Origin of the sequence: Romboutsia hominis (assembly GCF_900002575.1) — a bacterium.
GTDB lineage: Bacteria > Bacillota > Clostridia > Peptostreptococcales > Peptostreptococcaceae > Romboutsia_C > Romboutsia_C hominis.
Map to the genome: position 1 here is coordinate 1,845,487 of NZ_LN650648.1, position 57,671 is coordinate 1,903,157.

Here is a 57,671-nt window from a genome sequence, read left to right on the forward strand (position 1 = left end):
ACTCTAAGATTATAAAATAAAATTTTACCATAATTATTGATTATTGACAAAAATAAAATAATTCCTCACTTTTATTGTAACAACTATGTGGTGATAATACTATATAATTCTTTATAAATTATAAATAAATTTTACTTTCGTAGAATTTTAGCTAAAAATTCTACGAAAATAAAATTAATATATTATATATAATTAATACTTAGTTAATTTTTTAATTATATATAATAAAATTTTAATATATGTCTATCTTACAGAAGTATATATATCAGAAAACTCTATATCTATATTCTCTACATATTTATTATATTTAAATGCATTCTGGCTTACATAGTTTTCTTCACATAACCTTATTGGTATAACTATCTTAAACTCACTTCCTACCTTTTCTTCACTATCTACTTTTATAGTACCTCCATGTAAATCCACTAAAGATTTAACTATTGATAAACCTATTCCACTTCCTTCGCTAGGTTTTGTTATTCTATTATTTACTTGCTTAAATAGAGTAAATACCTCTTCTAATTTATCTTTTGGTATACCTATTCCACTATCTTTAATACTCATATTTAAATTTTTATCATCTATATCTAATTTTACGTATATAATTCCATTTTCTGTATTATATTTTATTGCATTAGATAGTAAGTTTAATATAATCCTATCCATTTTTTCTAAGTCAAACGCCATTATTTTTTCTTCTACATTTGTATCAAAGATTAATTTTATCCCCTCTTCTTTTGCATAGCTTTGTACAGAGTCACATATATTTTCTATAAACTCTACTATATTATAATTTTGCGGATTATATTCTAAGCAGCCTGCATTTAGCCTTGTACTGTCAATTAAATTATTTACCATTTTTAATAACCTATAGCTATTTTGTCTTATTATATTTGTATATTTTTTATATTCTTCATCATGGTTATTTCGTTTTGTAATAGCTTCCATTAACTGTATAGAACTAAATATAAGATTTAATGGTGTCTTAAATTCATGAGATAAATTAGCAAAAAATTCCATTCTAAGGCTTTCAAATTCAAGCTCTGCCTCTTTTCTATGAGATATATCTCGAGATATTCCAAGCACCCCAGATACAACTTTATTGCTATCTAACATTGGTACCTTTACTGTTTCAAAATATCTAACTCTTCCATCATCTGATATAGATGAATTATTAGATATAAGCTTACTTTTAGTTTTCATTATATTTTTTTCTTCTATCTCATATTTCTTTATTTTATCATGAGGTGTATTTATATCTTTTTCAGTTTTTCCTATGATATCTTCTTTAGTCATATTTCTATTTTCTGCAAATACTTTATTACAATGTCTAAATACTCCATGTTTGTCTTTTAAAAATATACTATCTGGAATATTATCACTAATTAAATTTAACATTTTAATAGCTGACAATTGATTATTATATTCAATATTTTCTATAACCTCTAAGCATATTCCTATGGTTCCTAATATTTCTTTATTTTCATTTTTTATAAGTTTTATAAATCCATTATAAAATTTTCCATCATAAGAAAATAGCCCATATTTAGATTCTTTACTTTGTTTAATAATATATTCTTCTCCTTTTGAGAATAATTTTGCTACCTCCTCTGGATATATCTCTTCATCTGTTTTTCCTATCATATTTTCAGTTGTTGTATATTTACCTTCTGTTATTTCTTTATTTGTATATACATACCTGCCATCTCTGTCTTTTAGCCATATAACTCCACCTAATGCATTCATAAGTTCTTTTATATTTTTATCTATATCAATTTTTCTTTTAAACCATATTAAATATCTATTTTCTGATATTTTTATTATCTCTATTTCATAAAATGACTTTATATCTTTTATATATATTTTTTTAATTTTGTCTTCTATATGCCTATCTATTTCTAGAAAAGCTTCTTTGTATCCTATATTGTCAATACTATAAATATTTCCTTTAATTATCTTATCCCCTATTAATTCATTAAATCTTTTATTTATATCTACTACTTTAATTTTGTTTATTTCATCCATCTCTATATATACATATGGTATAGGGATGTAAGAAATCATTTTCAAGTATTCTTCTTTATTTAACATAATTTCCTCCCCCGTTAGACATTATCCTATGATAGATTATAGTATATTTTAAATTAAAATGGTATTTTTTAATTTTTTTTGTTTAAAATTTCTAAATAGTGTGTATATATAAAATATAATAATTTCAAATTATTTTAATATAAATTAGGAGGATATAATTATGATAAGAGTTTGTTCAGCATGTTCTGGAATGAGTATAGATGATTTAAGAGAGGCTTTACTAGGTAGAGAAATAGAAAATGAATGTATAGGTGAATGTGGTGCTGAGTTTACAGCATACGTAGGAGATGAACTAATAACAGCATCTTCATTTGACGATTTTGTTAATCAAGCTAAAGAAGTAAAATAGTTTACAAAACCTCTAAAAAATAAAATTATCTTTAATAACAAAAAGCTATCTTGTTTATAGATAGCTTTTTTGTAATTTAAAATAAATTTCTAAATAACTTTTATTATTTGAAGTAGCTTTCAAATACATCTTCTTTTTCTTTATCTTCTACATTTAAATTTATATATTTTATATTTTTCATTCCGCAAACTTCTAATGTTCCTTTTATTATTACTGTTTCTATTGGGTTATTTAATTTATCTTTTAAATAGCTTGTGTTTGATTCTGATGTAGTTATAACCATACCTGATTTTATATTGCTTAAAAGTCCCTTTGTTTTATTATCTTCTTCACTAAATGCAAAGTTTTTTATAAATACCTTATCAAAAAAACCTTTTAGTATTGCAGGTACATTGTTAAACCAAACTGGAAAAACTAGAATTATCTCATCACTATTTCTTATACTTTGTTGATATTTTTTAACTAATTCATCATCAGCCTTACCTTCATTATATAACTGTTCTTCTTTTTCAGTCATTACAGGATTGAAGTTATCTTTGTACAAATCTATTATTTCATATTCTGCTCTATTTTCAATCAGCTTTTTTGATAATTTTTCTACGATTTTTTTACTAAAAGATTTTTCACTTGGACTTGCTACTATTATTGTAGTTTTCATAAAATACATCCTTTCTTTCTTTATATGTACTTAGTATAAATAATATATTAATTTTATATTCATACAATATAGATATGTATATACTAAATACATAAAAAAATAGAGTGTAAGATATTTTACACTCTATTTTTTTATAATTTATTTTATTACATTTATACATTCATTAACTATAGACTTGTCTATACCGCCTACTTGTATAAGTTTTGTAGCATTTTTTATTACTGACTTATCACTATTGTTATGAACTAGTACAACAGGATAATTTTTAGCAAGTGGAGATACTGTTAAGGCATCTACTAATGTATATCCTTTTGATATATAAAACTCATTAGTATTAGGATAGAACTTTTCTATAACTAGCTTATTAGTAGCAAATCTATCACTTCCTCCAAGTCTAGTTGCATTTGTTTTATTTACTATATTATCACTCATTGATATACTAGATCCTATAACATAAGTACTTTTGTTATTAGTGTTAAATGGTATGTCTTTTCCATTTGTTAATATTATTGGTACTCCATCACGACTTGCAATTGGAGATACACTCATAGCATCTGGTTCTCCTTTATATCCATTTACTAAAAATACTTTATCTATATTTGGATTTATTTTTTTTATTTCATCTGCAACTTTATAACTTGTTTCTTCTCTGCTATTTCCAGAAAGTCTTATAACTTCTTTTCCTTGTGATTTTAAATCACTTTCTATTTTTGGTGATATAACACTTTTTCCACCTATTAAATATACTTTATTAACTCCATTTAATCTTTCTTTTGTTTCATTTGGTATAGAATCTACTTTTGTTAAAAGTATTGGTGATTTAGTTATTCCTGATAATCCACTTGCACTAAGTCCATCTGCTAATGTTTTATCTCCATTAACAAGTATTGCACTAGTATAGTTTTGGTTATCAGATATCATAGCTGCTGTCTCATATCTATCATTACCTATTATAGTATCTAATATTACCTTATCTTTTTGATTATTTATAATATTTACATCATTTTTATTTACATATCCTTTAAATGTATAGTCATAACTTCCTGGTATAGGATTAGCTACATTAGATGGAGTTATTCTATCAGGATTTATCTCAATATTTGAGTTTCTATCATCAGATATTAAAACTACTTCACCTTTATCTGATGTATATAATCTATTTCCACTTTTATCATTTATATTTGATGACTTATTAAGCATTCCTATTTTATATCTATTATAGTCATCTCCTAAACCTCTAGATGATAATTCTACATCCATTTCATTCATATAACTTGATGCTTTTTCTGACCAATATGGATCTGATGCATATCTAACATTACATCCAATTTCTTTATTTCCAAGATTATTACCATTATATTTCCAACTATTTGGATTTAAATATTCATTTGACATCCATTCTTTTGCAAACTCATTTATACAATTTTCTATGCTTTTAAAGTAATTTGCATTATTTGGATTGCTATCCTTTGCATTTATTCCAAATATATTATTTTTTTGTTTAGCTAAAGTAGACGTTCCCTTAGCTGATTCATTCATAGCTATTCCAACCATAACTGATGCATTTACTCCATATTTATTTTGAGCTTTTATAAAATATTTTCCTGTATTTCTAAGAACACTGTCACTTGGTGTTTTAGCTTTAAAATACTCATTTATATCATTAGCATCATATGAACTTTTACTTCTACCTGGTAAATATTGATAGTAGTTATAGTATGGTTCATTAGTATTTACTGCATTGTTATGATTATTTTCTTTTGCATCGCTTATAAGTTTGTTTATATCATCATAAAAATAATTTCCATCATAGCTATAATACTTTACTTCATTTTTCATAAATGAAGGTGCTTGTCCTATTGTTCTATAAGTTCCTGTATTTCCTTGTACATTCGAACTTATATAATGGCTTAATCTTCCATTTACATTTTTATAGTAGCTTAAATTTTTAGCTTGATTTATAGGAAGTACTACTATATTTGTACCTTTATCATCTTGCTTTTTAATCCATCCGCTAAATCCAGCAACTTCTATCTTTGCCATAGTTTCAGTTTCTTCTATAACTGGAACATCCTCTATATATCCATGATTTATATATGTATATTCATTAGTGTCGTTTGCATTTTTATATAACTTTGCAGTATAGTTTATAGAACTTTCAGATATTCCATCTCCTAATTTTACAATACGACCTATAGAGTTTGTACTATATACTATTAAACCTTCTTTATTTATAACTGATGGTACTATATTTTCATAACTATACTCATTTTGTATATTTTTTGCTATATTTACAGCTTCATCGTAAGTATTAGCTTCTTTATAAAATATATATTTTCCATCTTGGCTAGCTAGTGCTACCTCATAGTTTGAATTTGTTTTGGTTTTTAGATATTTGAAATTATTAAGTTCCTCTATATCTTGTTTGACTTCTGTAGGCATCTCTGACATGTAATTAGATATGCTATGTGATTTAGGCATTGGTTTTGTATATGTTTCATATTCATTAGAATTAGCATAAGAAACATTTCCCAACATTAAGCCACTTATAGCTAATGATAAGTATACACTTTTCTTTAATTTCATATATTTTCCCCCTATTTTTGTATATATATACTAAATTATAACATATATGTTTTATATTCTCAAAGTAAGTTCATAATATTATAAAATAAAACACTTAGCATAATATTATGCTAAGTGTTTTTTCTATTTACCCTTATGATTTATTTCTTTTACTTGAATTAATTCAAATTCTTTATTTTTTATATTTATATCAAAAGCTTGCCCAAATCCTTTTACTAATCTTCCACTTTTTATATTTAACTTAAATATATCAAAGTCTAAAGTTTTTAATACCATCATCATAGATGGGTCATGTACTTCATCAAACTTATTGTATATAGCCTCATCTGCATTTTCTAATTTAGTAGCTTCACATTCAAATGACACTCTTTTTCTTGCAAATATAGTTTTTGAATCTTTTTCATCTTCTATTATCATAACTGAACAATTTTTATCATTTGTTAAATTATAGTAATGACTTGCTGCTTTACTTAAATATAAATATATATCTTTATCTATCATAACAAATGGTGCATAACTTATTTCTGGTAATTTATTTTCATTTAATGAACTTATCATTAAGCTTTTTTGATTGTTTATTATATTTTCCATATTAATTGTCTCCTGTCTATAACTTTACGTTAAGTATTCTTTCTATTATATATACACACCCTCTAAAACCTATATATGGAGTGTATGGATATATATTTACTTTATTTAAGTTTGGATTACTTACTTGTAACTTCATCTTAGCGTTACTTTTCATGTCTAAACTTGGTCCATCACCAAATAATCCTAGAAGTTGTGTATTTTTTAGATATTTCATTCTATCCAATTCACTTCCTGTAGAAACTAAATCTTCTTCACTGTCTATTTTATGTAGCACTTCTTTTCTATCTACACATAAATTTAATTCACTAAGCATATCACTTATTCCTAGTACAGTATCATAATCTCCAAATAGTGCACATTTTTTACTTTCTTTGTAGAAGAAGAACTTACGCTTTACACTAAACATGTTATTTTTAACAAAGCTTATTTCTTTATTGTATAATTCTTTGTTTAGCTCATACCCTTCTATTTCATTTACTGCTTCTATAAATTCCATAGTATTTTTAAGACCATATAAACTTTTATATACATATGGTATATTGTACTTTTCTTTCATATATTTAGCAGCTTTTAATCCTTCTTTTCTAACTACTACATTAAGAGATGCTTTCGCTGCGTTTTCTATGTCTTCTATAGAAGTATCACAAGTAAACATTGTGTTTAAGTCTTTATTAAATAGCTCTTTCATAATTCTTTTTAATTCATAGCTATCACTTAAGAAGTTGTATTTATCTATGTTATATCCTATAATGTTGTACTTATTTATATCTTTAGTGTTGTCTTTAGTTATTTCTTTTACTAATAATTCTAATATATTTTCAACACCTATGTTGTAGTCGTCCTTAAGCCCACCTGTAGTTATAGGTATTAATTTTGCTTTTACTTTATCTTTAAGTACTCTACATACACTTTTAATATCTGCACCTATTATAGATGATATAGATGATGCCATTACAAATATGTATTTAGGCTTTATATTTTCATCTAATTCTATTATTGCATTTTCAATTCTATCGTACTTTCCAAATGTAACATCACTTTGATCCATATGAGTTGAATATATTTTTGCTCTTTCTTCTCCATTTAAGCTTCCTATTGCCTCTATTGAATAGTGTGTTGTTCCTGCTGGTCCAAATTCTATAATAAATGCATTATTTATTGATGACAGTGTCCATATTGTTCCCATTCTATCATTTGCTACGGGGAAATATTTACATACCTGCATACATCATTCCTCCCATTTTGCTAGTTTCTAATTCATATAGCTTTATTAAGTCTTTCATCATATCTATAGGTAGTTCATATCCTATTTTTTGTGCATGAGAGTCTAGTGTTATTTGCATTAACCCTTTTTCTCTAAGTATTATAGGGCTTTCGTGACCTATATATACATCTGCTCCTATTGTTTCATATAAATGTCTAAGTGGTGCTATATTTGCTATTCTACTTATGTATGGGTTATATCCTTTTTTAGATATATTTTCCTTGTACTTTATATCTTGTTCATATAACTCTCTAATTTGTACAAACACTGGTATCATACCTAAATCACTTAAAAAGTCTACAGTTTCAAAAGCCATCATAGGTGTATTTCCATATATAAGTTTTTTTCCTTTTAAAATATCACTACACTTTCTAAAAAGCTCATCATATTCATTTATCTTATCTTCTAATTTATTTAATAAATCTACATTTAATAATTCTTCTAATCTCTTGTAGTTTTTATATATTGTACTTTTATCCATATGCTTATCAAAGTATATATAGTCTATATCAAACTTTTTCTTCATAGCTTTAGCCAAATCTAGTGCTATCATATCTGTTACTATATTTACTTTTGATTTTGATGCATTTTTTATAGCATCTATATCGCACTTTGATGGTATCACAGTATTAATGCTAACTCCTTCGCTTTTAAGAAGTTTCACAAGTTCTGTAGATTCAACATTTTCTTGCCTATGCCCTAGTATGTTAATTCCTTCTTTTTCTTTTGATTTTTTCATACAAGTAATTAGTGCTTTTAAGCTTCTAGACATTCCTGGTATATGAGAGTTGCACTTAAAATGTTCTGTGTTTACTACAAATATAGGTACATCAACTTCACCATCTAAGCTATACTCTATTGAAGAATAATCTTCTCCTATAAGCTCTGGTACACAAGTTGTTACTATCATTATGGCATCGCATTCTTCTATTTCTATTATTTGTTTTATAGCTTCTTCTACCTTTTTTTGCCCACCAAATACTATATCTTTGTCTTTTAAAACTACTGAATAAACACTATCATTTCCTTTTTGTCTATGATATGCAAAGTTTTTAGTGTAGTAAGTACATTCACTAGTTCCTACTACAACTAGTGGCATATTTTTTATATAACTTGCAGTAAGGGCTACCCCAAATAATGGACAATGTGTCCCTGGAAATATTGCATGAGATAAACTTTTTATATCTTTATCTTCATTTATTTCATCTAATCTATTTAAAATATCTAAAGTATACATACTTCTCCTCTTATTATGTAAATTTTGATTTTGACTCTTTCTTATATTTATTGACTTATTTAATCATTAGCTTTAAGACACTAGTCTTTGTGCCTTTATAGTTTTTATAGGGTGTATTCTAGGTTTATTACTTTGTGGATCATTATCTATATCACACTCTATTTTATAAACTTTTTTTATAACATCCTTATTTACAACATCATTTGGTCTACCATCACTTATAATTTGACCATCTTTCATAATTATAAGCCTATCGCTATACTTACTAGCTTGATTTAACTCATGTAGTACCATTACTATTGTTATTTTAAACTTTTCATTTATTTCTCTAACTAACTCCATAAGCTCTAGTTGATATGATATATCTAAATATGTAGTAGGCTCATCAAGAAGTAATATGTCTGGCTTTTGACATAGCGCTTGTGCAATATACGCCCTTTGTCTTTCTCCTCCTGATAATGCCCCTATTGGTGTATTTTTATATTTACTAAGCCCTGTATTTTCTATTGCCCAATCTACTATTTCTTTGTCATTATTTGTCTTAGTTTCAAACCATTTTTTGTGAGGGATTCTTCCAAAGTAAACAAGTTCTTCAACTGTTAAATCCATAGGTGCATTGTTGTGTTGAGATAATAAGCACACCTTTTGAGCTATTAATTTTCCCTTTAAGTCTTTTATTCTTTTTCCTTCTAAAAAAACTTCTCCACTTAAAGGTTTTATCATCCTAGATAAACTCTTTAATAAAGTTGATTTTCCACATCCATTTGGACCTATTATGGATACAACTTCTCCTTTATTTATTTCTAAGTTTAAATTCTCTATTATAACTTTATCTTCATATCCAACTTTTAAATTACTAGCACTTATCATTAATAATCTCCTCTCTTTCTTAGTAAGTATAAGAAAAACGGACCTCCAACTATAGACATAATAACTCCAACTGGTATTTCTATAGCTCCACCTATGGTTCTTCCTAAAGTATCTGCAACTAATAATACTATACTCCCTAGTACCATACTAAAAGGTATAGTGTATTTATGATCACTTCCCATAATCATTCTAGATATATGAGGAACAATAAGTCCAACAAAGCTTATAACTCCTACAACTGATGTTGATATAGCAGCTAAAAATACTGCTACACCTGAAATTAATAGTCTAGTTAAGTTAACATTAAATCCAAGATTTGTTGCTGCTTCATCTCCAAGTTGTAAAACATTTGCACTTCTTATAAGAAGTAGTGATACTATAAGTGCTATTATAGAATATCCAAATAACATATTAACATCTACCCAAGTTTTAGTAGCTAAGCTTCCATTTAACCAAAGCATAGCACTTTGTATCCTATCACTATACATTGTTGATAAAAATGATATAACTCCTCCTAATATAGTATTTACAGCAACCCCTGCTAATACTATTCTTCCTGGCTTTATTCCATTTTTATAAGCCATTAAAAATACTAATATACATGCTATAGCCCCACCTACAAATGCAACTATAGGTAGTATATTCGTATACTTTGGAGCTAATAAAAGTATTATAATAGCAGCTACACTAGCACCTGTTGATACTCCTGTTATACCAGGGTCTGCTAGTGGATTTTTCATAACTGATTGAAGTAATATTCCTGCTACTGCTAAGTTTGCTCCAACTAATGCTGCTAGTATATTTCTTGGTAGCCTCATCTTATAGACAATAGTAGTTACTACTTTATTATCATCATTTATAAGAGCTTTAATTATTTCATTAAAACTTAAATCTACACTACCTATAGTAGAAAGCAGTACTAAAAGTACTGCTAACATTATAAAACTTATACCTATAGTTAAATATTTTTTATTTAGCTTCATACCTAGTTACCGTAAAGTACATTCCCTAAAGTTTTTATAGCTTCTTTTACTTGTAGGTTTGCAGATACGTTAAATATAGCAGGGTCTAAATCTATCACTTTTCCATTTTTATATGCATCTAACTCTTTGTATGCTGGATTTTTATCAAAAGCATCATCAAAAGCTTTTTTAGTTTCTTCTATATTTCCATGTGCAAATCTAAGTATATAATCAGGATTTTCTTTTATTATTTGCTCTAAACTAAATTGAACATAAGGTGAACTCATATCTCCCTCTAATTTATTAGTTATATTTTCTGCTCCCACAGTTTTTGCTAAATCCCCTAAATAAGAAGTTTCTGTAGCTAACATGAAGTTTTCTCCTCCACCAAATATTATTGCTACTGTCGGTGCTTTTTCACTTTTATTAGCTGTAGCTTCTTTTTCAACTTCTTTTAATTCGTTTATTACTTTAGTCGCTTCTTCTTCTTTATTTATTTCTTTTCCTAGCTCTTCAATACTTTTTACAAATTCTGTATATGTTCCTGTATTAAAGTAGAAAGTATTTAAATCATACTCTTTCATACTATCTTTTACATTTTCTTTAAACATACTATCCATTATAAATACATCAGGCTCTAGAGATGCTACTATTTCTAAATCAGGATTCATTGCTTGACCTACTTCTGGTAATCCTTTAAACTTTTCTGGTATTTCCATTTTAGTTGTAGGTATTCCTATAACATTTGCATCTAATTTATCTAATACTTGTGTAGCTGAAACTGTCGCAGCTACTACGTCTAATTCCTCAACTTGAGCACCTTTAACGGCTGTATCACTTTCTTTTTCACTTTGACTACTATTATTAGTACACCCTGTTATAAATAATGCTGATACTAAAAATACTGATGCTAATTTTCTAAATTTCATAATATTTCCTCCATTTTGTTTTAATTTTATATTTAATGTGTTTATTTTTATATAATTTTTATAAGCTAAATTGCTGTTTTACAGGCTAGTTATTCACTAACTATTTTTCTAGCCAAATTCATATATATACTTGCCATCTCGCTCTCTTTATCTTTTTCTATAACTGTTTTCCCATCATTTTCAGATATTTGAACTATTTGATTTCTAGGTATATAGTGAAAAACATTACTATTTATTTCATTACATAAGTTTTCTACTAATTCAACTTCACCATCTACATTTTTGGCATTTAATATAATACCTTTTAATGATGCATATCCTCTACTTTTAAATTGATTAACTGCTGTAGATATATTACTCGCTGCATACATAGACATCATCTCACCAGATGTTACTATATAAACATCCTTAGCGTATCCATTTCTTATTGGCATTGAAAATCCTCCACATACAACATCTCCAAGTACGTCGTATATGACTATATCTGGCTTATAAACTTCAAAAGCCTCTAATTCTTCTAACTTTTCAAAAGCTGCTATTATACCTCTACCAGCACATCCAACACCAGGAGTTGGTCCTCCAGCTTCAACACAAAGCACTCCATTATATCCTTCAAATACAATATCTTTAAGGTCTATATCGTCACCTTTTTCATTCATTACATCTAATACTGTAGGTATAAACTTTCCTTTCATTAGATTTTTAGTTGAATCTGCTTTTGGGTCACACCCTATTTGCATTACCTTATATCCTAATTGTGAAAGAGCCGCTGATAAATTCGACGTTGTCGTAGATTTACCTATGCCTCCTTTACCATATATCGCTATTTTTCTCATTGACTTTCTCCTCGTTTTAATAGATAATATTGATGATATTGATTATCATTTACTCTTTAAGTATATTATAAAAATTTTTATAGTTCTTTAATTATATTTGCTATTTTTATAAATATTTTTAGTTTAAAATATTTCAATTCTAAATTTTAAAGTTAAAATAATTTGATTATATTAACTAGTTTTAATCAAGTTTTGGAGGAGATCATGAGTAATTTGGAAAGTATATTGAAAGATTTTTATGACTGTCTAGATATTCCTATACAGTTTGTCAATGAAAAGTTTATCCCTATTTATAAAATGGGATTTTCAAAGGATATTGATTTGGTATTAGAAAAAACAAACATATATAATAATTTAAAAGAAAGTACTATTTCAAGTATAAACCTTACATATTTTGAAAATATACACTTTATAGTAACACCTTTAACGGATACTAGATTTGATGGATACTTTATAGTTGGACCATTTAAATCAAAATATATATGTAGTGAGTTAAATATTCCATTTAAACCTTATTCTTGCATTAACTACATATTAACTATGCTAAAAAGCATTATAAAAGGTCAAATTAATAAAGATAATAAATTTAATCCATACATTAAAGATAGTATTGATTACATACATAAAAATTACGCTTCTACTAATATGGATGATATTTGCAATTATCTAAGCATAAATAAAAGCTATTTTTGTTCTATATTTAAAAAAGAAACTGGATATACTTTTACTAATTTTTTAAATAAATTTAGAATAGAAAAAAGCAAAGAGTTTTTGAAAAATAAAAATTTTACAATATTAGATGTTGCTTTATTGGTTGGATATAATAACCATAACTACTATACAACACTTTTTAAAAAACTAAATGGTATAACACCTATTGAATATAGAAATAATCTTAAAGCTAGTTAATTAATTTTATTATCTAGCTTTTTATATTATTTAAATAATCAATATTTGTATTTAAAAATAAAAAATGAGTAGCTTGAGTGCTACTCATTTAATTTAATAAAAATTTTTCTAATTCATCATATAATTCTATATCTTCCTTAACTATAGCTATAACTTCTTCATTAGCTTTTAAGAAATAAACTCCTATTACTTCTTTATCTTCTTCTAGCTGAAATTCTATGTCATCTTTATATAAGCCTTCTTTTTCTTCTTTTAATTTTTCAGATAAGCAAAGTATATTTTGGTCATATACTACCTTTTCTATAATACTAGCACTAGATACTTTTGTAGATGTTATCATATATATTGCTAATTCCGTTATGTAAAGTATTAACAATTCTTTTGTAAAATTTTCTTTTATAAATTTTCTTATCTTATTATTCTTGTCATTTATTGGATAAAGCTCAGTGAGTAATTCTTCAAACTTCATAGATAATTCTCCTTATTAAGATATTAAAGTCTTAATAATATGTATGAATATTTAAAGAATAATATACTCTTAAGTATTATTTCATTTAATACATAATTATAGATGTAATATAATTATATTATTTATTTTCTATTAAATATTTTTTTTATAAATCCTACTTTTTTTCTATTTTTTAGCTCTATTTCTTTAAATGAAATATCTTCATCATTTATTATTTTTAATGGATTTTCTATTAGTAATGTTTTAGCTCTATCTTCACCATAGTATTTACTTATATATGTGAAAACTTCTTTGATATATGGTTTTCTTCTTTCTTTATCATGTGCATCACTAGCTATAAACTGTACTAAATTGCGATCTAATAAATATTTACAAACTTCAAATGACTTAGAACCTTTTTTTAATACACTTGAACTATTGATTTGAATAAGTGCCCCTTCATTTATAGCATCTTTTAAAATACTATAATTTTTTTGTATTTCCATATATCTTTCTACATGTGCAAGTATAGGTATATATCCCCTTATTTTAAACTCAAATATAACATCACTTAGATTTTTAGGAAAATTGCTAGGAGAAAATTCAACTAATACATATTTACTATTGTTTATACTTTTAAATTCTTTTTTATCTATATATTCTAATATATTTTCATTGTAATATATTTCATTTCCAACTAGCACATTTACATCTATATTATTTTTTATTAATTCATTATTAAAACTTGTGGCTATATCTAAAAGTTTATCTCCCATTATATAATCTTCAAATGCTGGATGATAATGTGATGTGTTTATTATAGTTTTTATACCTTCAGCTTGAGCTATTTTTGCCATTTCTAAAGCTTCTTCAAGGCTCTTAGCTCCATCATCCACTCCAGGTAATATGTGACAATGTATATCTATCATTTTTTATTCCCCCAATATTTACTTATATATTTTAATATATATCAAAATATTTATATAATCTACATGTTTGTATCAATATTTTAAATTGTTTTTTACATTCATTTGCAAAAAAAAAAGAATTTGCAAAATAAATTGCAAATCCTTACTCTTTTGATGTTTCTTTTTCATATTTAATTCTATTTTGCTTAATCCTAGTTATTTTGTTCCATTTATTTTTATATTTTTTATATCCTATAAATCCAGTTAACCTATAAAAAGAACATAATTGCCTATACCCAAAGCTCTCAACTATTGAAAATAGTATTAATTTTAATAGTGTAGTTATACTTGGTATATGTCTAAATACATAATTTTCAAGCATTACAGATGTTACAGATATTATAACACTATATAATATATATACTAGTAAAAATGTTGCTAAAAACTTTATATTTAAATATCCTGCAAAATATGAAACTATTATTATTAATAATCCAAATATATCTATTACACAAGAAAATAGCTCATATACTACAAAGTACATAAAAGAAAATATACCTACAAACCCATATTTTGGATTTAGAAATATATACTTATGGTTAAATAAACTTGTCATAAGCCCTATGTGCCATCTTCTTCTTTGTCCTTTCAGGTCTTTAAATGTTTCTGGTACTTGTGACCAGCAAATAGCATCATAAGCATATTTTATGTTATATTTTATCTTATTTTTTCTATAAAAAGAATGAAGTTTAACAACAAGGTCCATATCTTCACCAATTGTATTAGTGTCATATCCTCCAACATTTATAGCACAACTTTTCTTAAAAAGCCCAAACGCACCAGATATTATAAGATTGCCATTAAAACTATTAAACCAAACTCTAGTTGTCAAAAATACACGATAATATTCTATAGTCTGAAATATTACTAGTAACTTTTTTGGTGGCAATATTTTTTTTACTCTACCATTTTCTAAAACAACTTGATTTGCAACCTTTATATTTCCGCCTACTGCTATAGTAGTATCATCTTCCATAAATGGTGCTACTATATTAGTTAATGAATCATATTGAAGTATAGAGTCTGCATCTAATGATACAAATAGTGGATATCTAGATACATTAATTCCCATATTGAGAGCATCTGCCTTCCCACCATTTTCTTTTCTAACTAACGTTAATTTTATATTGTTTATAAATCTTTCATATACAAACTCTTCTTTTTTACATTTTACTAATCTTCTTATTGGCCTTGCTACTCTTTTTAGTTTAAATTTGTCTATAATTACCTTAGAAGTATCATCATTTGAACCATCATCTATTACTATTATTTCAAATTCTTTGTAGTCCAAACTAAGTAGAGATTCTATACAATCATTGACTGTTTTCTCTTCATTGTATGCTGGTACTAATATAGATATAGGAATATAATTTTCCTTATTATCTATTGCTAAAGCTTCTGAAAATCCTCTTTTTCTTTTACTCTCATTAAGCTGTAATACAGAGTATACTGTGGATATAAAAAATACAACAGCATATATAAATATATAATACATAAAGAAAATGTTAATATATCCAATAATTATCTCTAACATGAGTACACAACATCTCCTATCTCTTCTAAATATTTTTCATAAGATATTTTATCTTTTACAAACATAGCATAAAAAAGTATATCTCTTGAATATTTGTCTTCTTGTTTTATTATTCTTTCTTCTATATAGTCTTTGTCAAATCCAAGAAGAGACATGGCTGAGTTGTACCTTACATACCAATTTTTATCGGTTATTGTTTTAAGTAGTATCTCTATACTTTCTTCGCTATTATAATTTCCAAGAGTGCTTGCACACACAGTTCTATACTCCCAATCTTTACTATTTATTATATCTATTATAATTTGCTTCGCTTCTTTGTATTTAACTACTGCAAAATATTTTATTATACTTATCTTAACTTCTTTATGAGTATTTTCGCTTTTTAGCATGTTAAGTAAATCTAATTTTACATAATCTATCTTATTGTTTTTAAAGTGCTCTATTATAACCTTTTGAACTTCATAGTTAAGCTCATTAAACATTTTAATTAAATTTTTATTTAGTAGATTTTTGTTTCCACAAAACATATTAATTATATCTATAAACATTTTATTATTTACATATTTTCCATTATCTGATATATACCTTATAAAATTTATTAAATAATCTAAGTTTCCTATTTTAGATACACTCTTTAGAGCTAATGTTCTTAATTGAGTTGAATTTGTATTTAGACAATTATATAAAAAGTCTTTTATCTCTATATTAGATAATTTATATTCACCAAGCAACATAACATAATAAGATTTTATAATATCATCCTTTCTCTTACATGCCTTTATTTCATTTATTATAATATCCTCAAAGTTTTTTGTGTAAATCTTTGTGTATTTATGATTATTGTAGTCTTTATTAAATTCAAATAAGGCATTATGAAAGGAGTCTTTGTATCTTCTCTTTTTAATTTTATTTCTTACATACTCAATATTTATTTTGTTATATTTTTTTATTTTTTATATCTTCAAGCTGTTTTAATATTTCTTTTTTAAAAGTGTTATCTAAGTCTTGAACTTTCCTTTTGTGCCTTTTGTTATACATATCATTTACTATCATATAAATAACTGAACAAGAAATTATATATGTAAAAAAGGCTAACACTATATATATTATTGTTATATTTTTCATATCTCCCCCATTTAATTAGAGATTTTTGTTAATTCTTTTTGCAATATATAATAAGATTCTTTTAATCTTTCATGATAATTTGGCATTAACCAAGTATCTAGTTTAAAGCTTTCACTTTTTAGTCTAACTTTTTTATATTCACTATTTAAAGTCATACCTATTTTAATGTCTTTTATTTTTATTGGTTTAATCTTGTATACCTCATAAAAATCATCTTGTATTTGTCTAGTTGATGGATCCATAAAATTAATAATCCCCCAAGGTATTCTTATTTCTACATAATCCTTGCCAACATAAAAGTCAGAAGCTGAGTTATAATCTAAGCTATTTGGATTACTATTTCCATAAACTAATTTACCTGTTTCATGTATTATAGCTTCTTCTTCACCATTTGATGTGTTATACATTTTAGGCCTTACCTCTATATAGATTGGTGAAAAGACATCCATATCTTTTTTGTGATTTATAAGATCTGGTCTTTTTTGATTATCTTTTTTATTAAGATAAAAATTAAATCTATTATAATATTCATGTACATAAATAGCACTATTATCTATATCATTTATATGTATTATAAAATCAACATTATCTTCAAAATTCAGCATAAACTGTGAGCTTTTTTTAACACCTGATTTAGGAGTTGTATCTAAGTCTATATAAATATCATCTTTTGATAAGTCTATATCTTTTGATAATTTTGCCATAAGATATAAATACTTTTCATCACTTTTAGCATATAAACTCATATCTTTATTTTTGCTTACAATGTCTTTTTCACTCCACTCATCTATACTATCATCTACATAACTTACACTTTTACCACTTCCTGGGTCAAATGCCATAAGACCAAAACTTTGGCTATAAGTTTGTGCATCACTCCAATAAGCTGATCGGTCTAATATTTTACTATCTGCTGTATTTGCTGAAGACCTACTCCAACTATCTTGAAATTCAAATAAAAAGCTTCCTGCACATCCTGAACTTTTTATAGCCCTATATAAGGATACTAAAGCATTTCCTTGTTCTTTTTCATCTATATATTTAATTTTATCAGAGTTCATATTAAAATCTCCACCAGTTCTAGATGATGGTATCCCATATTCCCCTATAACAACTGGTATTTTATGATTATTATTTAACTTTTTAAAATAATAATCCATCTTATCTACATATTCTTTTACTTCGTTGTAAGACGGATATATATTATAAGTTGCAAATAATCCTGTTTTTAATTTGCTTTTAGATTTTATATTTTCAGGGTTAAAATAATAATTTTGATTTTTTATTCTATCATCTTTTTCTATAAAAGTATTTTTTACAGGATTTTTTTGACCGCTGACTATATTATATGAAGATGAACCTATATAACTTATAAGACTTTGCTTTTTATAACTTTCTAGTTCATAGTCTAATAAATAATCTCCCATACTAGCCATATAAGATTCAAAAGATGATGCTTTATCATTTGTATATAAATATTTGCCATTATACTTTTCTTTCTCATTCATAATTTCATTATATATTATGTCATGCTTTGCAAACTCTATGCCTAGCGTATATCCTATAACATAATCTGAAACATCAGTATTGTAAAACTGTACTATATCTGGCTTATTATAGTTGTATGGATTACCATGTACTGAATCTACTATAAGCTTTATATTTGTTATAAATCCATCGTTTAAGTTACTACTTTGTGGATTTTCTCCATCCTTTAAATATTTTTCATCAAAGTATATTCCTTGCATTAAATATATTGGACTTTCTCTATTTTTATTGAATTTATCAAGTGCATTATAAAAATTATGACTCATAAGATTAGATACTTTTATGCAATTTGCTCCCATATTGTAGATATTACTTATCCATCTTAAATAATCATCTTCTGATACTAAATTATCACTTGGAAATGTTCCTGGTTTAGCTGAGTTTAAATTAACTCCTACTATATCTAGTTTTTCCCATTTTCCATTCTTTGCTATATATATTTCCTTTTCTTTAACTTTAGTGAAATATGTATCATTTTGTCCTACTAATTGATTAGTAGCTATTGAACTTATAAGATTATATATAAGTACAAATGCTATTATACAAATAAGTAAAAATTTCTTCATATCAATCTCCTACTAACTCGCCCATTTAGATAAGCTATCTATGTTTTCATCCATCCACTTGCCTCTATTTTTTATAAAATTTTTCATTAAATTTATTTCTTCTTCATAAGAATTTGCTTTTCCTGTAGTGTCTTCTAACAAATCTTTATTATTACCTAAGAATTTATTAAATGCATCTTCTCCATTACCATATTTTTGTATTATATTCCAATACATTCCAAAAACATCAGATTGATTACTTAGTTCAAATGACCATTTATCAAAGTTCCGTTTTACTGAAGTACCTAGGTAATTCTTAGTTTTATCTATAAGATTTATAAGATATTCATCACTAAGATAGTTTTTTCTTAATTCTTTATATCTACTTACAACTTTATTAGCAAATGCTCTATCCTCCATAAGTCTATCAAACCAATACCTTTGCAACATAAAAAATCCTTCATACTCAAAAGCTCTACTATCTTTATTTACTTCGTTATTTCCAAGTGATCTATTAAAATCCCATATAGGACCTGCTTTCATTTTTTCATTATAATCCTTATACATATATGTACTAAATATACCTGCATCAGTATTTAAGAAGAACTCATTAATAATATAAAAGTCTACAAAAGAATCTACATCTATATACTTTCTATATCCATTTTTAGGGTCATTAAATTTATCTGAATATAGTATTCTTTCAAACTCACTAATATATTTGTTGATATAATTATATTTGCCTGGTGTTAAATCTTTTTTAGGATATTCAATATTTAACGCATAGTCATATAAATGAGTTTCATATCCATAATTTCCAATTACAATATTATCTTCTTTATTTCTGTCCCTACTTATTATAAAACTAGTTTCATCGGTATTATCATGAGTTTTAACTATATCAACCCTGTCTTCTCCTCGTTTTATCTTTTCTATTAATAAATACACTCCCTTGTAGTGCTTTTTTTGTATAGTACTACTTCCATCATCTATAACAAAAACTTCACAAAACCTCACATCAGGTGCATACTCCATAATATTACTACCTACAGTATATGCTATATAATTTCTCATAAGAGACTTATCAGCAAAAGGACCATTTAATACCCAATCTGAATCCTTATCCATACCTAGCATTTTTTTATCTTTTTCATTTCCTTTTTTGTTTACAAGCTTTAGACTATACTGCTTTTTAGGAAAATATTTTGTTGTATTTCCTCTTATATTAATCATTGCACTACTTTCTAAACTTGGATTATCATTTAAATAATTATTTTCTTTATCTGAATTGTAAACTTGAATATTTGAAACTGTCTTTTCTTTATTAGATATGGATTTTCCATTAGTATCTATTACTATTAAAGGAAGGTTAAAACCATAATCCCCATAAGTATTTTGATATATTTTTTCATATTCTTTTGATCTATTCTCTTTGTATTTATAACTTGCTACTTCTTTAGCTTCTTTTAAATATGATGCTCCAATTAGTGATATAAAAATAAAACTAAGTGCCATAAATGCTTTAAATATATCTTTTTTCATTCATATCACCTATCCTATTGTTTCTCCATTTTGAGCAACTAAATTAACTGCACTAACACCTTCTATCTTGTATAAATTGTCTAATATATTTTTGTCATTACTATTTTTAAACTTTATTTGATAAATTATCTCTATATTATTTCCTACAGAGTTTTTAGCCCTTAACTGACTTCCTTTAAATGAGTCAAATACACATCTCATTATTTCTTCTTCTCTTTCTCTTTCACCTCTTATAATAAGAATGTATCTTTCTTCTTTGCCAATTCCACTAAAGCTAAACATAGAAAGTACTATAAATAAAAATAACGACCCAACTATAGCTATCATATAGTTTTGACTTCCTACACTAAGGCCTATAGCTATACACCAAAATATATATCCTGTATCTCTTGGATCTTTTATAGCTGTTCTAAAACGAACTATAGATAATGCCCCAACCATACCAAGTGATAATGCTATATCACTACCAATTACTATCATTACCATAGTAGTAACTAGTGTCAGCATTACAAGTGATACATTAAACTTTCTATTATACATTACTCCACTAAATGTTATTTTATATGTCCAAAATATAACCATTGAAAGTATAAATGCCATACTCATCATTTCAATAGCACTGAATAGATTTATATTTCCGCTAGGTGCTGTTAAGTATTTATATAATGTTTCTTTCATATTTCTCTCCCTTATTACTTAAAATATATAATTTTCATAAAACTTTCTAGAACTACAATACTTACTTAAAGACTGATTTGTAGTATATAAATTAGATAAAGCCTGTGATATCCAACAAAATAATTCTCCATCAAATTTAACTTCAAGTAGTGCATTATAATAGTTGACTATAGGATTCATAATAATATCATCATTAAACATATCAAAATCAAATTCATTACTTCTTATATCACTATCTAATGTAACTCTTATATTATTTTCTTCATGTATATATGCTTTTCTATTATAATCAACTAAAACTACTGGTCTATATTGCCCTATTGTCATAATGTTGTATGCTGATTTTGCAGTTTCATTATTATATTTTAATAAAACACTATAATCTTTATTAATAAGTCTAATGGCATCCTCTCTACTTATTGTAACAGTCTCTTTTCTTTGGTTTATATTCATTTTTCTTTTTATTTCAAGCTTGACTTTCTCTGTTTTAGTGTCATATATTCTAAGTCTAATCTTTTTTCTAACTTCTTCTCCATTAATCTTAGAATAATAATCACAATTGTCTATGCTATCAAAATAAAGACTTCTTATTTTATATCCAAAACAATTATTATTTTTATCTTCTTTAAGGACATCTTTAAACAAATTGTCTACCTTATAATAATCCACTTCACTAATTGGATATTTTAGCTCTCTTCTATTTACTATCAAATTTTCACCTCCCGATTTTTATTTTATATATAAATGATTTTAGATTAAATTTTTTATCCAATTAATTTTATACCTTAATTATAATATTGTAAACTAATAAAAAAAGGATATATAAAAATATATCCTTAAAAACATATATATTAAACTAATTTTTCTAAAACAATATCTACAAATGCTCTTATACCGTCGACATTTTTAATAGCATCACTTTCAGTATTACCCTTAGTAGCTATATAAAACTTTAACTTAGGCTCAGTACCAGATGGTCTAATAGCAAGCCAAGATCCATCTTCTAAGAAGTACTTAACTACATTAGCACTTGGAAGATTATCTATTCCTTTTAAATAATCTTTAAAATCAATAACTTTAGAGTTGTTTATTTCATTTATATCATTTTCTCTAAAGTATGTCATTATATCCTTAATTTTTGCTATACCTTCTATACCTTTTAAAGTTAAAGATTTAGTTTCTTCTTTAAAGTATCCATACTTTTCATAAAGCTTAATTAATCCTTCGTATAAACTCATATTTTTAGAAGCATAATAAACTGCCATCTCTGCTATTAAAAGTGATGTAACAACAGCATCCTTGTCTCTAGCATGAGTCCCTACTAAATATCCATAGCTTTCTTCATATCCAAATAAGTATGAATTAGACTTAGTCTCTTCAAATGACTTTATCTTCTCTCCTATAAACTTAAATCCTGTAAGTACATTTAAAACATCTATATTGTTATCTTTAGCAATATCTGCACCAAATTCAGATGTAACTATAGTCTTTATAAGTACTGGATTTTCTTCTAGTCTATTAGCTTCCTTTCTTCCTTCTATTATGTAGTTTGTAAGCATTCCACCAATTTGGTTTCCTGTAAGCATTTGATAATCACCGCTTACAGTCTTAACAGCAACACCAACTCTATCACAATCAGGATCAGTAGCTATTACTAAATCAGCTCCTACTTCTTTAGCTAAGTTAATTCCTCTAACTAATGCTTTTTTATCTTCTGGATTAGGATACTCTATACCAGAAAAATTAGGGTCTGGATTTTCTTCTTCACTAACTACTATTACATTTTCAAATCCAATTTCTTTTAAAGCTCTTCTTATAGGAACATTTCCTGTTCCACAAAGTGGAGTGTATACTATTTTAAAGTCTTTTCCAAACTTATCTATTAAATCTTTTCTTATAACTTGAGTTTTTACAGCTTCTATAAAATCAGTATCTTCTTTTTCATCAAGCTTAATAACTAAATCTTTATTTTCATCAGTAAGTGTTGGTATAGTACTATAATCTACTATAGAGTTTATTTCATCAGTTATAGCACTTGCAATATGGGGCATAACTTGTGCTCCATCTTCCCAGTATACTTTGTATCCATTATATTCTGGTGGATTGTGACTAGCAGTTATAACAACACCTGCTATAGCATTTAAATTTCTAACTGCAAAAGATAATTCTGGTGTAGTTCTTAAAGAATCAAATATATAAGCTTTTATACCACAAGCTGCTAGAGTATTTGCTGTTTCTATACAAAATTCTCTAGACATATGTCTATTATCATGTGCTATAACAACACCTCTGTCTTTTTCACTGTTTGCATTTTTTAATATGTAATTAGCAAGTCCAAAAGTAGCTCTTCTTACTGTATATATATTAATTCTGTTACTACCAGCAGCTATAACTCCTCTAAGCCCAGCAGTACCAAACTCTAAATCCGTATAAAATCTATCTTCTATTTCTTTTTCATCATTTATGCTTAGTAATTCTTGTCTAGTTTTTTCATCAAAATATGGATTGTTTATCCACTCATTGTATTTTTCCTTGTAACTCATAAATACTCCTCCATGTGTTTGTATTTTTTGTATATAATTTAGTAATATGTTACATAATCGCTGAAATAATTTTATCATAAATTTATCACAAAATTTGTAAATATATATATTTTTTATAAAAAATATTATAAAAATAAAAAAAGAGAGCTTATGCTCTCTTTTTATTTAATGTATTTTATGCTCTATTTAATTTCTTCATAACCATCTTTTTAAGCATCTTAACTTCTCTAACTCTAAATTTACTAACAAGTACACCATAAACAATAGCACCTACTAATACAGATATACCTGTAGCTATAACCTCTTGTATAAATCCACTACCTAATATACCATTAGCGAATTTGTAGACAAAGTATGTTGCAACACCCATTACAACAGAAGCTATTAAAGATTTTACAAAAGTTCTTAATATTCTATCTTGTCCATAGTAGCTTATCTTTTTCTTTAATCCTCTAAATAATAATAATATACATATTATAGAAGAGAAACTAGTAGCAAGTGCTAGTCCACCAAGTCCAAATACTTGCATTAAAGTAACATCAAAGAATATATTAGCAATAACTGCTATTATACCATTTATCATAGGAGTTTTAGTGTCCTTTAATGAATAGTATACCTTACTTAATATATCTCTAAGTCCGTAAGCAATCATACCAACAGAATAACACATAAGAGCAATAGCTGTCATTTGAGTTGATTTTTCGTCAAAAGCTCCTCTTTCAAATAATATTCTAACTATAGGAGTAGCAAGTACTATTGCTCCAACAGTTATAGGTAATATTATTAAACTTACACAGTTTACACTCGTTGATACTGCTTCTGCAAATTTTCTCTGGTCATTAGTAGTAGATAGCTTTGCTAGTGTAGGATATATAACAGAACCTATAGTAGTTATAAATAATCCTAAAACAAAGAAATTAAGCTTATTAGCACTATTTAAAGCTGCTATAACCCCATCACCTAAGCTTGAAGCCAAACTTCTATCTGCCATAGCATTTACTTGGTTAACTGCAACCCCTATTAAAACAGGAAGTATTAGCCATATCATCTTTTTAAGATATCTATCTTTAAAATTGACAATAGGCTTAAATTTATACCCATGCTTTATAGCAAAAGGTACTTGGAATAAAAACTGTGAAGCCATACCAATAAGTGCCCCTATTGCTAATATATCAAAGTTTTCAGTAACTGCACCTATTATCATAGATATAATTATTATAATATTATTTGGAAGCTGTACCATACCTGGTATAGTGAAGTTTCCTTGTATTTGTAAGTAAGCTGTCATTATATTACTAAGACCTATAAATAAAACACCTACTATTATTATTCTTACAAATTCAACAGTTAGTGCTAATTTTTCACCATTAAAACTAATAGCAAATAATTTTACTATAGGCTCGGCAAATATATAACCAAATATACTTAAAATTATACTTATTATACTAACTATACATAATATATTGTTTGCAAAATTTTGCGCTCTTTTTTCTCCGCCATTTTCAAGTGCTTCTTGATATAGTGGTATAAATGTAGTAGAAAGTGCTACCCCAACAGCAGCAAACACCACAACAGGTATATTCATAGCTGTTATATATACATCACTATAAGCACTAGTTCCATAAAAATACATTAGGACTATATCTCTTGTAAATCCTAGTATCTTTGATAGCATAGTAACTACCATAAGCCAAAATGCCGATTTTGCTAAATTATTACTCATAAAATCCTCCATGAAGCTTATAATTATAAATTTTTTTCTGCCAATATTCCTAGTATACCATTAGATTAAATTTTTGAGAATAATTTTATTATATTTATATAAATATTACTATTTAAACATAATTTTTACACTTATGTGTTCCCTACATGTTAAAAATCTTAACTAATATATAAGTATAAGCAAAAGAAATTGCTTAAAAAATAAACAAGGAGGAAACAAAAATGGCAGTAACAGTAACTAAAAATCCATCAACATTAAGACTAAGATTTGACCTAGGGAGAGATGATGTAACAGGCAAAACAAAAATAAAAAGTAAATCATACTCAAATGTAGACCCAGATGCATTAGATGATGATGTATATGCTGTTGGTTCAGTAATATCATCACTTCAAAGTCACACATTATTAGAAGTAGCAAAAATTGATAATAATACATTATCAGAATAAAATTTGCTTTGCTTAAAATAAAATTATGGGGGGATAACTATGGAAATAACTAAAAAATTACTTATGTCTTTTAAGACAGTATCAGGAAAAAAAGTATCTATATCAGTAGATGAGCCAAGAGAAAACTTAACAGAACAAGAAATAAAAACTGCAATGACAACTATACTATCTAAAAACATATTTAAACCAGGCGGAGAAGATTTAGCATCTTTAGTTGAAGCAAAAGTCGTAGAAACTGGAACTACAGAATACGACTTAGTATTATAATAATTATTTATTATGGACTTTGATATACAAACACTAATATCTAATATTGGATTTCCTATCACTTTGTCAATGTATCTACTAATACGAATTGAAGGAAAACTACTAGGTCTTACTGATAGTATAAATGAATTGTCTAAAAATATAATAAATATGAAGTAATTCGCCAACCACCTTATCCGTTACTAAAAAGACCATACTAGCGTATGGTCTTTTTCTTATTTATAAACTTTGTAATTAATATAATTATCAATAAAAATATAATGGCTCCTGTAGAATCTACCAAAACATCTCTAAACTCACCACTTCTACCTGTAATAAAAGTTTGATGAAATTCATCACTACAGGCATATAAAAAAGTTATTATTAAAGATATAATACTAGTCTTATTAATAGATTTATAATTATCATATATACTCATAAATAAAAGAACTGAAAGTAATCCATATGAAAGCATATGAGCACTTTTTCTTACAACAAAAGAAGCCGTACCATTTGATATTAATACATCCATAACATCACCTAATACTGGTACTCCACTAAGTATATTTATAACACCATCTGATTGTACTGTTGATATATTAGCTGGTTGATTAGACATATAAAAAATTGTCCCCATCCATAATATAGCTAAAGCTAAAAATATCTTTTTTCTCATAATATTCACCTACAATTAAATAATAATTATAGGATATCATATATAAATAAAAAAAGGTACTTAAAATATAATATTAGAAAACTTATAAATTATTTTAAATACTCTACATTGGCTAACCTTCTAATATCCTCTTAATATGAGTAATGCTAAGACCATACTCATTAGCCAAATTTAAAATATTAACCCCATTATACTTTCTTAAAATCTCTCTATTTCTAATAAGCCTTAGATAACTAGAATACTTAGGAATATAAATATTAGTGCCACCATACATTCTAGAAATCTCTAAAAACTTATCCTCACCAACAATTCCAAGTAAAATCTCTAATCTCTCACAAACATCTTCATCTCTTAGCTTCATACACTACCTCCAAATTAAATTAACAGTATATAAAAGCGTCATCAAATCCCTTGTCCTTAGCCTCATTCAAACAATTAATAGCATTATCTTTTACCCTAAAACTACCAACACATACCCTATAAATCTCACTATCTTTTTTAATAATACCATCACAAATAGCTCTAGCCATCTTCTTATAATCATATTTTTTCATATCATCGTCATTATCTATAAAACAACACTCAATTAACACTGCATCACAAAGAGTGTTTCTAATAACATATAAATTGCTACCATCCTTAGCGCCCCTATTTTTAAAACCAATACTAGAAATACTTTCACAAATACTATTAGCCAATTTCTTTCCATTTTCATTGTTCTTATAATAAAAACATTCAACACCATAAGCTTTTTTATTAAAAGAATTAAAATGAATACTAATAAACAAATCACATTTGTTATTATTGCTAATGTCAACACACTCTTTTAAATAAGCTACATTAGAAGATGCATTATCAACTTTAGATAAAACCACTTCATAACCTCTATCCTTAAGTAAACTTATAAGCTCATTAGCAACATTTCTATTTTCAATACTTTCATTTTTAATCCCAATAGCACCACTACCAGCTCCCTTTAAGGTATGACCAACATTAACACATATTTTCATATACATCCCCCATTTATGTATTATAAATACCTATCCATTAATTCTATAATTTAACTCTCTTCTACAAAGCTCAACACTATAATCCCTACACATCTCTAGTATTCTACTTCCAATAGCCTCATCAATACCAATTAACTTTTCCTTGCTAAGTTCCGTACTAATAATCATAGGCTTATTATTAAAGTATCTATAATTTATAATCTCAAACATAATATTTACATCACTATCAGTAATACGCCCCTTAAACAAATCATCAATAAGTAGAACCTTAGCATTTTTGTATCTATTCATTACCCTATTATAATTTTCACTATCCATAATACTTTGCTTTATATTAACAATACTATCTCTGTAACTCATATACAAAACACCAACACCACTATTCATTAAGTAATTACTAATAGCCAAAGATAAATGAGTTTTTCCACTACCACTATTTCCCATAAACACTATAGAATTATGCCTACTATCACTAATATAATCAAAATCCTTAGCATAAGTCTTGGCTTTAACATAAGCATTTAAAACATCCCTACTTACACTATAATCAAAATTATCAAATATTTTTTTCCTAAACTCATCACTAATACCACTAATCTCAAGTATTCTCTCAGCTTCTCTTAACTTTCTACACTCACAAGCAGTAGCAGTATTCCCATCTAATATAAAAGTCATATCTCTGCATTTAATACACTTATAATCTTCTTGCAAATTCAAGTTCTTCTTCACTTGGCTTTTTAAAACTCTTTCCATTCTTATCTTTATACTCTCTGGAATATTTGCCATTTTTAATTGATTTATCACCATATCCATAAATACTTCCCCCAGCTAAATCATTTTCTATATTATTATTTTCTTTTTCTTTTTGTTTTTGTTTTTCTTTTTGTCCACGTATGGTGGTACGTGACGTTGACGTATCGTCAAAACATATATTTTCACTAGTGTTTAAATATTTTTCATAAAGACTTCTAACAGTTAAACTATTTATTTTTTGAAGAACAAACTCAATCATACTCTTATCTTCAACTTCTAATAGCTCCTTTTTAATACAATCAATCATAGGTTTCCCAAGCCTAGAAAAATTGTACTTTCCCCAATTTTTAATGCCAATCTCACGAGTATCTTCATTATACTTAATAGCACCATAAACATTAACAAACCTATCAATCATACAACTAATACTCTCAACAGAATACCCAAGCTCAAAAGCCATTTGCTTTTTACTAAGCCTATAAATCCCAATCTGAGTAGTGCTAGGATTAGTAAGTAAATACAACATAAATAATTTATCCTCAGGTGTCATTTCCTCCAACACCTTAGGATTTTTCCAAAATTCTACCCTAACATATCTATACAAAGCCATATATATACCTCTTTAATTCCATTTTTGCAATTTCTATTTTGCAATTATTTCAGCAAAAAAAATCTTATTAACATCATCTAAACTAAGTTCTAGATGATTTTTTATCTTTACAACATCACTAACAGTAAAATCTTTTTTTCCACCTTCCTTAAGTCCATACATCTTACGACTAATACCTAATACAGCCGCCATCTCATTTTGACTATACTCCTTATATAACCTAATAGCCTTAAGTAATTTTCTATCCATATAAATCCCCCTATTATCTATTTAATTCCCATTTTGTAATTAAATAATAGTTTATAGAACATATATAAGTCAACATAAAGAATAAAATTTATATATTTATGTAACAAAGTGTTCCCAAATAGGAACTTTTTGTTACTTTTTTATAAACAATATAATATAATTAACTCAAAGGGAGTGATAAAATTGGAATCAATCGGACAAAGAATAACAAAAGCAAGAGAAAGATTAGATATGAATCAAAAAGAATTATGTCAAAAAACAGGAATAAAAGAAAGCACACTATCAAGATATGAAAACGACATAAGAGAGCCAAAAGCATCAACTCTACTAACAATAGCAGAAACACTAAATGTATCATTTGACTATCTAATGGGCGTATCTGATGATTTTGAAAGCTTTCATCATGAAGATGATACAGATGAAGAATTAGAACTAGAAAAAATATTAGAAAATACAGAGAAGAAATTGTCAAGAGAAGGACTTTCATTTTATGGAAAGCCAGTAACAAAAGAAGACATAGACAAGCTACTAACAGCAATAAAAGTGGGAATATCAGTAATGGACTCAAATAAAAAATAATCATCTAAATCAGGGGGATAAAATGAATATAGACAAGGTAAATAAAATAAAAGAAATAGTAAGAAGGTACAAATCAGTAACAGAAACAAATGATATAAGAGAAGTTATATCTATATGTAATATAAAAATACAAGAAGTACATAACCTAGAAGAAATGAACTATTTTAAAGGAATGTATTATAAAAATAAATCTAAACAAACAATAGTACTAAACAAAGCACTACCAGAAAAAGAACAAGAAATAGTACTAGCACATGAATTTGCTCACTCAAAACTACATAGGAATATAGACATATCATATTTATTAACTGATACATTCTTTATATGTGATCCCTTTGAACTAGAGGCAAACACACTAGCAGCAGAATTTTTAATAGAAGACGATACAATTATAAATCTTTTAGTAGAAGACCCTACATCAACATATAAAAGTATGTCTCAGACTCTAGGGCTTCCAGAAGAATTAATAAAACTAAAATATGAATATTTAGATAAAGGTAAACTTAAAAATATACATGACTTTTAGGAGTATAAAAATACTCCTAATTATAATATATAAATCTATTTTACTTAAGCCTAAATACCCTACTGCAACTAGATTTTAAATAATCATTATAAATATCAGGCTTATCTAATTTTAACCTTTTACTATCAAAACTAGACTTAACAACCTTTTTCCAAGTAATTTTCCTATCCCTACAAAAACCTGTCTCAAACTCTCTCATCTCACTTTGAATCCTATGTTCAATAGACTTTTTCATAGATTCAAGGCTCTTAATCTCATCAACAATAATATCATACTCTAAAATACACTCATATAAACTATCATCAAGCTTTATAACATCGTCCACACTATCCTTGTAAGTATTTCTTAAAAAATCACCATATTCCTTACTCCCAAAAGGAAAGTCACACTTAACTTCTTTCTTAAACATTTTTGTAAAACCTACCATAACAAAATTCCTCCCTAATTTTATCTATAAAATATACCTGCCCCTTACCAGTAATATAAGGAGTAACACTAATCCTTATACCATCACTAGTATTTATGCTATACTGACGAGTAACAAAAAGCCCTCTATCAATATACACCTGCTTAGGTTGATTTTCCATTCCTTGCTTCATAATATATCCATTAGCTCTAAACCAAGCAAACAACCTATTTCTCCCAATATCAACACCAATATTTTTAAGTACCTTAGCAAATCCACCAATACTTATAGCATTATCACTACTTGATACAGTCTTACCTATATTTATATAAGGCTCATTAGCCTTTCTATCACAAATCAACCTTTCAATATCTCTGTGCTGAGAGTTGCATATACGTATAAGCTTTTCTACAAACCTATGGTCATGATAATACCCGCCTTCTTTTCTAATAGTTGGCAATACCTCATCCATAACCCACTTTTCAAACTTTTCAGCTTCTTTATTTTTAGATTTAATAATAAGCCTGTATAAGTTTCCTTCACTGATAAAAGCCCTCTTTATAGTCTTTTTTATATTATCCCCATTAACCTTCTTCCCTGTTACCAAGACACTATCGTGAAACACGATAGTGTCTTTTTTACAATGTCTATTAATAGCATCGTTCTTATTTTTGTAGCCAAGTATCTTACAAACATCAATACCATCAAAATATGGCTTACCATCAACACTAATAACAGAAACATCACCAAATTCTTTATTAGTAAAAACACTCACACCATTCATAGTATCCCCCATTAATTCTTATTTTGGAATTTATTCTCTTTGTATTTCATTATTGTAATTTAATGGTAGTATATAGCTACATTAAGTGTCAATTTACTTTTAAATAACTATTCCCATGTTGGGAATATATAAGCATATAGGATATTAATATTTTTACATATTTATTTAGTATACATAAAAAATCCCCATAAAATAGACTTTTTTATCGTCTACTCTATGGGGTATATTTAAACCATAGTCATATAAGTATACTTATATATGCGAAAAGCAAGACAATACTCCCTTAGCTATCGCATCTGTAATTTTTTCATGATTTTTTACATCACTCAAAAATATATCTTCTTCTTTATTAGATAAAAATCCCATTTCTAATATTACTACCGGTACTTCAGACCAATTAAACCCAGTCATATCATCTCTATATATTATACCTCTATTTTTGATTCCTAGCTCTGATGTATATACATCAATTATCTGCTGACCATATTCTTTACTTATATCTGAAATATCACTAGTATACTCATTTTTAGGAGGTACTAAAACAGAAGCACCTTTTGCAGATTGATTTTCCGCACCATCTGCATGTATCCTAACTACTAAGTCAGCATTATTTTCATTTCCTATTTTTGCTCTATCTATATTACTGAGAGATTCTTCAACTTTATTTTTTGTTAATATTACATTAAATCCCATATCTGTTAGCTTTTTCTCTAATAATTTTGCTATAGACACTGTCGTAATATATTCTGGTACCTTTGTAACTACTCCAGTAGCTCCTAAAACATCCTTTGCTTTTGTTTTGCTTGAATTTGGCGCAATAGGCTCTTTTTCTTTATTTCCCTCAGATGAATGACCTGGGTCTATAACTATAGTCTTAATTTCTTTTTTAACTTCTAGTTCTTCTTTTTTTAGTTCATCCTCATCCTTATTTTCCACACTATTTTCCTCATGAGAAATTTTCTTAGATACCTCTATATCATCTATTTTAACTTCCTTATTACCTTTATTACATCCATATAAAGTTAGTGTGGATAACATTATGAAAAATATTATTATTACTTTTTTCATACTTTATTTTTTCCCTTCTAACTCTTTTATAAGGTTAACATTATTTTTTTCAATAGGATTTAATTGTTCTATATCTCCAGAAAAATTAGGATTTGGAATGTACCAATCTTTTTGGCTAAAATATTCTTTATACTCTTCTGTATTAAATACATATCCATTTCTAGCAAATATCTCATTTCTTATATATGAAAGTTCTTTTACAGTATAACTGCTTAACTCTTCTCTACTAAGCTCTCTTGTACTACTATCAGGTATTATAAAATCTTTCTTTTTATCTTCTATAGTAAATTCTTTTGCTATTTTTTCTTCATATTCTTTAATTTTCACAGCAGCTTCTGTTTTGCTTATTAAAGTATGATTTGTCGATTCTTTGCCATTAAAAGTATATTTTATAGTATCTTCATCTACAACTTCTACAACTATATCAATATATTCTACAGAATCATAATAAGTAGACTCTAACTTATAAATTACCTTTTTATCATCAGACTTAACATCTAACACTTTATATGATGATCCTTCAGAATCTTTTATATATTCTACATATTGATTTTCATCAAAATACACAACTATAGGATACAAAGTACTTTCATCATCAATTAGTATGCATTTTTCTTTTATTACATCTAATGCATCACCACTATCATTTTTTTTAGTTTGTTGTGAAGTTTTATTATTATTTATAACAGCTTTACCTTCTTGTTTCTTTGAACATCCACTTATAGATAAAACTATTACTGTTAATATTACTATTATTTTATAATTTCTCATGACTCTCTCCTATAAAATTTAATCCTATACTTATATTTCAAAAGTACTAAAGTCAAATTCTATTTTATATCCACAACATGGACAGAAATTAGAATTCTCAGGTACAATCGTTTCACAACTTGAACACTCTATATACTCTGTATTATCATCTGGTATCTCTACTTTAGTACCACATCCTCCACAAAATTTATCCTCTAATGATATTCTCGCTCCACAATCACATGTAAGTCCATTCTTTTTATTATTTATTTCTTGTATTTTCTTCTTGTTATCATATATAGTGTAATCAAATCCTATTAAAGGTTTACACGCCTCTCTTATTTCTAAATTGGTTATTTCCCCCTGTCTTATTTTCTCATATACTAATATTCCTATTTCTTCTAAAAGAATCCTTCTTTTATTTTCAACTTCATCTATTATCTTGTTATACTTAGATATAGTCATTTTTTCATCAATCTTATTTTTATTTTGATCTATACTATCTTGTATTCTTGACATACCTGAGTCAATTTTATCTTGAACATTATTCATACTAAACTTCTCCCCTAATAATTAATTTTTATAGTGCTGCACTAAACCCATCACCCGCTGGGGCTATATAATATACTTCCATTTTTTCTGGGTTTACGTAAAAAGACTCTCCACATTCATAAATTATATAGTAGTACCCCCTAGAACCTTCTTCTTCTGATGTTCCATAATATTCACCTTGCCCATATGTATCATTATACCAATCTATTTCTTTTAATCTATTTGTACAAAATTCTATTGCTTCTTCTACTGATAACTTTTTATCTATTTCTTCATTAATTTCATTTATTTGCATTTCATATATTAAATATTCTCCATTATCTTGTAATTTTACATTATAAAAAGAATCAAATTGCTTTACTTTTTTTTCTCCATTTTTAGTTATAGCTATCGTTTCATTTACATTTACTATATATTCCCCATTTGATATTTCATCTATTGATATAAACTCAAATGATTTAAGTTCTTCTCTTATTCCATCATCATAGAATTTTTTAATATTAGTCTTGTGTTCCTTATCTAAAGGACCACCTTTTACTAAGTACTTTTCTACTAAACTATAGTTTCCTTCATTTACTGCTTGTATATAATCTTTCTCATAATTCTTTAAAACTTCTCTTATTTCATCAGTTGGTAAAACATCATATGTTGTTTCATCCTCTAAGATTACTTGTGCTTTTACAACTTTTACTTTTATCGTATTTACAACTTTATTTTTGTTTAAAGTTAATACATCTACAGTTCCAGCTTTTTTCCCTTTAAAGAATCCATCTTCTGTTATTGTAGCTATATTTTCATCACTAACATTATAAGTAACATATAACTCTTTATCTGTGCTCGAATTTGCTGATGATATAAATTCAAACTCCTTACCTATTGGTAATTCATATGATATGCTTTCTTGTCCTGACTGATATTGTTTTATTTCTTCTTGATTACTTAAATTTAGCACTGTATTTATAACTACATCACTATCTTTTTTATTTAAAATAAAAATACTGCCTCCAACTACAAGTAATACTATTACAAGAGTTGGTAATATTATTTTAAACTTATTTTTTGTTTTGTTATTATCTTTAACTTCTTTGCTATCTACTTTTGGTGTTTCATTAGCTATTTTATATTCACTTATTATATTTGATTCTTTAACCGTTGGTTGTTCTCTTTCTATCTTAACCTCATTTGTTACCTTTACCTCTTTAAATCTTGGTTGTTCCTTAACTAACTTAGATTTCTCTATTACTTTATCTTTTTTATCTACTGTATTTTCATTTACTACACTTTTATCTTTTATTTCTTGTGGTTTATTAGTTTTTTGTTTTGGTTTTATCTGTGATAATATCTTTTGAGCTAATTTTTCATTATCCTCATCTAACTCTACATTACTTATATACTTTTCAAGTTCTTCATATCTATTTAAAAAGAATAATAATTTCATCTTAAAAGAAATAATTTCATTCATTTTTCCTAGTTGTTTATTGTTATCGATTACTTCAAATGCTTTACTATATTTTTTTAAGTTCACTAGTGTATTTAAATATATTATATATATATCAATATTTATATCATTAGTTTGATTAAAAAGTGTCTCACAACAGTTAATAACATCTTCAGACTTCTTGTTTTTTATCCAGATTGAATTAATTTTTTCAATCAGTTCTTTTTCCGTTAGATTATTACCCATATATACTCCCTCAATTTTAAATTTAATTAAATAAAAATTTGTAACTACTACGCTAATTAGTAGTAAAATATTCTAATAGAACATACTTTTAAAAGCAATTCCAAATAACATTATTATTATAAATGCTATTACTATACATATACCTACTGCTATTAATGGTATAACTATATTCGTTCCACCCTTTTTTATTATCATACTTTCCTTCATTTCATAATCTAAATGCTGTACTTCTGTAAGCTTTCTTTGTATATGATTTAGATATAATGCATTTGAATACATTCCTATAGCTATACTTAATCCAAAAGATAATATAGCTCCCAGGTATGGTATTTGTGCTATTAATATACTTCCTAAAAAAATAGCGCCTGCTTGAAGGTACATCTTTCTATATAACATCCAATATATATTTAGGAAAAATGCTGCCCAGTTCCAAGTTATCTTACTACCTGTTGTTTTTATTTTATTAAATTTCTCATTGTAGTAATGTGTATTTTTAAACACAAACTTCTCTATATCATCTATATCAATATCTGATATATCGCTATATTTAGCTATATTATTTATACTTACACTTTTACCACGTGTATATTCTGCTTTTGTTCTAATAAACTCACTCCCACAATTAGAACAATATAAACTAATACTATTATTTTTATCACCACATTTAGTACAAAATATTGTGTTTTGATTTGTTAATTTCATAAAATTCCCCCTATTTTATTATATATTGTGTGTATTATCTACACTTACATATACTATTGCTGAAGTTAACCCCATACATAAAATTATTATTATAATTCCAACTATATCATGTAAGGTTTCTATCCTTCCAAGTATAAACCCGTTACAAAATGATACCACTTCAAATAATATTACATCCTCCTTCCTCCAAAAAAAATCCAAAAAAATTATACCATAAGCCTTTAGTCGATTTTTGTACTTATTTGTATTTCATTGAAATAATTTTTTACTTAAAAATGAACAAAAAAATACCATGCATAAATGCATGGTGTTTTTTTAAAACTTTTCAGTTTTATAATTTTATGTTAAAAACAATATTAAAATAAAAACTTCAAACGTAGTATATTGTATGAAATATTATTATATCACACTAATCAAAATTTCAAAATATTTAATCTTAAAATATTTTATATTTCAACATATTTCTACTTCTTGAAATTATTGTATCCAAATATAAACTCATGCCAAGCACTTAAATTAGGCTCCTTATCCCATTCAAGCACCCAACCTTTTTGTTTACTTATGATATGGCCCTTTCTATACTTTTCCATAGGGAACTGGAACTGTTCTATATTAGTGTCGCCTATCTTAAAAGCAGTAAACCCTAAATCCATCATCTCAGTAGGACTTATATTTGTCTTAGTGTTTTCAAGTAATATATCAGCACATCTTTTATACTCCTTGGGACCTGCCTTTAAAAACTCATTATAAACACTTTCAGCCACATCTCTATGTCTATTATCTCTATGAAAAGCATCATCGTTGTATCTAATTCTACTAAAAGCAAGTGCTTGATAACCATTTAACCTTTGAACACCAGACTTAGTTATATACTCTTTTTTAACTTTATCTTTTCTATCATAATAGTAATCATAACAAGCATCTATATACTTATTAACTTCCTTAACATCATTAGGTGTAACATCAACAACAACACCACCTAACTCATCCATAATATCCATAAATGAAACAAAATTAACAGCTATGTATTTATCAACATCAATATCAAAGTTTATCTTAAACACTTCTTTAAGTAAATCAATACCACCATATGCATAAGCATGAGTCATCTTTTCATATCCATGACCTGGTATATCTACATAAGTATCACGAGCTATAGAACTAATCTTAATTTGTTTAGTTTTACTATCTATAGTAGCAAGCATTACAGAATCTGATCTATTGCCTCTTTCTACATTTTTACCATCAGTACCTACTAATAATATATTAGTAATACCATCAACAATCTTTCCTTCTTCCTTTGTATCAGTACTTTTAGCCACATCATCTTTAACATATATAGAGTTTAATTTAGAATATACATATCCAAATCCAGCCCCACCTATTATAAATATAGCAGCTACTAATACTAACACTACCTTCTTAAAATTACTCATTTAAAACCACCCATTTTATTTATTTTAATAGCAATCAAAGGATATAAAAAAGTTTAAAAAACCTCTTCATACCCTTGTTTTAATTTATTCAACCTCTAGTGCAACTTCATCTATTAAATCTAATTCTTCTTTTATTGAAACTTTATTTTTTAAAAACTCCATAAACTCATCTTTAAGTTCTGGTCTTTTTAAAGCAAAGTCAACCGTAGCTTCTAAAAATCCTAACTTATCCCCTACATCATATCTTTTACCTTCAAAATCATAAGCATATATTGCTTCTTGAGTAGCTAATGTTTGAAGAGCATCTGTAAGTTGTATTTCTCCACCCTTACCAGGTTCTTGATTTTCAAGTATATCAAATATAGCAGGAGTAATTATATATCTTCCAAGGATTGCAATATTTGATGGTGCTTTATCAACCTCTGGCTTTTCAACCATATCTTTAACTTTATACACTCTATCTTCTATATGCTTAACATCAAGTATTCCATATTTACAAGTATCTTCTTTGGCTACTTGTTGAACTCCAAGCACTGAAGTTTTGTATTCATCATAACAATCTATTAATTGCTTTAAACATGGCTTTTCATTGTCTACTATATCATCACCAAGAAGTACTGCAAATGGTTCATTACCTATGAAGCTTTTTGCACAATGGATAGCATGTCCTAGTCCTTTTGGCTCTTTTTGTCTTATGTAGTGGATGTTTACCATATTTGATATGTCTTGAACCATCTTAAGCATTTCATCTTTTCCTTTTTGCTTAAGTTCAAGCTCTAATTCTACACTTCTATCAAAGTGATCTTCTATACTTTTTTTGCTACGACCTGTAACTATTAGTATTTCTTCTATTCCAGAGTTTATTGCTTCTTCTATTATATATTGTAAAGTTGGTTTATCAACTATTGGTAGCATTTCCTTTGGTTGTGATTTTGTTGCAGGTAAAAATCTAGTACCAAGACCTGCTGCTGGTATAATTGCTTTTCTTACTGTTTTTTTCATTATATTCTCCCATAGTTTAAAGAGGAACGAATCGTTCTTCCTTATTTAACAAACATGTATCTTTTGTTAAGATGATAAATCTATTTCTTACATATCATAATTTACATATCCATTAGGATTATTACTTTGCCATCTCCAAGAATCTTCACACATTCTAGATATATCAAATTCCGCTTTCCATCCTAATTCTGAATTTGCCTTAGAAGTATCAGCATAGCACATAGCAATATCTCCTGGTCTTCTCTCCACTATTTCATATGGTATTTCTTTTCCACTAGCTAAGCTAAATGCCTTAACTATATCTAGTACACTATATCCATTTCCAGTACCAAGATTATATGTAACTAGTCCACAATTAGACTTTAATTTATCAAGTGCTTTTATATGTCCTTTTGCTAAATCAACAACGTGTATATAATCTCTAACACCAGTACCATCAGGAGTATTATAGTCTCCACCGAACACACTAAGTTTTTCAAGCTTTCCAACGGCCACCTTAGTTATGTATGGCATAAGATTATTGGGTATTCCATTAGGCTCTTCTCCTATAAGTCCGCTAATATGAGCTCCTACTGGATTAAAATATCTAAGAATAGCTACATTAAGACTATCATCAGCCTTGCATATATCTCTTATCATATCTTCAATCATAAGCTTAGTAGCTCCATATGGATTAGTTGTACTTAATGGAAAATCTTCAAATATAGGGCAAGACTCTGGATCTCCATATACAGTGGCAGATGAACTAAATACAAAGTCCTTTACATTATATTTTCTCATTAAGTTTAATACATTTAAAGTATTAATTAAATTATTACTATAATACTCAAGTGGTTTTGCTACTGATTCACCAACTGCCTTGTATGCAGCAAAGTGAATTACTGAATCTATATTATTTTCTTTAAATACTTTCTCTAATGCTTCTATATCAGTAATGTCAACTTTATAAAACTTAAAATCTTTACCACTTATTTCTTTTATTCTATCTAATACTATAGGATCACTATTAGAAAAATTATCTACTATTATAACATCATGATTCTCCTCTAATAACTCTACTACCGTATGACTTCCTATGTATCCAGCTCCACCATTTACTAAAACCCCCATTTTGCTCCTCCTACTTATATTTTTTATAAGTCACTATCATATATGTTAGCTTCTTGTACTGATTAATCTCTATTAAATAAATCTCTTGTGTATACTTTATCTTCTACATCTAATAAATCTTTGCAAAATCTATTGGACACTATAACGTCACTCATAGATTTAAATTCATCTAAATCTGTTATAACCTTAGAACTAAAGAAATTATCCTCTTTAAGTTCCGGCTCATATACAGCAACTTCTACTCCTTTAGCTTTTATTCTTTTCATTATACCTTGAATAGAAGATGCCCTAAAGTTGTCTGAACCAGTTTTCATTGTCAATCTATATATGCCAACAATCTTAGGTTTTTTCTTTAATATTTGTTCTGCTATATGATCTTTTCTAGTTGTATTAGCATCAACTATCGCTGCTATTATATTATTTGGTACATCCGCATAATTTGCTTTTAATTGCTTTGTATCCTTTGGTAAGCAGTATCCACCATACCCAAATGATGGATTGTTATAATGACTACCTATTCTAGGATCAAGTCCAACACCTTCTATTATCTGTTTAGTATCAAGTCCTCTAACTTCAGCATATGTGTCTAATTCATTAAAATATGCTACTCTAAGTGCTAAGTATGTATTAGAAAATAATTTTATAGCTTCTGCTTCTGTTGAATTAGTAAATAATACTGGTATATCTTCTTTTTTTGCTCCTTGTACTAATAGATCTGCGAACTTCTTAGCTCTTTCAGATTGTTCTCCAACTATTATTCTTGAAGGATGTAAATTATCGTATAATGCCTTTCCTTCTCTTAAGAATTCTGGCGAGAATACTATGTTATCAGTTTCAAATATTTCTTTTACTTTCTCAGTATATCCTACTGGAACTGTTGATTTTATTATCATCGTAGCCTCTGGGGCTATTGATAATACATTTGCTATTACTGCTTCTACACTTCTAGTATTAAATTCATTATTTTCCGGATCATAATCTGTTGGGGTAGATATTATTACAAAATCTGCATCTTTATATGCTTGATAATAGTTTGTAGTAGCAATTAAGTTTAAATCTTTATTCGATAAATATTCTTGAATTTCCTTATCTAATATAGGTGACTTATTATTATTTATCATATCTACTTTTTCTTGTATTATATCTACAGCTATGACTTCATTGTTCTGTGCTAATAATACAGCATTTGCTAGTCCTACGTATCCTAGTCCAGACACTGCTATTTTCATACCATTTTCCTCCTAATATTTATTATCGTTCTGTTAACTTATTTATATTTGAATCTCGACCCCGATAAGGTTTACAATATTTTCCCACAAAACACATTCATCACTTAGTAATTTAACACCTGCTCAGGTTTGTGGTATTAATTATACTCACCAGGAAAAAGTTAATTGGTTTGTAAAATATTAATTGCATTTGTTGCCTAAAAATTTTATAATTTCGTTAGGCTTGTTTGCTGTGCCTATTTTTAATAAAGCAAACCAAGTATAACCTATCGGTTTATTAATATTTTCGAGAACTATTCTCATCATATCTAATTAACAGAACCTTTATTATATATTTTTATGCGATTTAATAACCTATTATAGTATTACTAATAACAACCCCTTTGTGCTCAAAGTTCTAATTGTTCACTTTAGATACTCATAAGTTTTTATTCCATTCTTTTTGATAATAATTGCTGGATTTCCTATAACCGTACAATTCTTAGGTACACTTTTTACTACAACGCAGTTTGAACCTATAATACTATTTTCACTGATTTTAACATCCCCTATAATTTTAGCTCCTGATGTAATTTTTACATTATCACATATAGTCGGACAGTCAATATCATTTGAATATCCTATTGTAACCTGTTGATTTATCCAACAATTTTCACCTATACTTTTCGCAGAAATTATAGTACTAAATCCATGCTGTATAAATAGTCCTCCCCCTATATCTGGTGTAAATATGTATAAGGAATTTAGAGGTCTATAAAATAAAGGAAGCACTATTTTTCCTAGTATTTTATTTTTCCTACTAATTCTATAATAAAATAAGTTTCTATACTCAGGATAGTTAACTAGCAAATAGTTAAGAGTCGTATTCAAAGAATTTCTGTCAATATGCTTGATATTTTTCCATCGCTCTATATCTTTTTTTATTATACCTTTATCTTTACTTATATTGTAGATTATCATTGCAGGTATTGATCTAACTATATTTATATTTTCCCAAATGCATTGATAGTTCATATTACCACCTTACTTAAAATTTACTTATATGTTATAGAAGTAATTAAGTTAATACTTAAACTTTAACATGATATATTTTAATTTATTTATTATTTTCTCTGTCATACTAACGTTTACAAATTTGCTTATTGTATCTTCCAAATTATTTCTTCTAAATTCATTAAAAAATCTCTCTCTTTTTCTATTATAAGATACAGGTTTTACAATACATGGATTACGAGATATTGCATAATTTAAATCTGTATCTAATGTACTAATTTTTTCTTCTATATTTTTAAAAAATAATTTTCCTTTTCTACTGTTTATCAATATTAATGACACACCTTTTTCATCATAAAAATCTAAATGCTTTTCTTCGATCCCCCAGTAATCAGCTAACGATATATCACTATTGTTTCTGAAATCTTTAGCTGTACAGTTATAGCATGAAGGCCTTAAATATAAATCATTTAAGAACCCTTTCATATATAAGTCTTCTCTATGAGTATTGCTATATTCTTTTCCATTTTCAAACTTAACTTTAAAGCTAAAATTTTTCCACCCTTTGTCCTTTTCTCTAAATCCAATGTATTTTATTTCAGAATTAAATTTTTTACTTATTAATTCTTTGTATTCTTTGAATATTAATGGACTAGGGACACCATGACAAATAATATCCACTGTTATCAAATTACTATAATCTTTTCTTAAAAATAAGTTTAGCCCCTTTATTTGGCATTGTGTCCCACTAAATAAAACTAGTTTACCTTCCTGTAAATATTTTCTTGCTTTGATATAGGTATCTCCTATTTTGCTCTGAACGTACTTTGATCCTTTAAATTTTTCACAAAGCTTCATAGTAGATGCTTCTATATGCTCTACCTCAAACTTATCATTAAATGCTGCTCCGAATACTATTCCTTCATTCTTAATTATGTATTCACATAAATTTGTAAATACACCTCCCGATGAGCTTGACACTTGAATTTCATCATTCTTACTTTTACATGCATATGGAATAACATTAAATTCAATTTTCTTTATTTCATTTATAGTAGGACATATATTGCTGCATAAATTACACCCTATACATTTATCATGATCTACTATTGGATACCAAAATCCTTCATCATCAATTTTCATACTTATACAATCATAAGGGCATATATTAACGCAACCATAGCACCCACAACAACTTTCCTTTTCTATTATATTAATCATTCTTAAGCCTCTCCAAAACTATTTTTGTACACAAGTTACTTTTTATTAGATATATATCAAAAACCACTACTTTACAAAAAATCTACCTGACTAAACCATATATTCTATCAGTTTACATAATTATAGTAATATAAATATACTTTTCATTTTACTTACTATAATTAGTTCTTATATCACCATATTCTATAAAATTTTAGTACAGGTTAATAGGTAAAAATAAACTTATAGTATTTATGTAAGATTTTTTCTCTTTTGCATATTAGAGTCTATATAGTTTAATCTTTTCCTGTTTTGCTCTACCACTTTTGACAGTAGTGGTGATATTTCAAATGATTTATCACAATACCACTAGGAAGTTACCTTATAATTTTAGTATTTATAAAAATCCTTAAGTAACTATAGTTTAATACATACTTTATCATATGTTTTTGTAATCTAATTGCAAAGTTAGGTATTTAATACTACAACTTTTCTTATTAGTTTAGTTCTTGATATAAGCATAATGTAACGCACATTCATAAAATTATTTCCATTATATTTGGCATAATCAAATACCTTATATCTATTTTAGAATCTATCTCTAAGGTTTTGCTAAATAATATCATCAATAGAATTATTTTTATCATTCAATACAGTAGAACTATTAAGCATTCTATTTAAAGTTTTTGTATAAATTATATAGACTGATATGATCAAATTTTAAATAATATAAGTACAAATATTTCAAAACTTATTTCTAGAAAATATCTCTATATTCAAAAATACTCTTAATATTTTTAAAGTTAATTTATTGTTAATAATAATATAATTGATTTTCTCATTTATTATTTCTGATTTTAGTATTATTAATTACTTATAGCGCGGTGTTAATGATTTATATTTTACAAATATTACGCTTTATTTATTTTCTTCATAAGCATTTTAATTAATATATTAAACTCTTCTATATTAAATAGTTTTATTAATACGGCATAAGCTATTGCTCCTACACTTATAGATAAACCTAAAGATATTATTTCATCACCAAAATTAAACTTTAATATACTCAGTATATTATTATAGGTAATATAAGTAATAATTCCCATAATTATCGAAGATATAGTAGTTTTACAGGCTACCTTCATTATTTTATCTTGTCCAAAATATCCAATCTTTTGTTTTAGTTTTTTCAAGAAAAGAAATACACATATTATAGATGATATACTAGTTGCTAGCGCTAATCCAGCATGTCCCATCTTCTTTACTAATAACAAATTTAAGCCAATATTTATTAACATTGATATTATTCCATTTACCATTGGTGATTTAGTATCTTTTAATGAATAAAATATTCTTCTTAATATATCTCTTAAACCAAGTCCTACCAATCCAATAGAATACATAATTAAAGCAATTGATGTCATATTAGTAGCCGTTTCATCGAATGCCCCTCTCTGAAATAGAACCTTTACTATTGGTTCTGATAAAACTATTGCTCCTACTGATATAGGTATTGCTAAAATAATTATACAATTTATACATCTTTCAATTATCTTTTTTATTTCTTCTTGGTTATTTTCAGACGATAATTTTGAAAGTATTGGATACATAACAGATCCTACCGATGCTATAAACAGAACAAGTACAAATTCATTTAATCTGTTTGCATAGTTTAATGCTGAAATACTTCCTTCTACCAGTGTTGAAGCTAGTGTTCTATCAATCATAGCATTAGCTTGGGTTACCATAACACCTATAAATACAGGCAACACAAGAATAAACATTTTTTTTAAGTAAGGATCTTTAAAATCTACCCTTAACTTGTATTTATATGAATATTTCTTTGCAAATGGAATCAAGAAGATAAATTTAGTTATAATTGCTATTAATGTTCCCCATACCATAAACTTAGGTCCTATCCAAATACTCATTATAATTGATGCAATTATTATAATATTGTATGGTACAGAAATTAATCCAGGTATTGTAAAATTATTATGAATTTGAAGATATGCTACCATTATATCGGTCAATCCAATAAATATAATGCCTAAAACTAATATTCTAGTAAATTCTATTGTAGTTTTAAGAATTTCGCCTTCAAATCCAATAGCGAATAATTTTACTAGTGGTTTTGTAAATACTAGTGATACTATAGCTAATATAATACTTGTAATAACAACTATATTAAGTATATTGTTAGCAAATTCAAGAGATTTTTCTTTCCCTCCAACTTTATTAGTTTCAAAGTATAGAGGTATAAAAGTTGTACTCAAAGTAGCTCCTATTGCAGAAAATATTACGTTTGGAATATTCATTGCTGTTAGATATGCATCACTATAACTAGATGTACCATAGATGGATGCAAGAACTAACTCTCTTCCAAAACCTAGTACTTTAGCTAATAACGTCACCAACATAAGTCCTATTGTAGCTTTTAATACTCTACTCATATTTTTTTCCTCTTTTACATTAATTTGAAATTTATCTTAAGTTGTTAGATATATCTTCAATCATAACCTTTACTCTTTCTTCACATTCATCTACTTTAATCTGAATATCTTCTAGTATAGTATTATAATTGTTCATTATATATTGTATTTTATCCAAACATTCATCTTTTACAATTCCACTTTTCCAAAGTGTATCTTTTTCACCTCTAACAATTAACTCTTTTAATCCTAATCCTTCTCCTATAACACCATTATACTTTACACTATATGATATACTTATCGCTGGCTTTTTCATTTGTAATGTAGATATTGCTCCATGCATTCTACCTGTTATTGTAAACATTCCATTTCCTAATATAAATCTAGCTTGTAATGGAGTAAGTTCATCATATATACATATCATCTTATCTAAATTACTTGCTTTATCTTGTATTTTCTTTATAATATTTCTATCATCACCTGCTTTAGGTCTAAGTACGTGAGATAATAAAACTATCTTTTTATCTGGATTCATATCTATTATAGATTTTATTATATCAACCCAGGTATTAACATAAATATTTATATCTGGACAATAACTTTCATATAATCCAGAAGGAATTAATGTTATATATTCTTCTCTATTTAAATTATATTTGTTTAATATTTTATCTTCTATTTCCTTATTCTCTTGATATGGTAATGGTAAAAAGGCTAAATCTCTAGAATCAGATATATTCTTTAACCCTAAATCATTCTGTAAGTATTTTGTTGTCCAAGGGTCTCTCGAATATATTTTTACTCCTTCCATAGCTACTCTTGCCTTTGTAATTCTTTCTTCTTTAAACGGTCCTATAGTTTGTCCTACTAGATATAAATTCATTTTATTTTTGATATAATTTATTCTATATAATTCATTTTCTAGACTTTTTATCCCGTAGTACTCTGATAAATCATCTCCTCCAAGGATAACTAAGCTTTCCGTATTTTTACATAATTCATTTAAATTTTTTTTAGTGTAATAAGAACTAAAATAGTCTCTCTTTATTTTATTTAAAATTTTTTGAATTATATTTGTAGAATAATATAAATTGTAGTCTATTGTTTTTCTACTCATGATGCCTTCATTATATTGTTGTTTGTAATTTTCTAAATCTTCATCATTATATACGTCTAGTTCATATTCATTCTTATTACCCGAGTATTTATCCAAATAATACATAAAATTAGTTACCATCATATTTGTCCCATAATTTAGTGGATTTCCAGCATGTTCAATTCTTATCTTCATTTTAAGTTGCCCTTTCTATTGATTTTCTAAATTTCTTTCTCTATGTTTTTTACATAATACTCTATATTTCTATCTTTAATTAAAAAAGCTATAGATAGTATCATGAAAAAGTTGTTTTTCTGATTAAATAATACCTCTTGTATATTACCTCTATTTTTTATGCACATTAATGCATAATATACTATAGGTATTAATATAAAATGTGGATATTTTATAGATAAAATACATACAATTATCATAACTAAGGTTAATATTACAGATCTTAACGTTCTTTTTTGAACTCCAAATGATAGGTATTGTTTTATACAATTATTCTTTATACTGTTTAATATCGCTAGCCAAAACGATGAATAAAAACCTCTTTTAAATCTTTCAATATGCGATTTAGAGTTTTCATCTAAATAGTGATGATGTATACATTCTAAATTATTAGTTCTAACAATCCTATACCCTTGTTTTTTTAAACGTGAAAACAATTCTACCTCTTCATTGCAGAAAAGTTTACAGTTAAAGTTCCCACTATTGTCTAACTTGCTTTTATCTATAATAAAATAACCTCCTGGGGATTTCAATTCTTCTATATCTTTATTTACATTATATCTATCTTTTATATACTTTATCGCCTTATCTTTTTTATATAGTACTTCTGGTAATCTACCTGAAACTACTGAAACTTTTCCATCATCTAACAACTGAAGACATTTTTTTATATTTGAATTATTAGTTAATTCCATATCTGCATCTAAAAATAAAATATATTTGCCAGATGATTTTTGACTTCCTATATATCTTGCTAATGCTGCAGTATATTTATTTGATTCAATTTGATATATCTGTATATTCTTTTGCTTTTTTAATATATCTATACTGCTATCAGTTGAGTTAGAATCAATATATAAAACTTCTATTCTTATATTTTTTAAACTCTCATTCTCATTTACCGCATTAATAGTTCTTATAATGTTTTTAGATTCATTTTTTCCTATAATTACTACACTTAAATCTATACTCATATTAAATCCTTACCCTCTAATTTAATATTTCTTTTATCCAAAAGTCCTATATAAAACCAAGCAAATACTGTAAGTCTAATAGATCCTATCATAGATGAACTATATATAAGCGATATTACACTTACTAAAGTTATTAGAAAAAGCATTCTCATTTGCCTTCTTTTATGGTTTAGTAATGATTTGATTAATATTATCAAGTATACACCTAAAAATAAGAATGTACCTATGTAACCACTTTCAGTAACTAAGTATGGCAATGTAAACCAATCTATTCTCAAGTACTTATACTTTAAATAATACGGTCCTTGTAGTAATTCTGTACTATCACTTGGATGTACAGCTCCTATGCCTTTTCCAAATAGCTTTTCTGAATCATCTTCTAATACATTATTTTTTTGTAATTGATCTACAAAGTTTAATCTATTTAACTGAGTTACTTCTCCATATGAACTTGTTAGGTACTTATCTAAGAAATCTTTATCTAACAAATCATTTTGTGGATATAAAGTTAAATAAAACTTATACCCTAAAAATAAACATCCAAATATTAAAATTATGTAAATTAATTCTTTCAATTTTTTCTTCTTCAATATTATCTCTATTAAAACTATAGTAGGGAAAAGTAACATTAGTAGCTTAACTTCTGCTATGGCCGAATATATAATTATATGAACAACTAAAAATATTAAAAACATATTGTCTAACTTTGTTTTGTTTTTCTTTTCATATAAAATAATAAAATAAATTAATAGAAATATTGAATACTCTCCAGTGGAAAACTCTCCAAATACTCCTGCAATATTGTCAAAATCTATTCCTTGAAAAAACTGAATTAATGTTAAGAAAAATTGAATTATTACTATTGTTTTTACTGTTTTATCCAAGTTTGTAATTATATTATTTTCACTATTTAAGTTATATACATATAAATATACAAAGAAAAAACTATATCTTTTTAACATTGTCCATATGTATAGAACTATACTTGATTCAAAATTTATATTTAATGCATATGTTATTGTATTTAAAACCATCATTAAAATTACGATGTAGGAAACACTCTTATTAATTCTTATCTTTTCCCTTTTAATAATAGCCTTTGATATTATTTTCATTATAATTAACACTAAAAATACTTGTGGTATATTCGATAGTGCTCCACTTATATTACCAAGTAGATTTGAAAAAATTGAAAATAATATAGTATAGTATAGTAGCCTTTCTTCATCTTGCCATAAATATATACAAAATATAAACCCTATTATACAAACTTCGGTAAAAATGATTAAGTTTCCCTGACTCATTATAGACATAAAAAATGACATAATCATTAGTAATATAATTATAAGAACTATGCTATTCTCTAGTTTTAATTTTTTTATAATCATATTAAAGTACCTCTTAATCTCTATAAATTTTGTTTTCGTTCGACTTGCTTCCTCCTAAAATATATAAGTCTTTTATTTTATTGTGATTTATTTCATCACTATAGCATTTTTTTATATCCATAAAATTATTTTGACTATAATATTTTCTTAACTCTAAGTTATTAATTATTTTTTCTATTGCTATTTCAAGTTGATTTATATCACCCGGATTAAATAACTCTCCATTTCTCTCTTGCTTTATAAATTCAGGTATACTGCCAATATTAGTTGAAATTATTGGAACTCCATAACTCATAGCCTCTAATATAGACATAGGCATTGCCTCTTTATGTGATGGTAGTATAAAAATCATAGATTTTTTTAACTCTTTTAATACCTGATCATTATCAACCCATCCTAAAATTTCAAAATTCTTTTCTATCCCATATTCTTTTATGATACTCTCTATTGTGTTAGTGTCTCCACCTCCACAAATTGTAAATTTTATATTTTTATACTTTTTTACAATTATGTTTGCAGCTTCTATCAAATCAAATATACCTTTTTCTCTTTCAACTCTTCCAATAAAAGTAATTTGATTAGATTTTTGATTATAGTTATTTTTATCTCTATCTTTTACAGAATTATTTATTACTACAATTTCTGAACTAGTCATTTTTTTTATTTTATTCTTCCATCCATCGCTTAAGACTACTATATAATCGCATTTATTTAGTACTTTTCTTATATTTTCATCCTTTTTTGAATTCATTTTTTCTAAATAAAATTCTTCAAATCCACCACCATGTATATGAAGTATAATTTGCTTTTTAAATAAATATGATATATTAATAAATATACTTTTTCTTGCAAAACTGTTCCCTGAAGCTGTATGTATGTGAACTAAACTTATTTTTTTGAATATCAAATAATATATCATTTTAAGAATAGAGCAAATACCATAGATTAATTTTATAAATTTATTTCCCAAAGATACTGTGTGCAAATTATATATAATAAACTCTTTCAAGAATTCTGATTCACTATAATTTTTTATTACAGTAGACATACCACCTTTAATTTTGTCCTTATGAGGACCTACCATAAGTATATTCATTATTCTCTCCTTTTAATATTCTCCTAAATCTATTACTTTAGCTAACTCTATATCTTTAGATAAAGGATACATAGGGTCGGTTCCATTAGCTGGAGTAAATGTAAACTCCCCAAAATAAATTCTATTGTTTACAGAATAAAAATCTATTCGTATATATGGTAAATTTTCCGATAGTTCGATAGCTAATCGTTTCATTTTTTCTATGTTTGCAGGCTTCTGTATATGATGTACTTTTCCTAATTTACACACAACATCCATTTCATTCCATTCTGGGTCATAATAGTTTTCTTTATGGTCTGTAAATCTATCTGTATGAACTTCTATCATATGAACCTTTTTTTTAGAACAATGAAATTTATAGTCTCTTAAACTTCCTGTTTCATCCTCTAAATATTCTTCACATATAATTCTAGCTTTAACATTTTTGTACTGGTTTTCTTTTGTATATTTATAAAACTTTTCATTCTTCCATCTATTTAAGGTTTTTATAGTTCTTTCAATATCTAAATCGTCCTTGTTTCTACATATTATATTTCCACCAGTTCCATTTGTCATTTTCAATACAAATTGCTGTGGTAGATTTTCAAACCTTATTTCTGTTGCATCATTATAAACACCATATAATTCTGGTAAATAACTTTCACCTATTTTTTCTTCTATTATTTTCCTGACTTCATACTTATCTACGTAATTAGAATAACGTTCTAAGTTTCCATTTAACTTTACCCATTGTATTTTTTCACCAAAATACTTAGGTTTCTTCAAATTTAATATCCTTTTATAACTTCTGCCAAAATCTATATATAAAACCACTTTAGTAGGGAAAAACATACCTAGTTTTCTTAATTTTTTTTTCATAAATCACCTCTTAAATATCACTTTATAAATTCACATATACTTTCAATTATTTCTTCTGTATTTGATATATACTCTTTTGTCTCAAACTTCTCTATACGATCTATAGCATGTTCCAGTTCATTCGTATTATATACTGCGTATATAAATCCCATAGATTTAAATTGATTTACTATTTGAATCTGATGATTATCAACATGCTCTCTAAAATCAATAAGACGTGGAATTGCTATTACCTTTTTTCTTTTTTTAATAGCATTAATTATAGCTCCAGTTCCCCCATGAGTAATAACTTTATTGCATTTATTCATAATACTTGTAAACTCTTCCCTATCTAGAAATTCTTTATAATTATAATTCTTAGGCTTATAATCGCTATATCCAATCTGAGCAAATACTTCATCTGTTATTATTCCTTCTTCTACTAATCTATCAATCTCTTTTAATAATCTATTAAATTGAAATTTTTGAGATCCTAAAGTAACAAATATCAATATATTCCCCCCTTACATATGGCCTCAGGGTAAAATTCTTTCATTTCGCCCCACTGCACATAGAATTGATCTGCAAATTTATAAATTAACTTCCCTGTAAGAGTAGGAGAATTTATTTTTGCAAAAGACTCTATAAATATTATTTTCTTTCTAAATAGTTTAGCTATAATGCACATAGGTATAGTTGCCAATGCCCCTGTAGATATCACTACATCTGGTTTTTCTTTCATGAATATACTTATTGTTTTTATAGTATTAATAGTCATGTATGGTATAAACTTAAGCTCATGTCTGTTTACCTGTTTTAAGTAATAAAATGGTATATTATCATTTGTTACAGAATAATTAGTTTTTTCCGTAACTACAAAACTTTTATACTTTTGCATAATAGGTTTTAGCATCATAATTTGCTCAAAATGCCCTCCACTTGATGCTATAAAACAAACTTTTTTCATTTTCTTCACTTCTTTCTTAAGATGCATTTTCGTCTCCAAATAATACAAATACTGTTTTAAATATTAATTTTATATCAAGTACTAAATTTCTTGTATGTATATATTCAATATCCATATCTACCCACTCATCAAATCCAATATTATTTCTTCCACTCACTTGCCATATGCAAGTAAGGCCAGGCTTAACTGCTAATCTTTGCATTTGATATGGATTATACTGGGCAACTTCACTAGGTATGGGCGGTCTAGGCCCCACCAAGCTCATATCACCCTTAAGTACATTAAACAACTGCGGAAGTTCATCTATGCTAGTCTTTCTTATAAACTTCCCTACTTTAGTTATTCTAGGATCATCTTTAATTTTAAATGCTGGACCACTTTGTTCATTTTGATCCATCAAACTTTCTAGCAATTCCTCTGCATTGTGTACCATACTTCTAAATTTGTACATTTTAAAAGTTTTAGGATACTTTCCATTTCTCTCTTGTCCAAAGAATACTCTCCCCTTTGGATCTTCTAATTTTATAAGTATTGCTACTACTAAAAATAATGGCGATAATAATATAAGTCCTGTTAAAGAACCAACTATGTCTATGGCTCTTTTTGTCACTTTATAAAGTATGGAATCATTAGTTTTTATGCTATTAACATCAATAGCTATCGCAGGTTCATCTATTTCTTCTTTAAATCTAAGTCTTTTATCCAATACAATCCCTCCATTGTACTAAATTCCTATCTTTTTCCTAAATTTATTTTTTCTACTACTTCTACCTTCATCTTGAGTATAATAATAGCTATATTCAGACCCTTCAGCCTCAAACTTATTAAGAACACAACCTAATATATTTGCCCCTAATTTTTCTAGCCTTTCCTTAGAAACTTTAACTTCTTCTACATCACACTCTTTTGCGCCCACCACAAATACACAACCGTCACTATACCTAGCTATAATACCTGCATCTGTTACTATTCCTATTGGTGGTGCGTCTATAAATATATAATCATAATACTCTCTAAGTTCTTCTACTAATTCTTTCATTCTTTTAGATGCCAGCATCTCAGATGGATTTGGTGGCATAGCTCCACATGTTAATACATGAAGATTTTTTACATCTGTTACATGTACACACTCTCCAAGAGATTTATTTCCTAGTAATAAGTCTGTAAGTCCATGTATATTACTAATATTAAACATTCTATGTACACTTGGGTTTCTTAAGTCACCTTCTAGTAGCAATACTTTTTTATCAAGGTTTGCAAAACTTACTGCTATGTTTGATATTACTGTTGTTTTTCCTTCATTTTGCTTGCTACTTGTAACTGTTATGACTTTAATTTCTTTGTCTATATTTGCAAATTCTATGCTCGTTCTTATTCCCCTATAGGCTTCTGCTATAGGAGATTTTGGATTGTTTATACTTATTATTCTATTCATATGTCCCCCTACTTTACACTACCTTCATTTGGTATTACTCCTAGTATTTGTAAGTCTAGGTGTTTTTCTATATCTTGTGGTGTTTTTATTTTGTTATCTAAGTACTCTATTAAAAACACGACAAATAGACCTATCATAATTCCTAATACACTAGCTATTGCTATATTCATAACTTTATTAGGCTTTATAGGGTTTTCTGGTATTATTGCTTTGTCTATCACTTCTACGCTATTTGCCTTTGTTATTCTTTTTGCTTCCTTTGTAAATACTTTTGGAAGTTCATTTGCTATGTCTCTTGCTATTTTTGGATTTTTATCTTCCACACTTATGTTTATAATTTGTGTATCTTTCACTGGAGATACTACAATTTGTTTTTCTAGTTCTTCATATGTTTTATCTAGGTTTAGTTTTTTTATTACTGGTTCTATTACTGCTCTAGATTTTATTATTTCCCCATATGTTACTGCTAATTTTTGTGTTACTGTGAATTGATCTCCTGTTAGTGTATTTGTTTCTTCATTTTCTTCTGTATTTACTATTAATGTAGAATTTGCTTGGTATACTGGTTTTAGCACAAAAAAACTTAGCACTCCACTTATTGCAGCTGCTAATACTGTTATTGATGCAATTATCCAAAGCCTCTTTTTTATTATTGAAAAATATTCTCTTAGGTCAATTGTTTCTTCCATTTCTCCCTCCATATTTTTGTTAGATATTGTAATTTTTAGTATTAATAATATAGCACTTCGGCATTTTTTTGTATACGTTTTCTACAAAACAAGTTTATTTTCGACAAAAAGTTCATTTTTAAAACTTCCACTAACATTTTATTTTATTTTTTAATTAATTTTTCTAAAATAAAAAATCTACCTCATTTTTATTGAGGTAGATTTTTATTAGTATTTATCTATTTCATCCATTAGCTCTTTTACTAAATCATCGCCTTTTATTTTTCTAACTATTTCACCTTTTTTAAATAATAGTCCTTCACCTTTTCCACCAGCTATTCCAATATCAGCTTCTCTTGCTTCTCCTGGACCATTTACTGCACATCCCATTATAGCTACTGTTATATCTTTATCCATTTTGCTTATTTTTTCTTCTACTTCATTTACCACGCTTATTAAGTCTATATTACATCTTCCACATGTTGGGCAAGATACTACTTTTATCTTATCATTTAATAAGTCTAAGCTTCTTAGTATTTCTTTTCCAACTACTACTTCTTCACATGGATCTCCTGTTAGTGATATTCTTACAGTATCTCCTATACCTTTAAGAAGTAATGCCCCTACTCCTATTGATGATTTTATAGTTCCTTTTTTAACACTTCCTGATTCTGTTATACCTATGTGAAGTGGATAGTCTACTTTTTTAGATATTAATTCATATGCTTCTAGTGTTTTGTATATATCTGATGATTTTAATGATATTACTATATTTCTAAAATCTAAGTCTTCTAATATTTTAACATGACCCATTGCACTTTCAACTAGTGCCTCTGCTGTTGCACTTCCGTATTTTTGAAGTAATTCTTTTTCAAGTGAACCACCATTTACACCTATTCTTATTTTTAAGTTTTTCTCTTTACATTTATTTACTACTTCTTTTACTTTTTCTATGCTACCAATATTACCTGGGTTTATTCTAACTCCATCTACTCCTTGGTCTATTGCTTCTATAGCTAATCTATGGTCAAAGTGTATATCTGCTATTACTGGTATGTTTACATTTCTCTTTATTTCACCTATGTTTTTTGCTGCAATCATATCAGGTACTGCTACCCTTACTATATCGCATCCTACTTCTTCTAGTCTTTTTATTTGTGCTATTGTAGCATTTGCATCTCTTGTATCTGTGTTTGTCATTGATTGTATACTTATTGGGTTATTCCCACCTATTTTTACATTTCCAACGCTTACTTCTCTACATTGTCTTCTTTTATACATGTCTTCACCTCTTTAGTATTTTATGTATTATTTAGCCCTATATAGTATTAAAGAGGTGGATTATAGATTTGTATCTATCCACCCACCTCCTATTTATTATACTATTTATTTTAGAATAATCTAAGTATGTCTTTGTATGTTACAAATAGCATAAGTCCCATTAATAACATAAAGCCTGCTGTATGTATCATAGCTTCTTTGTTTGGGTCTAGTTTTTTCCCACCTCTTAGACCTTCTATTCCTAGCATTACTAATCTTCCTCCATCTAGTGCTGGTATTGGAAGTAGATTAAGCACTCCTAAGTTTAGACTTATCATTGCTCCTATGTACATAAGATTTGGTATACCCATTTTTGCTGCATCTGAAACTATTCCTATTACTCCAACTGGTCCTGCTACAGCATTTGCAGCTCCTCCAGGTACTGAATTTGTTACTAATTGTCCTAAGAATAATACCATTTGCTTAAGCATTTCATATGTTCCAGTAAATGCACTTGGTATTGCATTTAGTATACTTTTATCTCTTTCTGGTGCTATTCCTATTACATATCTTCCTTGTTCATTTTTTTGGGGTTGTATATTAAAGTCTTTAGTCTTACCGTCTCTATCTACTGTTATATTTATTTTTTTACCATCTGTAGTTTGAAGTGTATTTAATATATCTTCCCATGAATTTATTTTTTTACCATTTATGTCTAATATTTTATCATTAGCCATAAGTCCTGCCTTTTGTGCTGGACTATTTTGAGATATTTCTCCTAATACATTTGAATTAGTTGGTGTCCCTATAAACATAAATACTGGTATTAATAATATTACTGTAAATATTATGTTAAAAAATGGCCCTGCAAATAATATACTTGCCCTTTGTAGTAATGTTTTTTTACCAAAGGCATTAGGGTCATTTGTTTCTCCATCTTCCCCTTCCATACTTACATATCCACCTAATGGAAGTAATCTTATTGAATACATTGTATTGTTTTTAGTTTTACTGTATATTTTAGGTCCCATACCTATTGAAAATTCATGTATTGTTACCCCTGCTTTTTTAGCAAACAGGAAATGCCCTAATTCGTGTATAAATACTATTACACCAAATAATAGTATTGCTGCTATTATAGTCAATTTACCACCTCTTTTTTATATTTAATTAAAATTATTTGTTAAGCCTATTTTATTAAGCCGCTTACATATTCTCTAGCCCATTTATCTATATCTAATATTTGTTCTAAAGTTGGCTTTTCTATGCTAGTGTGTGCTTCTAGGGTCTTTTCTATGTATTTTGGTATATCGTAAAACCCTATTTTTTCTTCTAAA

The 57,671-nt window shown here is 26.9% G+C and carries 62 protein-coding genes (1 of these 62 running past the window's edge); 7 read left to right on the plus strand and 55 right to left on the minus strand.

The annotated features are described in order from the left end of the window. Nucleotides 1-243 precede the first annotated feature (243 nt). Nucleotides 244-2,091, minus strand: a complete 1,848-nt coding sequence (locus FRIFI_RS08910) for a sensor histidine kinase (RefSeq protein ID WP_166505651.1) — start codon at nt 2,089-2,091, stop codon at nt 244-246. A gap of 160 nt (nt 2,092-2,251) precedes the next feature. Here FRIFI_RS08910 and FRIFI_RS08915 point away from each other — a divergent pair, with 160 nt between their 5' ends. After that, nucleotides 2,252-2,440 (plus strand): hypothetical protein, encoded by a 189-nt coding sequence (locus FRIFI_RS08915; protein ID WP_092925122.1) that lies wholly within the window; start codon nt 2,252-2,254, stop codon nt 2,438-2,440. Between the two features lie 103 nt (nt 2,441-2,543). Here the strand turns inward: FRIFI_RS08915 and FRIFI_RS08920 are convergent, their stop codons facing one another. The 9 genes from FRIFI_RS08920 to FRIFI_RS08960 form a co-directional block, all read right to left on the minus strand. Further along, a complete protein-coding gene (locus FRIFI_RS08920; RefSeq protein ID WP_166505652.1) occupies nt 2,544-3,098 on the minus strand; it encodes an NAD(P)H-dependent oxidoreductase in 555 nt (184 codons plus the stop codon). Between the two features lie 138 nt (nt 3,099-3,236). Then, nucleotides 3,237-5,684, minus strand: coding sequence for a cell wall-binding repeat-containing protein (locus FRIFI_RS08925; RefSeq protein ID WP_166505653.1), 2,448 nt, complete (start codon nt 5,682-5,684; stop codon nt 3,237-3,239). 123 nt (nt 5,685-5,807) lie between these two features. Further along, nucleotides 5,808-6,275: a HugZ family pyridoxamine 5'-phosphate oxidase gene (locus FRIFI_RS08930; protein WP_166505654.1), complete on the minus strand. Its 468-nt coding sequence runs from the start codon at nt 6,273-6,275 to the stop codon at nt 5,808-5,810. Between the two features lie 16 nt (nt 6,276-6,291). Continuing rightward, nucleotides 6,292-7,500 carry a nitrogenase component 1 gene (locus FRIFI_RS08935; RefSeq protein ID WP_166505655.1) on the minus strand — a complete coding sequence of 403 codons (1,209 nt, stop codon included), beginning with the start codon at nt 7,498-7,500 and terminating at the stop codon, nt 6,292-6,294. Continuing rightward, nucleotides 7,487-8,776, minus strand: a complete 1,290-nt coding sequence (locus tag FRIFI_RS08940; protein WP_166505656.1) for a nitrogenase component 1 — start codon at nt 8,774-8,776, stop codon at nt 7,487-7,489. The genes FRIFI_RS08935 and FRIFI_RS08940 overlap by 14 nt, the downstream gene beginning before the upstream one ends. 72 nt (nt 8,777-8,848) lie before the next feature. Continuing rightward, nucleotides 8,849-9,646, minus strand: a complete 798-nt coding sequence (locus tag FRIFI_RS08945; protein ID WP_166505657.1) for an ABC transporter ATP-binding protein — start codon at nt 9,644-9,646, stop codon at nt 8,849-8,851. After that, nucleotides 9,646-10,629: a FecCD family ABC transporter permease gene (locus FRIFI_RS08950; RefSeq protein ID WP_092925110.1), complete on the minus strand. Its 984-nt coding sequence runs from the start codon at nt 10,627-10,629 to the stop codon at nt 9,646-9,648. The genes FRIFI_RS08945 and FRIFI_RS08950 overlap by 1 nt, the downstream gene beginning before the upstream one ends. Nucleotides 10,630-10,631: 2 nt before the next feature. Continuing rightward, entirely contained in the window at nt 10,632-11,537 is a 906-nt protein-coding gene (locus FRIFI_RS08955; RefSeq protein ID WP_092925108.1) for an ABC transporter substrate-binding protein, read from the minus strand. A gap of 89 nt (nt 11,538-11,626) precedes the next feature. Further along, nucleotides 11,627-12,373: a nucleotide-binding protein gene (locus FRIFI_RS08960; protein ID WP_092925102.1), complete on the minus strand. Its 747-nt coding sequence runs from the start codon at nt 12,371-12,373 to the stop codon at nt 11,627-11,629. Between the two features lie 204 nt (nt 12,374-12,577). On the opposite strand from FRIFI_RS08960, the gene FRIFI_RS15170 reads away from it, so the two are divergent. Then, complete coding sequence (locus FRIFI_RS15170; RefSeq protein ID WP_092925100.1) at nt 12,578-13,282, plus strand: helix-turn-helix transcriptional regulator; 705 nt, start codon at nt 12,578-12,580, stop codon at nt 13,280-13,282. Nucleotides 13,283-13,370: 88 nt separating this feature from the next. On the opposite strand, the gene FRIFI_RS08970 is transcribed toward FRIFI_RS15170, so the two are convergent. The 11 genes from FRIFI_RS08970 to murJ (FRIFI_RS09020) all read right to left on the minus strand — a co-directional run bounded on the left by FRIFI_RS08970 (nt 13,371) and on the right by murJ (FRIFI_RS09020) (nt 25,936). Beyond that, entirely contained in the window at nt 13,371-13,751 is a 381-nt protein-coding gene (locus tag FRIFI_RS08970) for a hypothetical protein (RefSeq protein WP_092925098.1), read from the minus strand. A gap of 122 nt (nt 13,752-13,873) precedes the next feature. Further along, nucleotides 13,874-14,659, minus strand: coding sequence for a tyrosine-protein phosphatase (locus FRIFI_RS08975; RefSeq protein ID WP_166505658.1), 786 nt, complete (start codon nt 14,657-14,659; stop codon nt 13,874-13,876). Nucleotides 14,660-14,801: 142 nt separating this feature from the next. Then, the gene (locus FRIFI_RS08980) at nt 14,802-16,193 is read right to left on the minus strand and encodes a glycosyltransferase family 2 protein (protein WP_242871309.1); all 1,392 of its coding nucleotides are present in this window, start codon (nt 16,191-16,193) and stop codon (nt 14,802-14,804) included. Nucleotides 16,194-16,225: 32 nt separating this feature from the next. Then, complete coding sequence (locus FRIFI_RS08985) at nt 16,226-16,966, minus strand: HEAT repeat domain-containing protein (protein WP_166505659.1); 741 nt, start codon at nt 16,964-16,966, stop codon at nt 16,226-16,228. 202 nt (nt 16,967-17,168) lie between these two features. Then, nucleotides 17,169-17,357: a hypothetical protein gene (locus tag FRIFI_RS08990; RefSeq protein WP_166505660.1), complete on the minus strand. Its 189-nt coding sequence runs from the start codon at nt 17,355-17,357 to the stop codon at nt 17,169-17,171. Between the two features lie 11 nt (nt 17,358-17,368). Further along, on the minus strand, nt 17,369-19,471 hold the full coding sequence (locus FRIFI_RS08995) for a hypothetical protein (protein ID WP_092925090.1): 2,103 nt from the start codon (nt 19,469-19,471) through the stop codon (nt 17,369-17,371). A gap of 12 nt (nt 19,472-19,483) precedes the next feature. Then, complete coding sequence (locus tag FRIFI_RS09000; RefSeq protein ID WP_242871308.1) at nt 19,484-20,992, minus strand: CotH kinase family protein; 1,509 nt, start codon at nt 20,990-20,992, stop codon at nt 19,484-19,486. Nucleotides 20,993-21,001: 9 nt separating this feature from the next. Continuing rightward, the gene (locus tag FRIFI_RS09005) at nt 21,002-21,670 is read right to left on the minus strand and encodes a DUF4956 domain-containing protein (protein ID WP_092925088.1); all 669 of its coding nucleotides are present in this window, start codon (nt 21,668-21,670) and stop codon (nt 21,002-21,004) included. Nucleotides 21,671-21,688: 18 nt separating this feature from the next. Continuing rightward, nucleotides 21,689-22,381: a polyphosphate polymerase domain-containing protein gene (locus FRIFI_RS09010; RefSeq protein WP_092925086.1), complete on the minus strand. Its 693-nt coding sequence runs from the start codon at nt 22,379-22,381 to the stop codon at nt 21,689-21,691. Nucleotides 22,382-22,521: 140 nt separating this feature from the next. Continuing rightward, complete coding sequence (locus FRIFI_RS09015; protein ID WP_166505661.1) at nt 22,522-24,213, minus strand: phospho-sugar mutase; 1,692 nt, start codon at nt 24,211-24,213, stop codon at nt 22,522-22,524. Between the two features lie 175 nt (nt 24,214-24,388). Beyond that, nucleotides 24,389-25,936: a murein biosynthesis integral membrane protein MurJ gene (gene murJ, locus FRIFI_RS09020; RefSeq protein ID WP_166505662.1), complete on the minus strand. Its 1,548-nt coding sequence runs from the start codon at nt 25,934-25,936 to the stop codon at nt 24,389-24,391. 221 nt (nt 25,937-26,157) lie between these two features. Here murJ (FRIFI_RS09020) and FRIFI_RS09025 point away from each other — a divergent pair, with 221 nt between their 5' ends. The 3 genes from FRIFI_RS09025 to FRIFI_RS15475 are packed head-to-tail and all read left to right on the plus strand — an operon-like array spanning nt 26,158 to nt 26,808. Then, the gene (locus FRIFI_RS09025; protein WP_166505663.1) at nt 26,158-26,382 is read left to right on the plus strand and encodes a DUF1659 domain-containing protein; all 225 of its coding nucleotides are present in this window, start codon (nt 26,158-26,160) and stop codon (nt 26,380-26,382) included. A 39-nt stretch (nt 26,383-26,421) separates the two neighbouring features. Beyond that, nucleotides 26,422-26,649, plus strand: coding sequence for a DUF2922 domain-containing protein (locus FRIFI_RS09030; protein WP_166505664.1), 228 nt, complete (start codon nt 26,422-26,424; stop codon nt 26,647-26,649). 12 nt (nt 26,650-26,661) lie between these two features. Continuing rightward, nucleotides 26,662-26,808: a YvrJ family protein gene (locus FRIFI_RS15475; RefSeq protein WP_166505665.1), complete on the plus strand. Its 147-nt coding sequence runs from the start codon at nt 26,662-26,664 to the stop codon at nt 26,806-26,808. A 37-nt stretch (nt 26,809-26,845) separates the two neighbouring features. Here FRIFI_RS15475 and FRIFI_RS09040 read toward each other — a convergent pair whose 3' ends face one another. From FRIFI_RS09040 to FRIFI_RS09065, 6 genes are all read right to left on the minus strand, one after another. Further along, entirely contained in the window at nt 26,846-27,304 is a 459-nt protein-coding gene (locus tag FRIFI_RS09040; RefSeq protein WP_166505666.1) for a VanZ family protein, read from the minus strand. Nucleotides 27,305-27,416: 112 nt separating this feature from the next. Further along, a complete protein-coding gene (locus FRIFI_RS09045) occupies nt 27,417-27,665 on the minus strand; it encodes a Mor transcription activator family protein (protein WP_166505667.1) in 249 nt (82 codons plus the stop codon). 19 nt (nt 27,666-27,684) lie between these two features. Next, nucleotides 27,685-28,314, minus strand: a complete 630-nt coding sequence (locus FRIFI_RS09050; RefSeq protein WP_166505668.1) for an N-acetylmuramoyl-L-alanine amidase — start codon at nt 28,312-28,314, stop codon at nt 27,685-27,687. A gap of 30 nt (nt 28,315-28,344) precedes the next feature. Then, the gene (locus FRIFI_RS09055; RefSeq protein WP_242977242.1) at nt 28,345-29,127 is read right to left on the minus strand and encodes an ATP-binding protein; all 783 of its coding nucleotides are present in this window, start codon (nt 29,125-29,127) and stop codon (nt 28,345-28,347) included. Next, the gene (locus tag FRIFI_RS09060; protein WP_166505669.1) at nt 29,009-29,677 is read right to left on the minus strand and encodes a hypothetical protein; all 669 of its coding nucleotides are present in this window, start codon (nt 29,675-29,677) and stop codon (nt 29,009-29,011) included. The genes FRIFI_RS09055 and FRIFI_RS09060 overlap by 119 nt, the downstream gene beginning before the upstream one ends. A 33-nt stretch (nt 29,678-29,710) precedes the next feature. Beyond that, nucleotides 29,711-29,926, minus strand: a complete 216-nt coding sequence (locus tag FRIFI_RS09065; RefSeq protein WP_166505670.1) for a helix-turn-helix transcriptional regulator — start codon at nt 29,924-29,926, stop codon at nt 29,711-29,713. A 183-nt stretch (nt 29,927-30,109) separates the two neighbouring features. Here FRIFI_RS09065 and FRIFI_RS09070 point away from each other — a divergent pair, with 183 nt between their 5' ends. Both FRIFI_RS09070 and FRIFI_RS09075 read left to right on the plus strand, forming a co-directional pair. Further along, complete coding sequence (locus tag FRIFI_RS09070; protein WP_166505671.1) at nt 30,110-30,505, plus strand: helix-turn-helix domain-containing protein; 396 nt, start codon at nt 30,110-30,112, stop codon at nt 30,503-30,505. 22 nt (nt 30,506-30,527) lie between these two features. Continuing rightward, nucleotides 30,528-31,031 (plus strand): ImmA/IrrE family metallo-endopeptidase, encoded by a 504-nt coding sequence (locus FRIFI_RS09075; RefSeq protein WP_166505672.1) that lies wholly within the window; start codon nt 30,528-30,530, stop codon nt 31,029-31,031. Between the two features lie 40 nt (nt 31,032-31,071). Here FRIFI_RS09075 and FRIFI_RS09080 read toward each other — a convergent pair whose 3' ends face one another. The 28 genes from FRIFI_RS09080 to FRIFI_RS09215 form a co-directional block, all read right to left on the minus strand. Continuing rightward, the gene (locus FRIFI_RS09080; protein WP_166505673.1) at nt 31,072-31,458 is read right to left on the minus strand and encodes a hypothetical protein; all 387 of its coding nucleotides are present in this window, start codon (nt 31,456-31,458) and stop codon (nt 31,072-31,074) included. Beyond that, nucleotides 31,433-32,221 carry a phage antirepressor gene (locus FRIFI_RS09085; protein WP_166505674.1) on the minus strand — a complete coding sequence of 263 codons (789 nt, stop codon included), beginning with the start codon at nt 32,219-32,221 and terminating at the stop codon, nt 31,433-31,435. The genes FRIFI_RS09080 and FRIFI_RS09085 overlap by 26 nt, the downstream gene beginning before the upstream one ends. A gap of 252 nt (nt 32,222-32,473) precedes the next feature. Then, nucleotides 32,474-33,289, minus strand: coding sequence for an N-acetylmuramoyl-L-alanine amidase (locus tag FRIFI_RS09090; protein WP_166505675.1), 816 nt, complete (start codon nt 33,287-33,289; stop codon nt 32,474-32,476). A gap of 3 nt (nt 33,290-33,292) precedes the next feature. After that, a complete protein-coding gene (locus FRIFI_RS09095) occupies nt 33,293-34,060 on the minus strand; it encodes a YARHG domain-containing protein (RefSeq protein ID WP_166505676.1) in 768 nt (255 codons plus the stop codon). Nucleotides 34,061-34,090: 30 nt separating this feature from the next. Beyond that, nucleotides 34,091-34,591, minus strand: coding sequence for a zinc ribbon domain-containing protein (locus FRIFI_RS09100; protein WP_166505677.1), 501 nt, complete (start codon nt 34,589-34,591; stop codon nt 34,091-34,093). A 28-nt stretch (nt 34,592-34,619) separates the two neighbouring features. Beyond that, nucleotides 34,620-36,275, minus strand: coding sequence for a TcaA NTF2-like domain-containing protein (locus FRIFI_RS09105; RefSeq protein WP_166505678.1), 1,656 nt, complete (start codon nt 36,273-36,275; stop codon nt 34,620-34,622). Nucleotides 36,276-36,347: 72 nt separating this feature from the next. Then, complete coding sequence (locus FRIFI_RS09110) at nt 36,348-36,977, minus strand: DUF2628 domain-containing protein (protein WP_166505679.1); 630 nt, start codon at nt 36,975-36,977, stop codon at nt 36,348-36,350. Nucleotides 36,978-36,995: 18 nt separating this feature from the next. Continuing rightward, the gene (locus FRIFI_RS09115) at nt 36,996-37,178 is read right to left on the minus strand and encodes a hypothetical protein (RefSeq protein WP_166505680.1); all 183 of its coding nucleotides are present in this window, start codon (nt 37,176-37,178) and stop codon (nt 36,996-36,998) included. A 263-nt stretch (nt 37,179-37,441) separates the two neighbouring features. Then, nucleotides 37,442-38,413 (minus strand): LCP family protein, encoded by a 972-nt coding sequence (locus tag FRIFI_RS09120; RefSeq protein WP_166505681.1) that lies wholly within the window; start codon nt 38,411-38,413, stop codon nt 37,442-37,444. Between the two features lie 84 nt (nt 38,414-38,497). After that, nucleotides 38,498-39,415 carry a UTP--glucose-1-phosphate uridylyltransferase GalU gene (gene galU / locus FRIFI_RS09125; RefSeq protein WP_166505682.1) on the minus strand — a complete coding sequence of 306 codons (918 nt, stop codon included), beginning with the start codon at nt 39,413-39,415 and terminating at the stop codon, nt 38,498-38,500. Nucleotides 39,416-39,502: 87 nt separating this feature from the next. Further along, complete coding sequence (gene galE / locus FRIFI_RS09130; RefSeq protein ID WP_166505683.1) at nt 39,503-40,525, minus strand: UDP-glucose 4-epimerase GalE; 1,023 nt, start codon at nt 40,523-40,525, stop codon at nt 39,503-39,505. Between the two features lie 62 nt (nt 40,526-40,587). Continuing rightward, nucleotides 40,588-41,754 carry a nucleotide sugar dehydrogenase gene (locus FRIFI_RS09135; RefSeq protein WP_166505684.1) on the minus strand — a complete coding sequence of 389 codons (1,167 nt, stop codon included), beginning with the start codon at nt 41,752-41,754 and terminating at the stop codon, nt 40,588-40,590. 405 nt (nt 41,755-42,159) lie between these two features. Further along, nucleotides 42,160-42,768, minus strand: a complete 609-nt coding sequence (locus FRIFI_RS09140) for a serine O-acetyltransferase (RefSeq protein ID WP_202819460.1) — start codon at nt 42,766-42,768, stop codon at nt 42,160-42,162. Nucleotides 42,769-42,816: 48 nt separating this feature from the next. Next, nucleotides 42,817-43,968, minus strand: a complete 1,152-nt coding sequence (locus tag FRIFI_RS09145) for a Coenzyme F420 hydrogenase/dehydrogenase, beta subunit C-terminal domain (protein WP_166505685.1) — start codon at nt 43,966-43,968, stop codon at nt 42,817-42,819. A gap of 890 nt (nt 43,969-44,858) precedes the next feature. Next, nucleotides 44,859-46,400 (minus strand): murein biosynthesis integral membrane protein MurJ, encoded by a 1,542-nt coding sequence (gene murJ, locus FRIFI_RS09150; protein ID WP_166505686.1) that lies wholly within the window; start codon nt 46,398-46,400, stop codon nt 44,859-44,861. Between the two features lie 31 nt (nt 46,401-46,431). Further along, complete coding sequence (locus FRIFI_RS09155) at nt 46,432-47,670, minus strand: polysaccharide pyruvyl transferase family protein (protein ID WP_166505687.1); 1,239 nt, start codon at nt 47,668-47,670, stop codon at nt 46,432-46,434. 26 nt (nt 47,671-47,696) lie between these two features. Further along, nucleotides 47,697-48,683: a glycosyltransferase family 2 protein gene (locus FRIFI_RS09160; protein WP_166505688.1), complete on the minus strand. Its 987-nt coding sequence runs from the start codon at nt 48,681-48,683 to the stop codon at nt 47,697-47,699. Beyond that, nucleotides 48,680-50,071 carry a hypothetical protein gene (locus FRIFI_RS09165; protein WP_166505689.1) on the minus strand — a complete coding sequence of 464 codons (1,392 nt, stop codon included), beginning with the start codon at nt 50,069-50,071 and terminating at the stop codon, nt 48,680-48,682. Before FRIFI_RS09165 ends, FRIFI_RS09160 begins: the two co-directional genes overlap by 4 nt. A gap of 13 nt (nt 50,072-50,084) precedes the next feature. Continuing rightward, complete coding sequence (locus FRIFI_RS09170; RefSeq protein ID WP_166505690.1) at nt 50,085-51,167, minus strand: glycosyltransferase family 4 protein; 1,083 nt, start codon at nt 51,165-51,167, stop codon at nt 50,085-50,087. Nucleotides 51,168-51,179: 12 nt separating this feature from the next. After that, nucleotides 51,180-52,025, minus strand: coding sequence for an ATP-grasp fold amidoligase family protein (locus FRIFI_RS09175; protein WP_166505691.1), 846 nt, complete (start codon nt 52,023-52,025; stop codon nt 51,180-51,182). Between the two features lie 17 nt (nt 52,026-52,042). Further along, entirely contained in the window at nt 52,043-52,516 is a 474-nt protein-coding gene (gene pssE / locus FRIFI_RS09180; protein ID WP_166505692.1) for a PssE/Cps14G family polysaccharide biosynthesis glycosyltransferase, read from the minus strand. Then, nucleotides 52,513-52,998: a PssD/Cps14F family polysaccharide biosynthesis glycosyltransferase gene (gene pssD / locus FRIFI_RS09185; RefSeq protein WP_176579607.1), complete on the minus strand. Its 486-nt coding sequence runs from the start codon at nt 52,996-52,998 to the stop codon at nt 52,513-52,515. Before pssD ends, pssE begins: the two co-directional genes overlap by 4 nt. Beyond that, the gene (locus tag FRIFI_RS09190) at nt 52,988-53,677 is read right to left on the minus strand and encodes a sugar transferase (RefSeq protein WP_330405513.1); all 690 of its coding nucleotides are present in this window, start codon (nt 53,675-53,677) and stop codon (nt 52,988-52,990) included. The genes pssD and FRIFI_RS09190 overlap by 11 nt, the downstream gene beginning before the upstream one ends. Nucleotides 53,678-53,695: 18 nt before the next feature. Then, on the minus strand, nt 53,696-54,406 hold the full coding sequence (locus FRIFI_RS09195) for a CpsD/CapB family tyrosine-protein kinase (protein WP_166505693.1): 711 nt from the start codon (nt 54,404-54,406) through the stop codon (nt 53,696-53,698). A gap of 8 nt (nt 54,407-54,414) precedes the next feature. Next, entirely contained in the window at nt 54,415-55,095 is a 681-nt protein-coding gene (locus tag FRIFI_RS09200) for a YveK family protein (RefSeq protein ID WP_166505694.1), read from the minus strand. Nucleotides 55,096-55,302: 207 nt separating this feature from the next. Further along, nucleotides 55,303-56,355 (minus strand): flavodoxin-dependent (E)-4-hydroxy-3-methylbut-2-enyl-diphosphate synthase, encoded by a 1,053-nt coding sequence (gene ispG / locus FRIFI_RS09205; protein ID WP_166505695.1) that lies wholly within the window; start codon nt 56,353-56,355, stop codon nt 55,303-55,305. A gap of 110 nt (nt 56,356-56,465) precedes the next feature. Next, a complete protein-coding gene (gene rseP / locus FRIFI_RS09210; RefSeq protein WP_166505696.1) occupies nt 56,466-57,479 on the minus strand; it encodes an RIP metalloprotease RseP in 1,014 nt (337 codons plus the stop codon). 44 nt (nt 57,480-57,523) lie between these two features. Then, nucleotides 57,524-57,671 carry the end of a 1-deoxy-D-xylulose-5-phosphate reductoisomerase gene (locus tag FRIFI_RS09215; RefSeq protein WP_166505697.1) on the minus strand. Its footprint extends 1,004 nt past the window's final position, so the window shows 148 of its 1,152 coding nt (coding positions 1,005-1,152); the start codon falls outside the window, past its right edge; the stop codon is at nt 57,524-57,526.

What these genes read in the sequence shown, in the direction of transcription:
- FRIFI_RS08945 (WP_166505657.1), bottom strand. Translation starts at nt 9,646, where the DNA reads ATGATAAGTGCTAGTAATTTAAAAGTTGGATATGAAGATAAAGTTATA.
- FRIFI_RS08920 (WP_166505652.1), bottom strand. Translation starts at nt 3,098, where the DNA reads ATGAAAACTACAATAATAGTAGCAAGTCCAAGTGAAAAATCTTTTAGT.
- FRIFI_RS08960 (WP_092925102.1), bottom strand. Translation starts at nt 12,373, where the DNA reads ATGAGAAAAATAGCGATATATGGTAAAGGAGGCATAGGTAAATCTACG.
- FRIFI_RS15170 (WP_092925100.1), top strand. Translation starts at nt 12,578, where the DNA reads ATGAGTAATTTGGAAAGTATATTGAAAGATTTTTATGACTGTCTAGAT.
- FRIFI_RS09110 (WP_166505679.1), bottom strand. Translation starts at nt 36,977, where the DNA reads ATGAAATTAACAAATCAAAACACAATATTTTGTACTAAATGTGGTGAT.
- FRIFI_RS09095 (WP_166505676.1), bottom strand. Translation starts at nt 34,060, where the DNA reads ATGAGAAATTATAAAATAATAGTAATATTAACAGTAATAGTTTTATCT.
- FRIFI_RS09005 (WP_092925088.1), bottom strand. Translation starts at nt 21,670, where the DNA reads ATGAAAGAAACATTATATAAATACTTAACAGCACCTAGCGGAAATATA.
- FRIFI_RS09050 (WP_166505668.1), bottom strand. Translation starts at nt 28,314, where the DNA reads ATGAAAATATGTGTTAATGTTGGTCATACCTTAAAGGGAGCTGGTAGT.
- FRIFI_RS09170 (WP_166505690.1), bottom strand. Translation starts at nt 51,167, where the DNA reads ATGAATATACTTATGGTAGGTCCTCATAAGGACAAAATTAAAGGTGGT.
- FRIFI_RS08940 (WP_166505656.1), bottom strand. Translation starts at nt 8,776, where the DNA reads ATGTATACTTTAGATATTTTAAATAGATTAGATGAAATAAATGAAGAT.
- FRIFI_RS09090 (WP_166505675.1), bottom strand. Translation starts at nt 33,289, where the DNA reads ATGAAAAAAGTAATAATAATATTTTTCATAATGTTATCCACACTAACT.
- FRIFI_RS09015 (WP_166505661.1), bottom strand. Translation starts at nt 24,213, where the DNA reads ATGAGTTACAAGGAAAAATACAATGAGTGGATAAACAATCCATATTTT.
- murJ (WP_166505662.1), bottom strand. Translation starts at nt 25,936, where the DNA reads ATGAGTAATAATTTAGCAAAATCGGCATTTTGGCTTATGGTAGTTACT.
- galE (WP_166505683.1), bottom strand. Translation starts at nt 40,525, where the DNA reads ATGGGGGTTTTAGTAAATGGTGGAGCTGGATACATAGGAAGTCATACG.
- FRIFI_RS08975 (WP_166505658.1), bottom strand. Translation starts at nt 14,659, where the DNA reads ATGATAGATATACATTGTCACATATTACCTGGAGTGGATGATGGAGCT.
- FRIFI_RS09120 (WP_166505681.1), bottom strand. Translation starts at nt 38,413, where the DNA reads ATGAGTAATTTTAAGAAGGTAGTGTTAGTATTAGTAGCTGCTATATTT.
- FRIFI_RS08955 (WP_092925108.1), bottom strand. Translation starts at nt 11,537, where the DNA reads ATGAAATTTAGAAAATTAGCATCAGTATTTTTAGTATCAGCATTATTT.
- FRIFI_RS09165 (WP_166505689.1), bottom strand. Translation starts at nt 50,071, where the DNA reads ATGATTATAAAAAAATTAAAACTAGAGAATAGCATAGTTCTTATAATT.
- FRIFI_RS08925 (WP_166505653.1), bottom strand. Translation starts at nt 5,684, where the DNA reads ATGAAATTAAAGAAAAGTGTATACTTATCATTAGCTATAAGTGGCTTA.
- FRIFI_RS08950 (WP_092925110.1), bottom strand. Translation starts at nt 10,629, where the DNA reads ATGAAGCTAAATAAAAAATATTTAACTATAGGTATAAGTTTTATAATG.
- FRIFI_RS09040 (WP_166505666.1), bottom strand. Translation starts at nt 27,304, where the DNA reads ATGAGAAAAAAGATATTTTTAGCTTTAGCTATATTATGGATGGGGACA.
- galU (WP_166505682.1), bottom strand. Translation starts at nt 39,415, where the DNA reads ATGAAAAAAACAGTAAGAAAAGCAATTATACCAGCAGCAGGTCTTGGT.
- FRIFI_RS08935 (WP_166505655.1), bottom strand. Translation starts at nt 7,500, where the DNA reads ATGCAGGTATGTAAATATTTCCCCGTAGCAAATGATAGAATGGGAACA.
- FRIFI_RS09140 (WP_202819460.1), bottom strand. Translation starts at nt 42,768, where the DNA reads ATGAACTATCAATGCATTTGGGAAAATATAAATATAGTTAGATCAATA.
- murJ (WP_166505686.1), bottom strand. Translation starts at nt 46,400, where the DNA reads ATGAGTAGAGTATTAAAAGCTACAATAGGACTTATGTTGGTGACGTTA.
- FRIFI_RS09060 (WP_166505669.1), bottom strand. Translation starts at nt 29,677, where the DNA reads ATGGCTTTGTATAGATATGTTAGGGTAGAATTTTGGAAAAATCCTAAG.
- FRIFI_RS09025 (WP_166505663.1), top strand. Translation starts at nt 26,158, where the DNA reads ATGGCAGTAACAGTAACTAAAAATCCATCAACATTAAGACTAAGATTT.
- FRIFI_RS08980 (WP_242871309.1), bottom strand. Translation starts at nt 16,193, where the DNA reads ATGTATTATATATTTATATATGCTGTTGTATTTTTTATATCCACAGTA.
- FRIFI_RS09145 (WP_166505685.1), bottom strand. Translation starts at nt 43,968, where the DNA reads ATGATTAATATAATAGAAAAGGAAAGTTGTTGTGGGTGCTATGGTTGC.
- FRIFI_RS09030 (WP_166505664.1), top strand. Translation starts at nt 26,422, where the DNA reads ATGGAAATAACTAAAAAATTACTTATGTCTTTTAAGACAGTATCAGGA.
- FRIFI_RS09100 (WP_166505677.1), bottom strand. Translation starts at nt 34,591, where the DNA reads ATGAATAATGTTCAAGATAAAATTGACTCAGGTATGTCAAGAATACAA.
- FRIFI_RS15475 (WP_166505665.1), top strand. Translation starts at nt 26,662, where the DNA reads ATGGACTTTGATATACAAACACTAATATCTAATATTGGATTTCCTATC.
- FRIFI_RS09085 (WP_166505674.1), bottom strand. Translation starts at nt 32,221, where the DNA reads ATGAATGGTGTGAGTGTTTTTACTAATAAAGAATTTGGTGATGTTTCT.
- FRIFI_RS08910 (WP_166505651.1), bottom strand. Translation starts at nt 2,091, where the DNA reads ATGTTAAATAAAGAAGAATACTTGAAAATGATTTCTTACATCCCTATA.
- pssD (WP_176579607.1), bottom strand. Translation starts at nt 52,998, where the DNA reads ATGCATCTTAAGAAAGAAGTGAAGAAAATGAAAAAAGTTTGTTTTATA.
- FRIFI_RS09175 (WP_166505691.1), bottom strand. Translation starts at nt 52,025, where the DNA reads ATGAAAAAAAAATTAAGAAAACTAGGTATGTTTTTCCCTACTAAAGTG.
- FRIFI_RS09055 (WP_242977242.1), bottom strand. Translation starts at nt 29,127, where the DNA reads ATGGATATGGTGATAAATCAATTAAAAATGGCAAATATTCCAGAGAGT.
- FRIFI_RS09135 (WP_166505684.1), bottom strand. Translation starts at nt 41,754, where the DNA reads ATGAAAATAGCAGTGTCTGGACTAGGATACGTAGGACTAGCAAATGCT.
- FRIFI_RS09155 (WP_166505687.1), bottom strand. Translation starts at nt 47,670, where the DNA reads ATGAAGATAAGAATTGAACATGCTGGAAATCCACTAAATTATGGGACA.
- FRIFI_RS09000 (WP_242871308.1), bottom strand. Translation starts at nt 20,992, where the DNA reads ATGAAAAAAGATATATTTAAAGCATTTATGGCACTTAGTTTTATTTTT.
- FRIFI_RS09195 (WP_166505693.1), bottom strand. Translation starts at nt 54,406, where the DNA reads ATGAATAGAATAATAAGTATAAACAATCCAAAATCTCCTATAGCAGAA.
- FRIFI_RS09105 (WP_166505678.1), bottom strand. Translation starts at nt 36,275, where the DNA reads ATGGGTAATAATCTAACGGAAAAAGAACTGATTGAAAAAATTAATTCA.
- FRIFI_RS08915 (WP_092925122.1), top strand. Translation starts at nt 2,252, where the DNA reads ATGATAAGAGTTTGTTCAGCATGTTCTGGAATGAGTATAGATGATTTA.
- FRIFI_RS09045 (WP_166505667.1), bottom strand. Translation starts at nt 27,665, where the DNA reads ATGAAGCTAAGAGATGAAGATGTTTGTGAGAGATTAGAGATTTTACTT.
- FRIFI_RS09080 (WP_166505673.1), bottom strand. Translation starts at nt 31,458, where the DNA reads ATGGTAGGTTTTACAAAAATGTTTAAGAAAGAAGTTAAGTGTGACTTT.
- FRIFI_RS08990 (WP_166505660.1), bottom strand. Translation starts at nt 17,357, where the DNA reads ATGAAAAATATAACAATAATATATATAGTGTTAGCCTTTTTTACATAT.
- FRIFI_RS08995 (WP_092925090.1), bottom strand. Translation starts at nt 19,471, where the DNA reads ATGAAGAAATTTTTACTTATTTGTATAATAGCATTTGTACTTATATAT.
- FRIFI_RS09200 (WP_166505694.1), bottom strand. Translation starts at nt 55,095, where the DNA reads ATGGAAGAAACAATTGACCTAAGAGAATATTTTTCAATAATAAAAAAG.
- FRIFI_RS08985 (WP_166505659.1), bottom strand. Translation starts at nt 16,966, where the DNA reads ATGTTGCTTGGTGAATATAAATTATCTAATATAGAGATAAAAGACTTT.
- FRIFI_RS08930 (WP_166505654.1), bottom strand. Translation starts at nt 6,275, where the DNA reads ATGGAAAATATAATAAACAATCAAAAAAGCTTAATGATAAGTTCATTA.
- FRIFI_RS09075 (WP_166505672.1), top strand. Translation starts at nt 30,528, where the DNA reads ATGAATATAGACAAGGTAAATAAAATAAAAGAAATAGTAAGAAGGTAC.
- FRIFI_RS09065 (WP_166505670.1), bottom strand. Translation starts at nt 29,926, where the DNA reads ATGGATAGAAAATTACTTAAGGCTATTAGGTTATATAAGGAGTATAGT.
- ispG (WP_166505695.1), bottom strand. Translation starts at nt 56,355, where the DNA reads ATGTATAAAAGAAGACAATGTAGAGAAGTAAGCGTTGGAAATGTAAAA.
- FRIFI_RS09160 (WP_166505688.1), bottom strand. Translation starts at nt 48,683, where the DNA reads ATGAGTATAGATTTAAGTGTAGTAATTATAGGAAAAAATGAATCTAAA.
- FRIFI_RS08970 (WP_092925098.1), bottom strand. Translation starts at nt 13,751, where the DNA reads ATGAAGTTTGAAGAATTACTCACTGAGCTTTATCCAATAAATGACAAG.